49 protein-coding genes and 1 riboswitch (2 of these 50 only partly in view) are annotated in these 57,671 nt (G+C 35.8%); of the genes, 16 read left to right on the top strand and 33 right to left on the bottom strand.

Annotated features, from left to right (window positions below; genetic code table 11):
* Positions 1 to 1,101, top strand: partial view of an MATE family efflux transporter gene (locus tag O0955_RS07095; protein ID WP_269426845.1) — the 3' portion only. Its footprint begins 270 nt before the window's first position; the window shows 1,101 of its 1,371 coding nt (coding positions 271–1,371); its start codon lies beyond the left edge, outside the window; it ends in the stop codon at positions 1,099 to 1,101.
* Here the strand turns inward: O0955_RS07095 and O0955_RS07100 are convergent.
* The 9 genes from O0955_RS07100 to O0955_RS07140 form a co-directional block, all read right to left on the bottom strand.
* A complete protein-coding gene (locus tag O0955_RS07100) occupies positions 1,094 to 2,035 on the bottom strand; it encodes a hypothetical protein (RefSeq protein WP_269426846.1) in 942 nt (313 codons plus the stop codon). The two genes, O0955_RS07095 and O0955_RS07100, sit on opposite strands and share 8 nt — an antisense overlap.
* Positions 2,036 to 2,069: 34 nt before the next feature.
* A complete protein-coding gene (locus O0955_RS07105) occupies positions 2,070 to 2,804 on the bottom strand; it encodes a hypothetical protein (protein ID WP_269426847.1) in 735 nt (244 codons plus the stop codon).
* Between the two features lie 54 nt (positions 2,805 to 2,858).
* Positions 2,859 to 3,440 (bottom strand): hypothetical protein, encoded by a 582-nt coding sequence (locus O0955_RS07110; RefSeq protein ID WP_269426848.1) that lies wholly within the window; start codon positions 3,438 to 3,440, stop codon positions 2,859 to 2,861.
* A gap of 27 nt (positions 3,441 to 3,467) precedes the next feature.
* On the bottom strand, positions 3,468 to 4,163 hold the full coding sequence (locus tag O0955_RS07115) for a pseudouridine synthase (protein WP_269426849.1): 696 nt from the start codon (positions 4,161 to 4,163) through the stop codon (positions 3,468 to 3,470).
* Between the two features lie 103 nt (positions 4,164 to 4,266).
* Positions 4,267 to 5,172: a histone deacetylase family protein gene (locus tag O0955_RS07120; RefSeq protein ID WP_269426850.1), complete on the bottom strand. Its 906-nt coding sequence runs from the start codon at positions 5,170 to 5,172 to the stop codon at positions 4,267 to 4,269.
* The gene (locus tag O0955_RS07125) at positions 5,173 to 6,033 is read right to left on the bottom strand and encodes a bestrophin family protein (RefSeq protein ID WP_269426851.1); all 861 of its coding nucleotides are present in this window, start codon (positions 6,031 to 6,033) and stop codon (positions 5,173 to 5,175) included. It lies immediately after the preceding gene.
* Positions 6,034 to 6,041: 8 nt separating this feature from the next.
* Positions 6,042 to 7,337, bottom strand: a complete 1,296-nt coding sequence (kynU, locus tag O0955_RS07130) for a kynureninase (RefSeq protein WP_269426852.1) — start codon at positions 7,335 to 7,337, stop codon at positions 6,042 to 6,044.
* 114 nt (positions 7,338 to 7,451) lie between these two features.
* A complete protein-coding gene (locus tag O0955_RS07135) occupies positions 7,452 to 8,057 on the bottom strand; it encodes a DNA-3-methyladenine glycosylase (protein WP_269426853.1) in 606 nt (201 codons plus the stop codon).
* 14 nt (positions 8,058 to 8,071) lie between these two features.
* A complete protein-coding gene (locus O0955_RS07140; RefSeq protein WP_269426854.1) occupies positions 8,072 to 8,551 on the bottom strand; it encodes a GAF domain-containing protein in 480 nt (159 codons plus the stop codon).
* 143 nt (positions 8,552 to 8,694) lie between these two features.
* On the opposite strand from O0955_RS07140, the gene O0955_RS07145 reads away from it, so the two are divergent.
* The 3 genes from O0955_RS07145 to O0955_RS07155 are packed head-to-tail and all read left to right on the top strand — an operon-like array spanning position 8,695 to position 11,835.
* Entirely contained in the window at positions 8,695 to 10,863 is a 2,169-nt protein-coding gene (locus tag O0955_RS07145) for a S46 family peptidase (RefSeq protein ID WP_269426855.1), read from the top strand.
* Between the two features lie 2 nt (positions 10,864 to 10,865).
* Positions 10,866 to 11,570 carry a DUF3291 domain-containing protein gene (locus O0955_RS07150; protein ID WP_269426856.1) on the top strand — a complete coding sequence of 235 codons (705 nt, stop codon included), beginning with the start codon at positions 10,866 to 10,868 and terminating at the stop codon, positions 11,568 to 11,570.
* 13 nt (positions 11,571 to 11,583) lie between these two features.
* A complete protein-coding gene (locus O0955_RS07155; RefSeq protein WP_269426857.1) occupies positions 11,584 to 11,835 on the top strand; it encodes a hypothetical protein in 252 nt (83 codons plus the stop codon).
* Positions 11,836 to 12,159: 324 nt separating this feature from the next.
* Here the strand turns inward: O0955_RS07155 and O0955_RS07160 are convergent, their stop codons facing one another.
* The 7 genes from O0955_RS07160 to O0955_RS07190 form a co-directional block, all read right to left on the bottom strand.
* Positions 12,160 to 12,462 carry a Dabb family protein gene (locus O0955_RS07160; RefSeq protein ID WP_269426858.1) on the bottom strand — a complete coding sequence of 101 codons (303 nt, stop codon included), beginning with the start codon at positions 12,460 to 12,462 and terminating at the stop codon, positions 12,160 to 12,162.
* A 121-nt stretch (positions 12,463 to 12,583) separates the two neighbouring features.
* Complete coding sequence (locus O0955_RS07165; RefSeq protein WP_269426859.1) at positions 12,584 to 13,084, bottom strand: glycine zipper 2TM domain-containing protein; 501 nt, start codon at positions 13,082 to 13,084, stop codon at positions 12,584 to 12,586.
* 109 nt (positions 13,085 to 13,193) lie between these two features.
* Positions 13,194 to 13,925: a Dph6-related ATP pyrophosphatase gene (locus O0955_RS07170; RefSeq protein ID WP_269426860.1), complete on the bottom strand. Its 732-nt coding sequence runs from the start codon at positions 13,923 to 13,925 to the stop codon at positions 13,194 to 13,196.
* Positions 13,918 to 14,607 (bottom strand): SIR2 family NAD-dependent protein deacylase, encoded by a 690-nt coding sequence (locus O0955_RS07175; RefSeq protein ID WP_269426861.1) that lies wholly within the window; start codon positions 14,605 to 14,607, stop codon positions 13,918 to 13,920. The genes O0955_RS07170 and O0955_RS07175 overlap by 8 nt, the downstream gene beginning before the upstream one ends.
* 34 nt (positions 14,608 to 14,641) lie before the next feature.
* Positions 14,642 to 15,580 (bottom strand): ABC transporter substrate-binding protein, encoded by a 939-nt coding sequence (locus O0955_RS07180; protein ID WP_269426862.1) that lies wholly within the window; start codon positions 15,578 to 15,580, stop codon positions 14,642 to 14,644.
* A gap of 97 nt (positions 15,581 to 15,677) precedes the next feature.
* The gene (locus O0955_RS07185) at positions 15,678 to 16,265 is read right to left on the bottom strand and encodes a DUF6580 family putative transport protein (RefSeq protein ID WP_269426863.1); all 588 of its coding nucleotides are present in this window, start codon (positions 16,263 to 16,265) and stop codon (positions 15,678 to 15,680) included.
* A gap of 35 nt (positions 16,266 to 16,300) precedes the next feature.
* Positions 16,301 to 18,163: a TonB-dependent receptor plug domain-containing protein gene (locus O0955_RS07190; protein WP_269426864.1), complete on the bottom strand. Its 1,863-nt coding sequence runs from the start codon at positions 18,161 to 18,163 to the stop codon at positions 16,301 to 16,303.
* Positions 18,164 to 18,259: 96 nt separating this feature from the next.
* A riboswitch (cobalamin riboswitch) is annotated at positions 18,260 to 18,450 on the bottom strand.
* Positions 18,451 to 18,534: 84 nt separating this feature from the next.
* On the opposite strand from O0955_RS07190, the gene O0955_RS07195 reads away from it, so the two are divergent.
* A complete protein-coding gene (locus O0955_RS07195) occupies positions 18,535 to 19,782 on the top strand; it encodes a serine hydrolase (RefSeq protein ID WP_269426865.1) in 1,248 nt (415 codons plus the stop codon).
* Between the two features lie 42 nt (positions 19,783 to 19,824).
* On the opposite strand, the gene pncB is transcribed toward O0955_RS07195, so the two are convergent.
* Both pncB and O0955_RS07205 read right to left on the bottom strand, forming a co-directional pair.
* On the bottom strand, positions 19,825 to 21,012 hold the full coding sequence (pncB, locus tag O0955_RS07200; RefSeq protein ID WP_269426866.1) for a nicotinate phosphoribosyltransferase: 1,188 nt from the start codon (positions 21,010 to 21,012) through the stop codon (positions 19,825 to 19,827).
* Positions 21,013 to 21,056: 44 nt separating this feature from the next.
* A complete protein-coding gene (locus O0955_RS07205; RefSeq protein ID WP_269426867.1) occupies positions 21,057 to 21,935 on the bottom strand; it encodes a polyphosphate kinase 2 family protein in 879 nt (292 codons plus the stop codon).
* Positions 21,936 to 22,076: 141 nt separating this feature from the next.
* Between O0955_RS07205 and O0955_RS07210 the strand changes: the two genes are divergently transcribed.
* Together O0955_RS07210 and O0955_RS07215 are read left to right on the top strand one after the other, a co-directional pair.
* Positions 22,077 to 24,521 (top strand): transglycosylase domain-containing protein, encoded by a 2,445-nt coding sequence (locus tag O0955_RS07210; protein WP_269426868.1) that lies wholly within the window; start codon positions 22,077 to 22,079, stop codon positions 24,519 to 24,521.
* Positions 24,522 to 24,653: 132 nt separating this feature from the next.
* The gene (locus O0955_RS07215; protein ID WP_269426869.1) at positions 24,654 to 27,827 is read left to right on the top strand and encodes a peptidase MA family metallohydrolase; all 3,174 of its coding nucleotides are present in this window, start codon (positions 24,654 to 24,656) and stop codon (positions 27,825 to 27,827) included.
* 114 nt (positions 27,828 to 27,941) lie between these two features.
* On the opposite strand, the gene O0955_RS07220 is transcribed toward O0955_RS07215, so the two are convergent.
* A complete protein-coding gene (locus O0955_RS07220; RefSeq protein ID WP_269426870.1) occupies positions 27,942 to 28,289 on the bottom strand; it encodes a GIY-YIG nuclease family protein in 348 nt (115 codons plus the stop codon).
* A 192-nt stretch (positions 28,290 to 28,481) separates the two neighbouring features.
* Between O0955_RS07220 and O0955_RS07225 the strand changes: the two genes are divergently transcribed.
* The 4 genes from O0955_RS07225 (at position 28,482) to bioD (ending at position 31,644) form a co-directional block, all read left to right on the top strand.
* Positions 28,482 to 29,258 carry an XRE family transcriptional regulator gene (locus O0955_RS07225; RefSeq protein WP_269426871.1) on the top strand — a complete coding sequence of 259 codons (777 nt, stop codon included), beginning with the start codon at positions 28,482 to 28,484 and terminating at the stop codon, positions 29,256 to 29,258.
* An 80-nt stretch (positions 29,259 to 29,338) separates the two neighbouring features.
* The gene (locus tag O0955_RS07230; protein WP_269426872.1) at positions 29,339 to 29,803 is read left to right on the top strand and encodes a DUF4890 domain-containing protein; all 465 of its coding nucleotides are present in this window, start codon (positions 29,339 to 29,341) and stop codon (positions 29,801 to 29,803) included.
* A 115-nt stretch (positions 29,804 to 29,918) separates the two neighbouring features.
* Entirely contained in the window at positions 29,919 to 31,043 is a 1,125-nt protein-coding gene (locus tag O0955_RS07235; RefSeq protein WP_269426873.1) for an aminotransferase class I/II-fold pyridoxal phosphate-dependent enzyme, read from the top strand.
* On the top strand, positions 31,036 to 31,644 hold the full coding sequence (bioD, locus tag O0955_RS07240) for a dethiobiotin synthase (RefSeq protein WP_269426874.1): 609 nt from the start codon (positions 31,036 to 31,038) through the stop codon (positions 31,642 to 31,644). The genes O0955_RS07235 and bioD overlap by 8 nt, the downstream gene beginning before the upstream one ends.
* 15 nt (positions 31,645 to 31,659) lie before the next feature.
* On the opposite strand, the gene O0955_RS07245 is transcribed toward bioD, so the two are convergent.
* The 10 genes from O0955_RS07245 to O0955_RS07290 form a co-directional block, all read right to left on the bottom strand.
* A complete protein-coding gene (locus O0955_RS07245; protein WP_269426875.1) occupies positions 31,660 to 32,352 on the bottom strand; it encodes a GDSL-type esterase/lipase family protein in 693 nt (230 codons plus the stop codon).
* Positions 32,353 to 32,386: 34 nt separating this feature from the next.
* Entirely contained in the window at positions 32,387 to 33,286 is a 900-nt protein-coding gene (locus O0955_RS07250; protein WP_269426876.1) for a glycerophosphodiester phosphodiesterase family protein, read from the bottom strand.
* Positions 33,287 to 33,350: 64 nt separating this feature from the next.
* On the bottom strand, positions 33,351 to 34,763 hold the full coding sequence (locus O0955_RS07255; protein ID WP_269426877.1) for a calcineurin-like phosphoesterase family protein: 1,413 nt from the start codon (positions 34,761 to 34,763) through the stop codon (positions 33,351 to 33,353).
* Positions 34,764 to 34,923: 160 nt separating this feature from the next.
* Positions 34,924 to 36,891, bottom strand: coding sequence for a transglutaminase domain-containing protein (locus tag O0955_RS07260; protein ID WP_269426878.1), 1,968 nt, complete (start codon positions 36,889 to 36,891; stop codon positions 34,924 to 34,926).
* 91 nt (positions 36,892 to 36,982) lie between these two features.
* Positions 36,983 to 38,269: a hypothetical protein gene (locus O0955_RS07265; protein WP_269426879.1), complete on the bottom strand. Its 1,287-nt coding sequence runs from the start codon at positions 38,267 to 38,269 to the stop codon at positions 36,983 to 36,985.
* Between the two features lie 27 nt (positions 38,270 to 38,296).
* On the bottom strand, positions 38,297 to 39,538 hold the full coding sequence (locus tag O0955_RS07270) for an O-antigen ligase family protein (RefSeq protein WP_269426880.1): 1,242 nt from the start codon (positions 39,536 to 39,538) through the stop codon (positions 38,297 to 38,299).
* Between the two features lie 227 nt (positions 39,539 to 39,765).
* The gene (locus tag O0955_RS07275) at positions 39,766 to 41,283 is read right to left on the bottom strand and encodes a DUF5689 domain-containing protein (RefSeq protein WP_269426881.1); all 1,518 of its coding nucleotides are present in this window, start codon (positions 41,281 to 41,283) and stop codon (positions 39,766 to 39,768) included.
* A gap of 16 nt (positions 41,284 to 41,299) precedes the next feature.
* Positions 41,300 to 42,865 (bottom strand): SusD/RagB family nutrient-binding outer membrane lipoprotein, encoded by a 1,566-nt coding sequence (locus O0955_RS07280; RefSeq protein WP_269426882.1) that lies wholly within the window; start codon positions 42,863 to 42,865, stop codon positions 41,300 to 41,302.
* An 11-nt stretch (positions 42,866 to 42,876) separates the two neighbouring features.
* Positions 42,877 to 46,191 (bottom strand): SusC/RagA family TonB-linked outer membrane protein, encoded by a 3,315-nt coding sequence (locus O0955_RS07285; RefSeq protein WP_269426883.1) that lies wholly within the window; start codon positions 46,189 to 46,191, stop codon positions 42,877 to 42,879.
* 500 nt (positions 46,192 to 46,691) lie between these two features.
* Positions 46,692 to 47,915, bottom strand: coding sequence for a sterol desaturase family protein (locus O0955_RS07290; protein WP_269426884.1), 1,224 nt, complete (start codon positions 47,913 to 47,915; stop codon positions 46,692 to 46,694).
* Between the two features lie 163 nt (positions 47,916 to 48,078).
* On the opposite strand from O0955_RS07290, the gene O0955_RS07295 reads away from it, so the two are divergent.
* The 5 genes from O0955_RS07295 (at position 48,079) to O0955_RS07315 (ending at position 53,167) form a co-directional block, all read left to right on the top strand.
* A complete protein-coding gene (locus O0955_RS07295; protein WP_269426885.1) occupies positions 48,079 to 48,840 on the top strand; it encodes an ROK family protein in 762 nt (253 codons plus the stop codon).
* Between the two features lie 85 nt (positions 48,841 to 48,925).
* Positions 48,926 to 50,341 (top strand): NADP-dependent phosphogluconate dehydrogenase, encoded by a 1,416-nt coding sequence (gndA, locus tag O0955_RS07300; RefSeq protein WP_269426886.1) that lies wholly within the window; start codon positions 48,926 to 48,928, stop codon positions 50,339 to 50,341.
* A 28-nt stretch (positions 50,342 to 50,369) separates the two neighbouring features.
* Positions 50,370 to 51,884 (top strand): glucose-6-phosphate dehydrogenase, encoded by a 1,515-nt coding sequence (gene zwf, locus O0955_RS07305; protein WP_269426887.1) that lies wholly within the window; start codon positions 50,370 to 50,372, stop codon positions 51,882 to 51,884.
* 184 nt (positions 51,885 to 52,068) lie between these two features.
* A complete protein-coding gene (gene pgl, locus O0955_RS07310) occupies positions 52,069 to 52,794 on the top strand; it encodes a 6-phosphogluconolactonase (protein ID WP_269426888.1) in 726 nt (241 codons plus the stop codon).
* 10 nt (positions 52,795 to 52,804) lie between these two features.
* The gene (locus tag O0955_RS07315) at positions 52,805 to 53,167 is read left to right on the top strand and encodes a DUF5655 domain-containing protein (protein ID WP_269426889.1); all 363 of its coding nucleotides are present in this window, start codon (positions 52,805 to 52,807) and stop codon (positions 53,165 to 53,167) included.
* Between the two features lie 101 nt (positions 53,168 to 53,268).
* Here O0955_RS07315 and O0955_RS07320 read toward each other — a convergent pair whose 3' ends face one another.
* The 4 genes from O0955_RS07320 to O0955_RS07335 form a co-directional block, all read right to left on the bottom strand.
* Positions 53,269 to 54,126, bottom strand: coding sequence for a hypothetical protein (locus tag O0955_RS07320; RefSeq protein WP_269426890.1), 858 nt, complete (start codon positions 54,124 to 54,126; stop codon positions 53,269 to 53,271).
* Between the two features lie 48 nt (positions 54,127 to 54,174).
* The gene (locus O0955_RS07325) at positions 54,175 to 55,065 is read right to left on the bottom strand and encodes a Ppx/GppA phosphatase family protein (RefSeq protein ID WP_269426891.1); all 891 of its coding nucleotides are present in this window, start codon (positions 55,063 to 55,065) and stop codon (positions 54,175 to 54,177) included.
* Between the two features lies 1 nt (position 55,066).
* Positions 55,067 to 57,124 carry a polyphosphate kinase 1 gene (gene ppk1, locus O0955_RS07330; RefSeq protein WP_269426892.1) on the bottom strand — a complete coding sequence of 686 codons (2,058 nt, stop codon included), beginning with the start codon at positions 57,122 to 57,124 and terminating at the stop codon, positions 55,067 to 55,069.
* 97 nt (positions 57,125 to 57,221) lie between these two features.
* A protein-coding gene (locus tag O0955_RS07335; RefSeq protein WP_269426893.1) for a hypothetical protein crosses the window boundary here: on the bottom strand, positions 57,222 to 57,671 show its 3' portion. 198 nt of this gene lie beyond the right edge of the window; only the last 450 of its 648 coding nucleotides appear in the window; its start codon lies off the right edge, out of view; its stop codon occupies positions 57,222 to 57,224.

Consider the following 57,671-nt stretch of genomic DNA (forward strand, 5'->3'; position numbering starts at 1 on the left):
GGAAAATTACTGTCCAACAGTTTAATCATTAACTTAATCGTTGGAATAGTACTGTATATCCTGGTGCATTTCGGCGTTTTGTTAATTATAGATCACCTTGACCAAACACCCGCAGTAGTAAAATATGCCAAACCCTATTTAAGTTTACTGGCCATTTCCATTATTCCACTGCTTATTTTTCAAACTTTTAAACAGTTTGCCGAAGGATTAGGTTTTACCAAGCAAGCCATGTTTGTTTCTATATGGGGTAACATGCTGAATGTAATTTTAGGGGTTATTTTTGTAAAGGGCATGTTCGGAATTGCACCAATGGGGGTTAAAGGAGTTGGTTTAAGTACACTAATCGATCGTATTTTAATGGCTATCGTGATGACGGTTTATGTTTTAAGATCGCAAAACTTTAAAAAATACCTGGTTAGTTTTAAAGCCACATTTTTTGATAAAATAAGGGCGCTTAAAATTATAAAAATAGGTATGCCGGTAGCTATGCAATATTCATTTGAAATTAGTGCATTTAGTGGCGCAGCGGTTTTAATTGGAACTATTGGTGCGGTAGAACAGGCTGCACACCAAATTGCCATTAGTTTGGCCGCCATGACTTATATGATTGCGAGTGGTGTAGCTTCTGCAGCAACCATTAAAACCGGTAATAATTTTGGCAAGAGCAACTTTGTTGATTTACGCAAATCGGCCATTGCCAGTTACCATGTAATTTTAGCTTTTATGACGGTGACCGCTATTATTTTCATTTTTGCCAATCAGTTACTGCCTTTTATCATTACAGATGATTTAGCCGTTATTAAAATTGCTGCTCAATTATTAATTATTGCCGGCTTTTTTCAGTTGTTTGATGGAACACAAGTCGTTGGTTTAGGTGTGCTGAGAGGTTTAGGTGACGTAAATATACCTACCTTTATCACTTTCCTGGCTTATTGGGTTATTGGCATTCCGGTTGGCTATTTATTGGGTATTGTTTTTGGTTTAGGCGTAAACGGCATTTGGTATGGGTTAACTTTAGGCCTTTTAACAGCCTCTATCCTACTATTTCTTCGCTTTCAGAATAAAACAAGAATGCTAAACAAGCAGATTGAAGCTAATTAAGAATATATTTTGTGTAGGCCCGCTCCTGCCAGAATTTATAATTATTTTCTTCTAATTTTGTTCCGCTAAAAATTAGATGGATAAAACCATTCCTTTCAACTAAAACAGTATGAAAAATTTTTCCATCCGGATTTTTAATTAAAATAAAACCGGTCTGATCAGATTTCCAGCTTAGTTTTTTATCATTTTGATTGAAAATAAATTTCTCATTTAAATCTTTAACCATCAGTTTGCTCCGGTACCAGGTGCCACCTGTAGGTGATACAATTGGTTTGCCATTTAAAACCACAGTACTATCATTGTAAGCAATAACCTGTAAGTAATGCTGCTTGCTTTTAAGCCAGTTGTTAAGTTTGTCACGGTGCAAATCGGTTTCGTAAGCATATGTAGCATCTAAAAAGCCAATTCGCTCAATCAGATCTGATATTTTAGGATTCGCATTGAGGTAACCAAAAATAAAACTTCCTCCTCCGCTATGACCGGTTAAAGTTAATTTAGGATGATATTTTTGATATTGATCAGCAATACAACGAACTACATTATTGATTAACTCGTTGCTGTTGCTGTATTTTCTTCGCCATGCCGGCCAGCTTTTTAAATTATTTTCAAGATAAATCACTACGTAATTTGTTGCCGGATCTACCTTTCTGATCAGTTCGGTTTGTGCACCGATATGCTGGATGTTAAAATGCCAGTCATCCGATGCCGAAGTATTTTTTCCGAAGGATTGAGCCGTATTGTTGCCATTGGGTAAAGCAAAAATAATCACCTTTAACGGTTTTGCCTTACTAAGCCGGGGTGGCTCATCAAAAGTGAGCGTTACTCCTGAATCTAATTTAAGCTGTTTTAAAGAATTGAATTTCTGTTCAAAAGAAACCTGAGCCTTTAACTGAATTGAAAAACCAACAAAAAGAATAAACAGGAATAATTTCATACGCTAAATTTAACCAAACTTAGTTTATGATTAATTATTTTCCACCAACATTTACCACCACACCAATGGTAAATATAGAATTGCCAGCTGACATATATTTCCGGCTTTTTAAGCCAATATTACTGCTGGTGGTATATTGTAGCTGTATAACTTTACTTAATGCCATACGCGTAAAGAAAATGGGTTCAAAGAAAATATTATCTTCTTTGGGTTGCACCACCCCATTTATAAAAAATCTATCCATAGTTACATGGCTGATGCGAAGGGCTGTTCCGTAATTAATTGGAAAATTAGTGCCAAAAAGCTTTAAGTTGTCCTTTTTCTTGGAGCTGTAGTTAACCTGAATAAATGCTTTACGGTAATCAACATCCTGCAATTGGGTACTAACCACTACATCTTTTTCAAAATCGCGGTAAGTAATGTCGCTCCAGCCCTTGCCCACTCCCCCATATATTTCTATAATCCGGTTATCATCCGGGCCAAAAGTATTAAAATATCCACCACCAATTTCAATCAGCTTGTGTTTAAAATCTTTACCTCTTCTTTCGTTACTCATTGCCGAGCCACTAAAAAGAACACCAACATGATCAGAAACGGCATAGGCTCCATTAATACTGGTATTGCCTTTTAAAGAAATATGTCCGCCACCGCTAAATTCGCCTTGCTTGCTTAACATAGGCGTATTAGGAACATTTGGCATATAAACTGAAGAACAACCGCTTGCAAAAAGCGCTAAAACAGGGATAATCAGACGCAGGAATTTAATCATAGATGTTATATTAACAGATAAAAAGGACTAAATATTGTGTTAAGGAATTAGAAATTACTTTAAAGCCTGTTCATTATAAGTTTTAATAATCTTTCTGATTTCGTTAAAAGCATAAGTATCAGCATCTTTAAACTGAGCAGAAAGCGCTGTGTTATCTGCAATAAATTCGTTTAATGTGGCTTTACGGTCCTTTTTGCTGTTAGAGATATTAATAATGTGATTTGTTTTAATAAGCTTGAAACCTGATTCGCCTTTTTCCGCATACCATTGAATATCCGTTGTACTGGATACCATTGCCGTTTTCCCACTCATCATAGTTGAAGTTCTGAGTTGCTGATAGAGATTAATTTTTCCGGTTTCTAAACGCTCTAAAAAGGTCGAATAACCATTCGGAAAGATTATCGAAACATAAGGATGTTCATATTTGCTGTAAAAATATTCTTTAATTTCTTTCGGCTTAACCTTAATGTAACGATCAGAACCTTCTGCTTTATACTTTATAGCACCAAATATTTCTTCTTTAATTTCACAGCGGATGGTATCCCCCTTGCTGGTGATCACATAATCGTTTTTAATCTGCGAGAAGGAAAATTTAGCACTGCACACTAAAACAAATAAGCATAAAAATCTATTCATCAGACTACTGTTTAAGGTTATATTTCTTTAAATTAATTTAGTATAATTCAGGTTCATAAAATCCATTACCCGTTTAAATTCATCCTGAATATTGGCTTTAATATGAATTTTATTCTGAGTTACTGGGTGGATAAACTGCAATTCAGAAGCGTGCAGCAACATAGTGGTCATTTGCCACTGCTCCTTAAAAAATTTATTCTGTTTATTGCATCCATGTGTCCTATCACCAATAATGGGATGTAAAATATGGCTAAAATGCTTTCTTAACTGATGCATTCTTCCGGTTAGTGGTGTAGCCTCAACCAACGAATATCGCGAAGTTGGATGTTTGCCAAAAGCAACCGCAATTTCAGCCCTTTGAAGCGTTATAAAAGAGGTAAAAGCGTCCTGAATTGTGCCATTTTCTTTTGCCAGCGGATAATCAATATCCATTGCATCGGGTGTAAAACCCCGTAAAATAGCCAGGTATTTTTTGCTGACTTCCGCAGTCATAAATTGCTGGTGCATTGCTTTTTCTGCATCTTTATCGAAAGCAAATAATAAGATACCGCCTGTTTTACGATCCAGTCGGTGAACCGGACTTACATGCTTGCCAACCTGGTTGCGAAGCATTTGCAAAGCAAACTCCGTTGCATCTCTGGCAATAGCCGATTGATGAACCAGCAAACCATGAGGTTTATTGATTGCAATTAAATATTCGTCCTGGTATAAAATTTCAAGCATAATTTTAAAAAGAAGGCGAAGATAAGGATATTGCTTTAATTAGAATTATAGTTTCAGAATGTGTTACCCTCATTCAGATCTGTTAGTCAGTTCTTCTTACTGCTTATACATTAAACATATCAAAAGCCAGCCTAAAAGTATTACAATGTGCATCAACAATATCTTTAATGTCTTTAGAATATCCTCCGCCCATACTCACCTGAACCGGGACTTTTTTATCCATACACATTTTAAAAACCATCCGGTCACGCTCTTTACAACCTGCTTTGCTCATCGCCAGTTTTCCAAGTTTATCGGTAGAAAGAACGTCTACACCAGATAAATAGAAAACAAAATCAGGATGGTGTTGCTCAAATACGTCCTTAAGATGGCCTTCTAAAAGTTTCAGGTATTCCTCATCACCCAGGCCATCATTTAAAGGAACATCTAAATCTGATTGTTCTTTTCTGAAAGGGAAATTCTTATCCGCATGCATGGAGAAAGTAAATACCCTGGGCTCATTTATAAAAATTTCTGCAGTTCCATTGCCCTGATGTACATCTAAATCAATAATTAAGATTCGGTTAGCTATTTTATTATTTAACAAGTAATTAGCTGTAATTGCCTGATCATTTAATAAGCAAAATCCTTCGCCCCAACTGTGGCCTGCATGATGGGTACCTCCGGCAACATTAAAAGCAATACCATTCGATAAGGCATAATTTGCCCCATCAATGGTTCCTTGTGCAATTCTCAATTCTCTCTCTACCAACTGTGCATTTAAAGGAAAACCAATTCTACGTTGTTCTCTTGGCGGAAGTGTTAAATCTCTAAGCTGTTCCCAATATTCTTTTTGGTGTGTGAGCAATACATTTTTTTCCGTTACTAAATCAGGGCTAAATAGATTGGCCTGCTCAATTGTTCCTTCATGCAGCAATTGTTCAGGAATGAGCTCGTATTTGAGCATAGGAAACCGATGTCCCTCAGGTAAGGGATGTGCATATAAGGGATGCCAGGCAATTTTAATCATTTACGCCAAAATCTCCTCTACATGTTTTTCAATATTGTTGCAAATTTCGTCCACCGGCAAATCATTGGCATCCTGTCCAAACGGATTTTCTATTTCTTCCGCAATCAACTCTAAACTTGCCAGTACATAAAGGATAAAAGGAACAATTAGCACCAAAAAATAGCCTAAACTAAATACCCATCCAATGGGTAAGGTAATGACGTAAATAAAGATGAATTTTTTAATAAATGCACTGTAAGAATACGGAATTGGTGTGTTTTTGATCCTTTCGCAGCCACCGCAAATATCGGTAAACTGGTTAACATCCTGTGTTAAAATAATCAGCTGTTCCTGCGAAATCAGGTTTCTTTCTAATAACTCATATAACCTCATAATCATACTCGAGGCAATTTGATTGGGAATGTGTTTACCCTCTTCCACCTCAATCAGAAAGCTGTTTTTGCCAAAATACTTCTTCTCTCTTAAATGTTCTTTTAGTGCAAAAGCATACTTGGGAATTCCATATTCGAAAAATTTAACATCTTCTTCAGTTAATTTAAGGGCCTTAATTTTCATAGCAAAATTGCGGCTAACATTAGTCAGGGCGCCTAAAAGCTTACGTCCATCCCACCAACGGTCATACGAAGTATTGGTTCTGAATACCAGCAGCATGGAAATTACAAAACCCAGCAAACTGTGCATCATGCCTACATTGGTTACATAACTGCTTTTAGAAAGTTGCAGAAAATGCAATTCAATATACGCAATAGCACCTGAAAAAAAGGCTACACCAAGCATAAGCGGCCATAATTTTCTAAAAGTATCGGCCTTATGGACATGAAAAATAAAGGTTGACCAGTCTTTTGGGTTGTAATTAATCATTTTAGAATTTATTTGGTGCCTAAAATAGTTGTGCTCACGTTAAGTAAAGCCTTTCCGGTAAGGAATATATCTTCGTAAGAATTGTACAGCGGAATGGGACTTAAACGAATAACATCGGGTTCTCTCCAATCGCCAAGAATATGATTGTCCACTAAACCATCAAAAATTTCCTTTCCTTTTTCCCTTGCAATAATAGAAAGTTGCGCACCACGATCTTTCGAATCCTTTGGAGTTATAATTTTATATTGCTCCTCGCCTAATTCTATATTTACTTCATTTATAATAAATTGAAGATAATTGGTTAAAGTAATACTCTTGTTTCTTAAAGGCTGAATAAAGCCTGCCTTTTCAAATATTTGAAGCGAGGCATGGTATAAAGCCATAGGCATTACCTGCGTGCAACTCACCTGCCAGCCATCTGCTCCAACTTCAGGAACAAATCCTTTTTCCATTTTAAACCTTTGGTTTTCCTGATAACCCCACCAGCCGGCAAAGCGGTTCAGTGCTGTATTTGTAAAATGTTTTTCGTGAACAAAAATCCCACTTATGCCGCCTGGACCAGAATTTTGATATTTATATGAACACCAGCAGGCAAAATCAATATTCCAATCGTGCAATTTAACCGGAACATTTCCGGCAGCATGAGCTAAATCAAAACCTACAATGGCGCCCACTTCGTGGCCAACTTTGGTGATGGCTTCCATATCAAACCATTGTCCGGTGTAATAATTTATCCCACCAAACAGCACCAAAGCCAGTTCGTCGCCATGCAACCTGATTTGAGCCTGAATATCCTCTGTTCTTAAAGTTTCTTCACCTGCTCTTGGAAAAACCTCAATAATGGCCTCTTCAGGTTTATATCCATGAAACTTAACCTGGCTTTCAATGGCATACTGATCGGAAGGAAATGCGCCGCCTTCCATAATAATTTTGAACCTGTTGCCTTTGGGTTGGTAAAAACTAACCATCAGCAAATGAAGATTAACCGTTAGCGTGTTCATTGGACAAACCTCAGCCGGAGAAGCGCCAACTATCGGTGCCATTAACTTTTTTAACTCCTTATGATAAAACATCCAGGGGGTTTCTCCTTCAAACCAACCCTCAACGGCATGGTTTTCCCAGTTATCCAGTTGTCTTTTTAAAACCTCATGTGCTACTTTAGGTTGTAATCCTAAAGAATTACCACACAGATATATAAATTGTTTTCCGTTTTGATTTGGAAATAGAAATTGTGTTCTAAATCCGCGGAGCTCGTCGGCTTCATCCATTGCTTTTGCAAAAGCCAGATTGTTTTCAAAATTCATTGCTTCAATATTACAAAAAAAGCAGGTATTGTTTCCAATCCTGCTCTATAAGAAGTTTAAATAAAGTTAAATTCTCTGTTTAGTTATAAAAACCTGAAGGCTTTGTTGCATTAATTATACCTTATTCGGCTTGCTTACATATTTATTTCCTTTCACAAAAAAGCGCCAGGGTAATAAGGCATGTTCCTTTGCGTAGGCAATGCCCACTCTCGGACCTGCAACAATTTCTTCATCCTGGTAAGTGATCTGATGATCTTCGATCCAAATCTCGGTACCATTTAAATCTTTAGTGTTAAAAGAACGGTCAATACCTAAAGCCTTTGCAACAGAACCTGGCCCTGATGAAATCGCTGCTTTCGTAAAGGGCATATTACGGCGTTCTTCTATAATTTTCTTACCATCTAATGGCTCAACAGCACGAATAAGCACAGCGTGAGGATCATCTTTTACTGAACTAACCACATTAAACAAATTGTGCATGCCGTAACAAAGATAAACGTAAGCAATCCCCCCTTGGTTAAACATTACTTCCGTCCGGTTGGTACGGCGACCGCCATAAGCGTGAGAGGCCTTGTCTTTAATACCAAAATAAGCTTCAGTTTCTACAATAATGCCCGAAGTGATTTCGCCATTAATTTGAGTGTAAAGCACCTTACCCAAAAGATCTTTGGCCAGGGCAACAACATCTTCATTTAAATAATATTCGGGCTTTAGCTTCAATGTACTTATATAATCTAATGATTTAACAAAATAGAGATAACCTTTTCTAAATAAACCTGATCTGTTGTATTAAAATGATTCAAATGCTCGCTATCTACATCCAGTACACCGATTACTTCACCATTTTTAATCAACGGCAAAACAATTTCCGATTGCGATAAAGAACTGCAGGCAATATGCCCTGGAAACGCTTCAACATCAGGTACAATTAAGGTTTTTGCTTCTGCCCACGAACTTCCGCATACACCCTTTCCTTTTTGAATCCGGGTGCAGGCTACCGGTCCCTGAAAAGGCCCTAAAACCAGTTCATCCTGTTTAACTAAATAAAAACCTACCCAAAACCAATTAAATTGTTCTTTTAATGCCGCACAGGCGTTGGCCATATTGGCTACAAAATCCGTTTCTCCGGCTAATAAAGCTTCAATTTGCGGTAATAGTGATTGATACTGTTCTTCTTTAGTCGTACCTCTGTTTATCGTTAAGTCTTCAGCCATAAAAATTGTATATCCCACAAAGTTAAAAATTACAATTATGTTCCCTGCCCAATCTCCAAAACATTACAACCTTACAACAATAAAATTTATAACGTTGCTTAAAATCCTTAGTTTTGGCATTTAAACATCAAAATCACACCCAAATGAATAAGAAAACCTTAATCTTTACTTCATTGCTTTGCTTAGGCTTAACACAATTGGCTTATAGTCCGCCAGACGAAGGTATGTTTCCATTAAGTGAAATACATAAACTTGATTTAAAAAAAGCAGGTTTAAAGATTGATCAAAATGAAATTTATAATCCCGGAACACCCAGTTTAGTAGATGCGCTTGTAAACGTTGGTGGCTGTACCGGATCATTTATCTCCAACGAAGGTTTAATTGTGACCAACCATCATTGCGCTTTTAGTGCTGTACAATTGGCAAGTACCCCTGAGCATGATTATTTAACGGATGGTTTTGTAGCCAATACCCGGGAACGTGAAATTGAAGCCAAGGGACTAACCTGCCGCATTACCGATAGTTACGAAGACGTTTCTGATCAGGTTTTAGGTGCTATTGCGCAAATTGACGATCCGGCATCGAGAATAAAACTAATTAATGAGGTAATGAAAAACATTGCCTTAGACGCTGAAAAGAAAGATCCTACTATTAAAGCAGAGGTTTCTGAAATGTTTATTGGCAAATCTTATGTTTTATTCCGTTACAAAACCATTCAGGATGTGCGCTTGGTTTATGTACCCAGCAGAAACATTGGAGAATATGGTGGCGAGACAGATAACTGGGTTTGGCCACGTCATACGGGCGATTTCTCTTTTATGAGAGCTTATGTATCACCTGATGGAAAACCGGCTAAATACGCAAAGGAAAACGTGCCTTATAAACCTAAAAAGTTTTTAAAGGTTAATCCGAATGGAACCAATGAAGAAGATTTTGTCTTTATTTTGGGTTATCCGGGCCGTACGTTCCGTCATCGCCCGGCGGCCTACATTGAATATCAACAGGATTATTTATTGCCATACACGTCAGAATTATACGATTATCAAAACGCAACAATGGAAAGTGTTGGTAAAAAAGATAAAACTACTGAACTTAAGCTGGCTACCAGGATCAAGAGAAATGCCAATGTACTGAAAAACTACCGCGGTAAGTTAAAAGGTTTAAAAGGTATTGGTTTAATTGCTCAAAAAGAACAGGAAGATGCTGCATTGGCTGCTTTTATTAACAACGATGTAAATTTAAAGGCAAAGTACGGCACGCTGATGAATGATATTGATCAAACTTATAAATTGATTAATGGTGATGCCAACCGCGATTTATGGCTTGGCCAGATCTATACTTCTACCAGTTTGTTAAATGTAGCTAAAAACATTAATGCTTTTAAAACAGCTATGGATGAAGTGCCTACAGATAAAAAACAAGCTTTCTTTGAGCAGAACCTGCCTAAACTCAAAACAGCTTTAGCAGGCATTTATGAAGCTTATGATATTGATGCCGACAGAAGAATATTTAAACGCATGGTATTGGATGCTTCTAAATTTAAACCTAACCAAAGGGTTGTAGCTACGGATAAGATTACCAACAAAGGCGCCAACAGCGAAACATTGACCGATGATTTTATTAATGACGCCTTTGGATTAACCAAATTAAAAGATCAGAATTACGTAGTAAATAGCCTTTTAAAAAGCCCAAAAAGCATTAGCGATTACAATGATGCCATTCTGGTTTTTGAAAAAGATATTGCAAAACAGATACAGGAATTAAAACCCGAAAAAGACCGACGCGAAGGAGTTGTAAATAAGTTAATGGGAGATTATGTAAATGTAAAGGAGAAATTTTTGAAGAAAGATTTCATTCCTGATGCCAACAGTACACTGCGCCTCACTTATGGCTATGTACGTGGCTACTCTCCTGCAGATGCGAGTTATATGCGCCCGTACACCACAATTAAAGGGATTTTAGAGAAAGGTGCTACCGGAAATCCTGAATTTGCTTATCCGGCGCTAATTAAAACGCTTTGGGAGGCCAAAGATTTTGGAAATTTCGCCAAAAAAGACTTAAAAGATGTTCCGGTATCATTTTTATATAACATGGATACCACAGGAGGCAATTCAGGCTCTCCTATTATGAATGCTTATGGTGAGTTAATCGGGGTAAACTTCGACAGGGCCTATGAAGCAACGATTAACGATTATGCGTGGAACGAAAGTTATAGCCGCTCTATTGGTGTAGATATCCGTTATGTTTTATGGGTAGCTCAGAAAATAGATAAAGCTGATTTTCTTTTAAAGGAAATTGGGGTAAAACTTTAATCATGATTACAGCGCTAACCATTACGAAATATCGTACTGCAGCCATCCCTTTTTCATTTTTAGGGATGGCTGTTTTGCGCTTACCATTATGGATTAATCGGAAATGTGGCTTTTGGAAACTAATGGGAAGCGGTAAAGATGCCCAGGTAGACCAAGCACCCGACTTTAAACATTGGGCCGTTTTAACCACCTGGAACGATAAAACACACTGCGACGCTTTTTATAAAAATTCATTTGTAATGAAGTGGTTTCGTCTTTTCGGAAAAGAAGAATTCACTATTTTTTTAAAACCAATATCCGGTCATGGCTTATGGTCGGGCAAACAACCTTTCAATACAGAAGCCAGTCAGACTAAGTCTGCTGGAAAGATAGCGGTAATTACCCGGGCGGCCATCCGGTTTAATAAAGTAAAAGAATTTAAACAAAACATTAAAAAGGCAGCTGAAGCCATGAGAGTTGCCCCCGGATTTATAATTTCTGCAGGAATTGGCGAAGCACCCTTTTTCAGGCAAGCCACCTTCTCGATTTGGGAAGATACAGAAAGTATGAAAAACTACGCTTATAAATCTCTAGACCATGCCCAAGTCATTAAGCTCACCAGAGAGAGAAAATGGTATAGTGAGGAGCTTTTTGCACGCTTCGAAATACTGGGATACCAGGGAACTTTAAACGGTGTTAAAATTGAAAATTTAGAGAACAACAATTAAAAATTAAAATCATATGAGGGTTATAGCAGAGCTTCCACATCCGGAATGTAAGATTTCCATTTTCTCCATGAATCAAAAATACATTGTAAAATTTGAGCAGGGAACTTTTGAACAGAGTTATAAATTAGCTGAACTGGATTTAAGTGGAGGAGGTGTAAATGATGTATTCGAAATACTCGATGAGGAATTTATTGCAACAGTAATTGAAAGGTTTAAATTAATGCGTGCAGATTTTACCAATGCATACAAAAGGCACCAATATTAGTCAATAAATAACATATAACTAATTGATTTACAGATGGTAATTACGTAAAACAAAATAATATTCTGAATTTTTAACCTAAAATTGATCACTAAAACTTCAATATATTAATTAAAAGTTTATATATAATAAGTTAAATAACTGAAAATAAATACATTAAACTCATTAACAAAACAATATTCTGTCGGATAAAACCGCCAAATATTATAAAACAAAGCCCGGTATAGCTCATATACCGGGCTTTTTTATTGATTTGTAAATTATCGTTTCAACAACATTTGCAAAGATACTTTTGAGTACCAAACTTTAAATTTAATTAAATCAAACTTAAGAAATGAGTGAATCATGAACTACTACTCTATACCAATATTTAGAAAACTTTTCTACGGCTTCTAAATGAACCGGATCTTCCTGATAAGTATTGTGATCCTCAATTGATGCAAATGTAATGGTGAGCGCATAGGTAAAAGAATTATCTGTAACCGTACGGACCGGTGTATTGGCCGCTAATCCATAATGCAAACTTTTCAGGTACGGAATGCGTTTAAGGCTTTCAAAAAAATTGGCAAATGTTGCAATCTCCTCTTGATTAAGCTGGGGTTTTAGCCAAAACAATACATAGTGTTGCATCTGGCCCTTGCTGTTTTTATCAGTTATCACATTAAAAATTTTCTTAAATATAGGAATGATATTTAAGCATAAAAAAAGGCGGCTATAATTTTATAGCCGCCTTAATGTATTTTAAAGTGTATTAGTTTTTAGGTTGTACTCTTCCTGATTTTCTATCTTCACCTCTACCGATTAAATAACCGGTACCTGCACCTACAACGCCACCAATAACAGCACCTCTTCCTTTTTTCTTATCAATTAATGCACCACCTACTGCACCGGCTGCACCACCAATTAAGGTTCCTTTTGCGGCATCGCTCCAGCCTTTTTTCTTAGCTGTTGGTTGTGTACCACCATAAGAAGAAGAACTACCTCCTGATCCGGAACCTGAATGTGAGCCTGAAGAAGCTATTGCTGATCTTCTTGCCGCTGCCAATTCAGCTTCTTGTTTTTCTTTAGCGGCCAGTTCTTTTTTAGCAGCTTCTGCTTTATTAAAGCTATCTAAACGCAAACTATCTTTAACCGCTTTAATGGCTGCTTGCTTTTCAATTTCTTGTTGTTTTACTGCAGCCTCTTCCTTTGCCTTATTATTACATGCAAACATTACAGAACTTAAGGCTAATACGACTAATATCTTTTTCATGACTTTAATTTTTTAGAAATCAGATCATACTGATTTCGCTGTTTCATTTAGGGTGTATTTATTAACAATTAGGTAATAAGAAAAAATGATGCCAAAAAATGAAATTCAGCTATTGTTTGAGCAAATCAAGATACCAAAACCCCTGATTTTTAGGAAGATCCGAGCTAACAGCAGCGCAATTATTTGCATCTGCTTTGGGTGCAGGTAATGCCTTGTAAATGAGCTCACCTGTAGTAAAACGAATCTTTTTCCTGAAAATTGGCCCTTCAAATGCAAAAGTATGAAATTCACCATTTTCACCGCAGGGGTCTATTCCTGTTGGTAAATCTGCTATAAACCTGGTATCGATTACTTTTCCACACAGTATTTTAAGCGAATCCCAGCAGCACACAATTATAGTTTTGTATCCGGTATTTATAAATTCCAGGATTAACTGGCTGGTATTTTTATTCCACAAAGGAAACAAAGCCTTTAACCCTACTTCTCTAAGTTTATTTTCCCTGTAGGCTCTGAGGTCCTTTAAAAAGATATCACCAAAAATAGAATGCGTAATGCCTTCTGCCTTTAATTTGGATAAATGGCCATGCATGACCCGATCATAGGTTTCCATATCGGGCATTTCGGGTAAACGGATTTGATAAAGAGGAATACCAATACTTTCGGCTTGCTCAATAAGTAAACATTCCCGGACACCGTGCATAGATACCCGGTTATATTGTTCGGTAACGGTTGTAAGCAGGTATCTGATTTCAATATCAGGATCTTGTAAAGCATAATGTAAGGCTAATGTGCTGTCTTTACCGCCACTCCAGTTAAAAATACAGATTTTCTTTTCAGCCATTATTTAGTAATTCTTTAACTACAGACATTCCATTTACTGCTGTATGTTCTATTTTAAACACATTTTGATAACGGTTTACTTCAGGAATTCTGGGATCTATAATATATTTTGGGGTTGAAGGCGGAACAAAATCTATTAATCCTGCCGCCGGATAAACAGCCAAAGAAGTACCAATAAGTATAAAAATATCGGCATTGCTGCAAATTTTTGCCGCAGTTTCAATCATGGGCACATTTTCTCCAAACCAAACTACATGCGGGCGTAGCTGACTGCCCATCTTACAAAGATCGCCCATTTTCAGTTCCCATCCTTTAATTGGGTAAGCTAAACTGGCTTTTAAGCTTGATTGTGACTTGGTAATGATGCCGTGTAAATGTGTTATTTTGGTTGAACCTGCCCTTTCGTGTAAATCATCTATATTTTGAGTAATGATTTCAACATCAAAATCTGTTTCCAGCTCGGCAAGTATTTTATGCGCTGCATTGGGTTGGGCAGTCAAAACCTGTTTACGCCTTTCATTATAAAATTGCTGTACCAGTTCCGGGTCTTTTTGCCAGGCCTCGGGTGTAGCTACATCGTAAACATTGTAACCTTCCCAAAGTCCATCTGCATCTCTGAATGTCTTTAAACCACTTTCGGCACTAATGCCTGCCCCCGTTAATACAACTAATTTTGGTTTCATTAATTTAAGTATTTCATGCCTGCATATTCCAGCATTATGAATGCTGTAATTGGTTAATGGAGTTAAAATTTATAAATTTTGCGGCAATTTGTTCATCTGCCTTAAATATTTCGGGATGAAACATACAGGCAAGTGCTTCAATGCCTTCCACCAATGTTCCGGCACTCGGTTGGGTAAACATATCGAAATCGGCAATATAAACCTGATTGCTTTTTACGGCTGCCAGCTCTTTCCAACCTACTTTTGAAGTAAGCAAAGTCATTTCTTCAGCACTTCGTTTTACATCAAAACCACATGGTGCAATAACTAAAACCTCGGGATTGTACTTTACAATTTTATCCCATGGAGTAACAATAGAATCGCCTGCCGGATTAGAAAGCATATCTACCCCTCCTGCAGCGGCAATTTGAAATGGAATCCAGTGGCCACAATTGTAAACCGGCTCTATCCATTCCATTAACATCACTCTTTTTAAAGGTGCTCTGTGTTGTCTTAACCGATCCAAAATATCATCAACTTTATATTGAAGTCCGGCTAAATAACGCAAAGCCACCTCTTCCTTGCCCATCGCTTTTGCAATCGTTATTGCACAATTAAATACATCCTGAAGATTATTTGGTGATAATGGAACCAATATAGGTGGTTTGCTTAATTTAGAAACCGCAGTTTCAGTACAAATGGTATCAATATTACAGACCTCACAAATATCCTGTGTAAACACAATATCAGGCAAAATGCTTTCCAGTAATTCCTGATCTACCCAATATAAACTTTTGCCCTGGGCCTTTGATGCAGAAAAAATCCGGTCGATTTCTATACTCGAATAATTTTTGCCTTCCAGAATACAACGTACAATTTTGGGCTGATTTGCGGCTTCCTTCGGACATTCGAAAGTTACGCCATACAAATACTCTTGTAAGCCCATATCGTAAATCATTTTGGTAGCAGCAGGAAGAAAGGAAACTATTTTCATTTTTTATAAGGATTGCAAAACGATTTTTTAGAATTTAAAGATAAAAAAAATCCCCTTTTGCACTTAACAAAAGGGGATTAAAATAAAGTATGTAAGCTTAAACAGCTTGTTTCTGTAATTTAAGAACAGGATATTTCGCCTTTAATATTTCAAAAGCACCAAATAAAATCGCTCCGTAAATTAATGTACCTTCTAAAAATCTAACCTCGAAAGGAATTGCTTTTACTAAACATTGCCAAAAACCGGCTAAATCTTGTGTAAATAATGGATTGCGATACCATGAACCAATATCACTTACAATCCAATGGATTAAAACGACTACAAGCGTTGATGCCAGTAAATTTGCAATATTTACTTTCTTTAAAAGTAATCTTCCGGCTAAAACCATTAAGGCAATTGCTAAATATGTCCAGCTTTCCTGAACCAGTAATAAATCAGCATATTTTCTGTAAATGGTGGTATAAAGCACAAAATCACTTAAAAACAAACTTAAAAGTGGAAATGCATAAGCTTTAAGGTTATCCTTAAAATAAGCGCCACCAAAAAGTGCTACTGCTCCAATTGAAGAGAAGTTTGCAAACTGAAGTTCGTCACTGTTAAAAGTAACCAATAAACGGAATGCCGTAACTATCAATATAATTAATAATAGTATTGTAGTACGCGGATTAAATTTCAGATTAGACATTGTTGTATTTAATTGTTAATACAAAGTTAATGTTTCTAATGGATATTAAAACTAACACCTGCATTAAAATTGAAACCCGGGCTGTTGTAACCCAAAATTTCATTGTATTTTTCATTCAGAATGTTTTTAGCATCAAAAAATATTTTAACCCGTTTTTTAGCTAAAGCATATTCTGCATAGGCATTAAGCAGTTTATAGGCCGCTAAATCAACTACTTTATAAGCGGTGAAATCGCCATCGGTACGTTTTCCAAAATAACGGAAATTGGTACTTACAAATAGATTGCTTGTTGCCTGTACGCCTGCATTAAGACCAAAAGTGTGTTTAGGCCTGCGGAATAAATAATCTGCTACGGCATTGTCTACAAAGTTAAATTCATTTCCTTCTACATAAGCGTAGTAACCATTAAAACTAAAAATACCCAGTTTAACAGCTGGTTCAACTTCAAAACCTTTAGTTTTTTGACTAACCTGATTCACATATCCTGCCGGGAAAGCATAAATAATCGCATCTTTTAAATCACGTTTGAAACCAGCTACCCTTAATGTAAATTTTTCATCTGCAAAATTGAAGTTTAAACCTGCTTCGTAGTTTTGAGATTTCTCTGGTTTTAAGCCCAGATTTGCACCAAACTGTCCAAATAACATATTTAACGTAGGAATTTTGAAAGCTGTAGAAACTGTTCCGAATAGTTTTATTTCTTTAATAATGTTAATACCAGGCGTTATGGCATAAGTATAGTTTTCTCCATATTGATCGTGTTTGTTGTAACGGCCGCCTACTTCTAAATTAAACACACTTAAATCATGTAAAAACAATGAACCGTAAGCTGCAAAAATGTTGGTTTCAGGTTTGTTTCCTGCAGATGATAGTTTCATCGATCTGTTGTCAACACCCAATAACAAATCTAATTTGCTGCCTAATTTTTGATTATAAAATAAATCAATTAAATGAACCTGACCTTGTGTAAAACTTGGATAAGTGCTGTGCGCATCGTTAGAACTGCTCTCGTAACTGTAGTTTAAGGTAACTTTCCCGGTGTTAAATTCGTATTTAGCATTTGTACCTGCTGCAACATTTTTTAAAATTGAATAATTTGGTGCATCAGTAAACGGACCTCCGTCAAATTTATAATTTCCATAAAAATACCTTACAAAAGGATTTACAGAGAAATGTTTATCCAGCTTTATTCCAAGATTAGCATTTACTCCGTCTGTTTTAAAGCCGTCTTTATCAAATACAGCAGTGTTTCCTACGGGGTTAGCTGCTTCAGAAATACCATCTGTTTTGTTGTGTGTGTAGTTAATGTTATAAGAAAAACCTTCAACGTTACCATTTAAACCTATGGTTCCTTTGTAGGTTTCATAACTGCCTGCACTGGCCACCCCGTAAATGGTGTTTCCTTTTGGTCCGCCTTTTTTAGTAATGATGTTAATTACACCACCAACAGCATCAGAACCGTAAATAGTAGACTGACCGCCTCTTAAAATTTCAATATGATCGATCTGATCAATGGAGAATAATCGTAAATCAAAAGCACCACCATTTCCCGAAGGATCGTTTTGTACAATACCATCAATTAAAACGACAGCGTATGCACTTCCTGCACCTCTGAAAAACACACTTTTGTCTTTGCCCGCATTACTGTAAGCACCACCAACAATAATCCCAGCCTGCTCGCTAATTAGATCAGGTAATGATTTACCATTACTTCTTTCTAAAGTTTCTTTACTGATAATGGTAACTACTTTACCGGTTTGCGATTGCTTCTGATCATTTTTGGTTGCAGAAATAACTACATCCTTCAGTCTTAAACTGTCTTGTGCATTAGCCAGCTGGCTAACTGTTAATTGAGCAAACCCCAGGCCTGCCGCAATTAAAATACTTTTTTTGTTCATTTGATTGTGAGTTTTGCCCACAGCCAACAGATTAGAAAAGGATATGAAAATACGAAAACGTTAGTACTTCATTCCTAGCTTCAATCCCCGAAAGCTATGAAAATAAACGCAATGGCAGGTCTTCTGACTTACTCCGGATTTTTTCGGCCTTCCCGTTTATTGAAACAGTGGCATTTGGAATGAAAAAATCCTTACAGAGCTTACAGCTGCGGGACAGTTACAGATTTACACTGTATTCCCTTTTAATTCCGGGTGTAACGCCGGAAACCAAAAGCGATGCAAAGGTAGATAAATAAAGCATAATGTAAAATGGAAGATGAAAAAGTGATTTTAGACAACAAAAGATTAACTTTAAAAATCAAACCTAAATTATGAGATCTATACTATTTTCCTGGTTATGCTTATTTAGTTTATCAGCAATGGCACAAAAAACGGATACTGTTTTTCTTCAGAAACTTATGGAATCAAAACCCGAATGGTTTGGAAATATTCTGAACAAAGCAGATAAAAATCAGGTACAAATTTTATACACACAGGTTAACCGTGATGCCGGGAATAAACCTCGTTTTAAAACTTTTAGTTATAATTTAAACCCACATCATTATTTCTATCCGGCAAGTACCGTAAAACTGGCGGCTGTAATTTTTGCACTGGAAAAGGTAAACCGTTTAAAAAGTACCGGGCTTGATGCTCAAAGCACCATGATTACCGATAGTGCTTATGCCGGGCAAACCAAAGTTTTGAAAGATGAAACTGCAGAAAATGCCTTACCCTCCATTGAACATTATATTAAAAAGATTCTATTAACGAGTGACAATGATGCTTTTAACCGCTTATTTGAGTTTATTGGCCGGGCAGAAATTAATCAGAAACTTAAAAAGAATGGATTAAACAACAGCAGAATCTTAAATCGTTTAGCCATTGGCGATTCAGGGGAACCTGCAAAACATACCAACCCCATCAGATTCTATAATGGAGATCAGTTGGTTTATAGCCAGCCTGCGCAATATGATCCAAAAGAATATGAACTTAATTTAACCAATACTTCAATGGGAAAAGGTTATCTGGACAGTGCCGATAAACTGGTTAATAAACCTTTTACTTTGATTAATAAAAATGCTTTTCCGGTTAATGATCAGCAGAAACTGATGCAAAAGTTAATCTTCCCGGAAGCTTTCCCTAAAAATGAACGGTATAATTTAACTCCGCAGGATTATAAGTTAATTTATACCTATATGAGTAAATACCCTACTGAAAGTAATTACCCGAAATACGATCCAAAGGAGTTTTGGGCAACCTATGCTAAAATGCTTTATTACGGACGGGAAAAAGATGCAATGCCAGATCCCAACATCAGAATTTTTAATAAGTATGGGGATAGTTATGGCTTTATTATTGACAATTCTTATTTCGTAGATTTTAAGAATGAAATTGAATACTTTTTAACAGCAGTTGTTCAGAGTAATGAAGATGGTATTTACAACGATAATAAATATGAGTACGAAACAGTTTGTTATCCTTTTATGAAAAATCTGGGACAAGCTATTTACGAATACGAAAAGAACCGGTCAAAGAAAATCAAACCGGATTTGACTAAGTTTAAAATGAACTACAAATAAGGGCCGTTCAGAAATTAATCTATAATTATTACGAAACTTACTTTAATGATTAATACCTAAAATTGTTTTTGCTAAATCTATCGTTGATGGATTTCCGGTATGTTTACCATCTTCATCTGATAATTTAACCACTTCAATCCATTCATTATCTTTAGGGAGTGCCTGCGTCATTTTAATTACAATATTCATCGGTTCAACGCCTGCATCATTAGTTAAATTGGTACCTATTCCGAATGACATCCCTATTTTTCCTTTGCAATAATTTACAATATTTTCGACTTTATTGTAGTTAAGGGCATCAGAAAAGATAATGGTTTTACTCAGCGGGTCAATGCCCATGCTTTTGTAATGATCGATAACTTGATCTGCAAAAACTAAAGGATCTCCGCTATCGTGCCTCACCCCATCAAATAGTTTAGAAAACATTTTATCAAATTGCCTGAAAAATACATTTGTAGTATAGGTATCAGAAAGAGCAATGCCTAAATCTCCGCGATAAACTTCTACCCAATGCTGGAGTCCGGTAGCATTGGCCATTTTAAATCCATAACGTGCGGCATGAAACATAAACCACTCGTGCGCATGTGTACCTATGGGTTTGGTTTTGTGCAACATGGCCAAATGCACATTACTACTGCCAATAAATGACCCTTGCCCAAATTTCATTAAAGATTCCATAACCAGGCGGTGCACCTCGTAAGAATATCTTCTGCGGGTTCCAAATTCGGCCACCGTAACTCCCAGTTTGCGATAATTCTCTATTTTATCACGGGTTTTCTCTATAATTTCCTCATCACTAATCCGGTTCAGTCCTTTTAAAACATAATATAATTCACTGATTAACGACATTAGTGGAACTTCCCATAAAATGGTTCTGTACCAAAGGCCTTCCACCCGAACTTCAATCTGATCACCACTTTGGGTAATGGATACTTCTTCGGGATTGTAAGCGTAACCTTCTAAAAAATCCAGATAAACAGGATCAAGATATGGACAGGTAACCTGCAAAAATTTCTTCTCAGCTTTAGTGAGTTTCAGCTGGGCCATTTTATCAACTGCAATGCGTAAAGCCTGATCGAAACCTTCGGGAAAAGAGTGGTTACCCCTATTGATAAATTTATACCGTGCCCGGGCCCATGGAAACAACCGAACCACGCCCTGTTGCATGGTAAACTTATAAAAATCATTGTCCAGTATCGAAATAAGCGAAGTTTCGGCTCTTAATGTCATTCGTAATGTGTTTTGTCTGTCAAAGATTAAATAGCTTCCGCAGACTATTCACTCATTAAACTTTCTTTGCTCAATTGCAGTTTTGCAGCTTCTTCTTCAACCAAAACCGGAAATTTTAAATTCAATCCTTTTAATTTATCGGCAATAATTTCACTGATGGCCAATCGGGCAAACCATTTTTTATCCGCAGGAATAATGTGCCATGGATTTTTTTCTGTACTGGTTTCATTGATAGCATCTTCATAAGCTTTCATATAATCGTCCCACAAGGCCCGTTCCTTAATGTCACCAGAAGAGAATTTCCAGTTTTTGGTCGGATCGTCTATCCTTTCTAAAAAACGTAGTTTTTGTTCTTCCTTACTTACATTTAAAAAGAATTTTAAAATCACGGTTCCGTTTGAGCTTAAATGTTCTTCAAAATTACGGATGCTGTCATAACGTTGCTTCCAAAATTGCTTATCAATCTTTTTCACATGGCTATAACCAGGAATATTTTCGCTTAAAATATATTCTGGATGTACCTTACAAACCAGCACATTTTCATAGTGAGACCGGTTATGAATACCTATTCTTCCCCTTTCAGGCAAGGCTTTATAATGTCTCCATAAAAAATCATGCTCGTATTCTTCAGATGTTGGCACTTTAAAACTAAAAACCTGACAGCCCTGTGGATTTAAGCCACTCATTACATGCTCTATTGCACTATCTTTTCCGGCGGCATCCATAGCCTGAAAAATAATTAATACAGAATGAGAATTAGCGGCATATAACTTCTCTTGCAGGTGATTAATTTCTATTTTAGCATTTACCAATGCATCTTTTGCCTTTTCTTTATTATATCCGCCGGTATAATCTGTCTTTGCATTTTTTATAGAAAATTTCTTATCACCTTGTACAATAAGTCCTTTAAATTCGTTTTTCATAATTAAATTCATGTAATTAATTCAATAGATCAATAATTTAAATATAGAATTAAAAAATAAGTAAACTAAATAAGTTAATTTACCTAGAGAGTTTTTTATATTTAACGCCAAAGCATTAATCAACTGATCACCGCAACCAATATGTTTAAAGAGATAAAAAACAAGTACTTACGTTATCCTGTAATTGGTATTTTTTTTATAATAATTTTCTTTTGTGCCCTTCAACTCAACTTTTTATGGTTATTTGGCTATTCTCCGAGTTACCATGATATAAAAGCACCAAGTCAACGCGTAGGTTCAGAGCTGTATACGGCTGATGGAAAACTAATCGGACGATATTTTAAAGAAAACAGAACACCAGTAACTTACGAAGAGATTGCGCCGAGTGTTATCAATGCATTAGTTGCAACAGAAGATGTTCGTTTTTACAAACACTGGGGCATTGATATTCAAGCGGTTATACGTGCAGTTGTAGGTATGGGAAAAGATGGCGGAGCAAGTACAATTACACAACAGCTGGCTAAAAATTTATACCGCACCCGTTACAATAAATCGTCAGGTGTATTATCTAAACTACCCCTGCTCCGAACTTTAATACCTAAATTAAAAGAATGGATGACGGCTGTAAAGCTGGAATCTAATTATTCGAAGAAAGACATTATTACCATGTACCTGAATACGGTATCTTTTGGCAACAATACTTATGGCATTAAAACTGCCAGCCGCATTTACTTTGATAAAGATGCTAAAGAACTGGCCACAAATGATGCTGCATTATTGGTTGGAATGCTCAAAGGAACTACACTTTACAACCCAACAAAAAATCCTGAAAAGGCTTTAGAGCGTAGAAACACTGTTTTAAGCCAAATGAATAAATATAAGTTTTTAAGCAAGGATAGTTTGACTGATTTGGTTAAACAACCCATTAAACTTAAAGAAGGTAAAATGGAAGATGGCAGTGATGGTGATTCTTACCTGAGGGCGGCTGTTTCTAAATATCTGGAAAAATGGGCCAATGATAATGGTTATGATTTGTATGAAGACGGATTAAAAATTTATACCACAATCGATTCTAAATTACAGAAATACGCTGAGGAGGCTGTTCAGGAACAAATGAAAACACTTCAAAGAAGATTTTACAGTGTTTGGGGTAACGAAGATCCCTGGTATGACTCGGAAAAACAAAAGGTAGATTATCCTGCACGTGCCATGAAAAACTTACCTATTTATAGTTTATTACAAAAGAAATTTCCAAATCAGCCGGATTCTGTTACTGCCTATTTCAACAAAAAGAAAAAGATGCAAATCTTTACTTACAAAGGCGATCGAGATACTTTATTTTCTACAATAGACTCTATTCGCTATTACGGAAAGATACTGAATACCGGAATGATGACGATGGAGCCTTCGACCGGAAAGATTAAAGTTTGGGTGGGTGGTATCGATCATAAATTCTTTAAATACGACCACGTAAACCAATCTAAACGTCAGGCAGGATCAACTTTTAAACCATTTGCTTATTTAACTGCTTTGGAACAAGGCATGAGCCCTTGTGATAAGTTTACCGATAAACCAGTGAAAATTGCCTATCAAAACAAAGGCGAAACCAAATACTGGGAGCCCAAAAATGCTGATTATAGTGTAAGTTACCGCGAAATGAGTTTACGTTGGGCAATGGCAAAATCAGTAAACACCATTACCGCTCAGGTAACCGAAAAAGTAGGCTGGGATAACGTAGTTAAATGGGCCCACGAATGTGGAATCGATAGCCATTTAGAATCTGTACCTTCTGTAAGTTTAGGCTCTAACGACGTAACCGTTTATGAAATGGTTAAGGCATACAGCACTTTTTTAAACAAAGGTATAAAAACTGATCCTATCCTGGTTGAAAAAATTACGGATCTGGATGACAACTTAATAGATGATTTTAAGCCTAAAACAAAAAGAGTTTTATCGGAAGAAATTGCCTGGTTAATGACTTATATGTTTAGAGGAGGAATGGAAGAACCGGGTGGTACCTCTCAGGCTTTATGGGAATGGCCGGATTTATTCAGAAAAAACAATCAAATTGGTGGTAAAACAGGTACATCATCTGATTATGTTGATGCCTGGTACATGGGAATGACGAAAGATTTAGTGACTGGTGTTTGGGTTGGTTGCGATGAAAGAACAGCACACTTTAAAAACGGTGAACAAGGCGAAGGTTCAAGAACTGCCCTTCCTATTTTTGCTAAATTTATGGAAAAGGTTTATTTAGATCCATCCAGCGGTTATACTTATGGCCCTTTTCCTAAAGCAACCGTACCGATTACCAGAACCATTAACTGTCCCAGCCCTAGAATTGTAGTGGATACTACTTCTACAGACAGCGTTTTAGTTGATTCGACAGATGTTAGTGTGCCGGCTGTTGAAGAAGAAACTATGGTCCCTGTTCCTGTTAAAGAGCCTGAGGTTAAAAAGGAAGAGAAGAAACCTGAGCCGGTACAAAATCAACCCGAAGCAACGGTTCCTTTAACCAAAAAAGAGGAACGCGAACTAAAAAGAAAAAAACGTCAGGAAGAAAGAGAGAAAAATGGGAACAATTAGGTGCTCATTTTTCCCCCTATAAATTTCAAGTTCTCTTTAATTGTTAAAATTTCTGTAGTCATTTAAACATTTGCTACTTTTATTTTAAATTTCTTAATGCGATTTGCAAAAATCATTACTTAAACCACATATATGAAAATAGGCTCTACTTTAATTAGGCAATATGTTCCGGTTTTGCTTCTGCTTATTCTTTCTCTCTCTGTTCAGGCGCAATACTTTGGGCAAAATAAGGTTCGATATAAAAAACTTGATTTTAAAGTTTTGCAAACGCCCCATTTCGAAATCTATTATTACATTAAGAATGAAAACTTATTAAAAAAATTCTCCCAGGATGCCGAAACCTGGTACAAAATGCATCAGGAAGTATTTCGTGATACCTTTTTAACAAAAAATCCAATTATTCTATACAACAATCACCCTGATTTTCAACAAACTACTGCATTGCAGGGCGAAATAGGTATAGGAACTGGCGGTGTTACCGAAGCTTTAAAAAACAGAGTAATTATGCCTGTTATGGAGCTGAATAGCCAAACCCGTCATGTTTTAGGTCACGAGCTGGTTCACGCTTTTCAATACCATGTTTTATTAGAAAAAGATTCCATCAGTTTAGATAATATCGGACAAACTCCGCTATGGATGGTGGAAGGAATGGCAGAGTATTTATCCATTGGAAAACGGGATGCCTTTACCTCCATGTGGATGCGTGATGCAATGCTGAACCGGGATATTCCTTCATTAAAAGACCTGACCAATTCCAATAAATATTTCCCTTACCGCTACGGACAGGCCTTCTGGACTTATATCGGTTCGCAATATGGGGATACAACGATTGTTCCTTTATTTAAAAACACAGCTAAATATGGGTATGAAAACGCAATCAAGTATACTTTTGGCTATGACGATAAAACTTTGTCGGGTTTATGGAAAAACTCCATCGATGAACATTACAAGCCAATGTTAAAGGCTGATAGCTCTCAGATTAAAATTACAGGAACTAAAATTATCGACAATAAAAATGCAGGAAATATGAACGTAGCACCTGCCCTTAGTCCTGATGGAAAATATTTGGCGTTCATGTCCGAAAAAGACCTTTTTGGTATTGATCTGTTTCTTGCTGATGCTAAAACCGGAAGAATTATCCGGAAATTAAGCAGTCAGCTTTCCAACGGACATATTGATGATTTTAACTTTATAGAATCTGCCGGAGCATGGTCACCGGATAGTAAGCAGTTTGCCTTCAGTATTTTTAGCAAGGGTAAAAATCAAATGATGATTATTGATGTGGCCAATGGAAATACCATCTCTCAAACCGCAATGGACCAGGTACAGCAATTTGGTAATTTAACCTGGTCGCCAAATGGAAAGGACATCGCCTTCTCGGGGATGGTAGAAGGACAAAGCGATCTGTTTTCTTATAATCTGGATACGAAACAGGTTACACAGATTACCTATGATGCATATTCTGATTATGCACCAAATTATTCTCCGGATGGGAAGAAACTCGTTTTTTCTTCGGATCGAGCAGCCATTCAAAATAAAAATATTCAGGCAGTTAACCCAATAAATTTAGCAGTTTATGATATCGCAAGTAAAAGTGTAAACAATCTGGATGTTTTTCCGGGTGCTAATAATTTAAATGCTCAGTTCTCTGCAAACAGCCAAAATATCTATTTTCTATCTAACCGGGATGGTTTCAGAAATTTGTACAAGTACAATTTTGCAGATCATACGGTAGATCAGCTAACCGATTATTTTACAGGAATTAGCGGAATAACCGAGTTCTCCCCTGCCATTTCCGTATCACAAACTGATGATATTGTTTACAGTTATTATCGCTATCAGCGCTATACTTTGTATAATGCAAAATTAAACAGCTTTAAAGCAAAAAGAATTGGCAATCAGGAAGAAAATTTTGATGCTGCAGTGTTACCTCCTATGGAAAACATTGGCGTAAACATCATTAATTCAAACCTTTCAAACTTTGACAGGTTTAAAAAAGTTACTGCAGATTCAATGAAAACTGTTCCTTACAAACCTAAATTCAGATTAGATTATCTGGCAAACAGTGGCGTAGGTGTTTCAACAAGTCGTTTCGGAACAGGTGTACAAGGCGGTATTGTAGGGATGTTTAGTGATATATTAGGCACAAATCAAATTATTGCCAACTTATCCATTAACGGAGAGATTTACGATTTTGGTGGTTTGGTTGGTTATGTAAATCAAAAAAGCAGAGTGAACTGGGGAGCTGCAGTTTCACACATCCCTTATATTTCAGGGTTAAGCTCTTATAATATAGAAAATGTTACTTTAAATGACGGCACCACAACGGCAGCTGAAAATTACCGTACTGACATTATCAGAACTTTTGAAGATCAGTTTCAGCTATTTGGGGCCTACCCATTCAGCAAAATACATAGATTTGAATTGGGTGGAGCATTTTCTCATTACAGTTATCGTGTAGATCGTTACAGCAAATATTATGATGTGACAACCGGGGTTTATCTGGGTTCTGATAAAACTAAGGTTTCAAATGAGGAAGCCAGCGCAGATTTAGGAATTCCTTTTAATTCTTTTACCTTATATCAGCTTAATGCAACATTTGTTGGGGATAACTCAATTTTTGGCCTTGCAGCGCCTTTGGACGGCTTCAGGTACCGAGTTGGTGCTGAAAAATATTTTGGAACGTATGATTTTGCAGCCATTAATATTGATTTAAGAAAATACTGGAGAATTAAACCCATAACTATTGCCGCCAGAAGTTACAATAATTTGCGTATTGGTAAAGATGCAGATAAACTGTACCCAATGTATGTGGGTTACCCCTATTTAATCAGAGGTTATGAAGCGAATTCGATTTATAAAAACACCACTCAAAGTTCATCAAGTACATTCGACATTAACCAACTAACGGGTAGCAAAATAGCGGTATTTAACTTCGAAGTCAGGTTACCATTTACCGGCCCTAAAAAACTTGCCGCAATCCCGTCTAAACTGTTATTTACAGATTTAAACTTATTCTTTGATGCAGGTTTAGCCTGGACCAACGATACAGAGGTTGTATTTAAAAATGCACCAACCTACGTAGATAATATTTCACTGGATAAAAATGGTAATCCGATTATTAAAAACGGAAAACCTGTAACTTATCAAACCACTACTGAACGTGTACCTGCAATGAGTGTTGGTATTTCATTACGTGTTAACGTTTTTGGATACTTTGTACTGGAGCCTTATTACGCCTTCCCTTTCCAACGCAAAGATGTTAAAGGAGGTGTATTTGGTTTAACCTTTGCACCAGGCTGGTAATTTTTGCATAAAGAAATTAAATAGCATAACTATTAATTGAACGATCGGATGGCATCCGGTCGTTTTTTCTTTTAGGTAAATATTCTTTGAGTCTTATTTATTTATCTTCCTGCTTTAAGATAAGCTGCTGAAAGAAAGTTTAACCTGATTTACAGGCCTGTGCAAAAGGATATTTTCGAAATCTAATCCAATTGTTAAATCAATCCAGTCAGGGTTACAAGATCTTACCAAACGTTCTTTTTGCATACGCGTAAAACGGCTGATTAACTTAAAACGTGCCAAAGCTTGTGCTTCTGTTTTAAACTCTTCAAAATAAACCAGGCGGGTTAGCTGTTTAGTATTGTCGAAAAATAAATTGGGCATCTTTTTGTAAAAATCCAATGTTTTAATCAAATCAGAGCTCATGCCTACATGCATGCTGGTACGGTTTCGGTCGGTAACGATATAAACAAACTTTTTCATAACCTTTAATATGGTTTTCTAATTGTTATTGAGTTTTACACTTAAAGATGCAGGCTCGTAATAACGGTGTTAAAAATTTCAACTAAACTAATTAGTATATACTCTTGCAATTCAAAATAATATTACTAACTTTATTGGCATAAAATTACTAACTATTTTAGTAATTCCAAATTTATTTTAAAATTTATTTTTATGTCGAATATTTCAAATAATTTAAAGTACCTCAGAAAGAAAAAAGCCCATACACAACAGCAATTCGCTGATATTATGGAAATTAAAAGATCACTGATCGGAGCGTACGAGGAAGACCGTGCAGAACCAAAATATGAATTGCTAAAAAAAATAGCAGAATATTTTGACCTCACTATCGACGAATTTATTAATGAAAAGATATCTGACGCATGGAAACCCAAGCCAAAAAGCTCAGGTTCTAACTTAAGGGTATTAAGTATTTCTGTAGATCAGAACGACAATGAAAATATAGAATTGGTTCCGGTTAAAGCCAGTGCTGGTTATTTAAATGGTTTTTCCGATCCTCAGTATATTAGTGATTTACCTAAGTTTCAGTTGCCAATTCCAGCTTTACGCCAGGGTACATTTCGTGCATTTGAAATTATGGGCGATAGTATGCTTCCGGTACAACCCGGCAGTTTAATTATTGGCGAATATCTGGATAACTGGAATGAAGTTAAAACTGGCGAAACTTACATTGTAATCAGTAAAAATGAAGGTGTGGTTTATAAAAGAGCGGGCAACCGGTTTAAAGAAAATAAAGATTTAAAATTAATTTCGGACAATAAGGTTTACGATCCTTATACCATTGCTGCCGACGATATTTTGGAAATATGGAAAGCAAAGGCATATATTTCGACCTCTTTGCCTGAGCCAACGCCAGATCCTACTATCGAAACCTTAACACAGATGATGTCGCAAATGCAAAAATCAATTTCTCAGCTAAATAGAAATTAACAAATTTTAACAATTGCCGATTAAACCGTTTTGTTTTTTTTCGCTCTATCAGTTTAAACAACAACATAAACACATAGAAAATGAAAAAAACAATTTTAACTATAGCAATAGCGGTGATGGGATTTACAGCTGCCTTTGCTCAAGACACAACCAAAAGACATCACATGCAGATGTCTAAAATGTCTAAATTAACTGCTGAACAAAGAGCTGAAAAAGCAACAGCAGCAATGGATAAAAAGTTAAGTCTTACAGCTGATCAAAAAGCCAAGGTTTATGCAGTGGAATTAGACAGGGCTAAAAAAATGGAGACCTGGCGCAGTGCAGACAGAGATGCGATGAAAGGAAAGATGAAAGATCGTAAAGCAGATATGGATGCATCAAAAAAACAGCTGGACCAAATTTTAACAGCTGACCAGAAAACTAAACTGGATGCTTTCAGAGCAGAAGCTAAGGAGAAAATGAAAAACATGAAACCAAGACAAAGAGATGGTCAGGGTAGAAAATCAAAACCTCCTGTTGTTTCAAATCCACCTGCACAAGGTTAAATAAATTCAAATATAAAGAAAGCGGTTCCTCAAAAAGGACCGCTTTCTTTTTTTACAGCAAGATTCATTTAAACAAAAAGCTGTATTATTCTGCTGCTTTCTTTATTTTTGAGCAATGAGCAAAATCGAACAGTTTTTAAATTTGAAACTTCAGCAAAGAATTGATGATCACTCCATCAGGCGCTTAAAAACTTCCTTCCCTCCTGTTGATTTTTGTTCTAATGATTATATCGGTTTTGCAAGATCGGAAGTCTTAAAAGAGGCTGTAAATGTTGAATTACAAAATTTACCAGTCTATGCAAATGGCTCGGGAGGATCACGTTTACTTAGTGGAAACACACTTTATATAGAAGAAACTGAACGATATATTGCAGATTTTCATCAGGCCGAAAGTGGTCTGATTTTTAATTCAGGTTACGATGCAAATGTTGGTTTATTATCCAGCATTCCACAACGCGGTGATACTATTATTACGGATGAGCTTATTCATGCCAGTATTATAGACGGTTGCCGGCTAAGTTATGCTACCCGTTATAAATTTGCTCATAACGATTTAAACGATCTTGAAGCGAAGATTAAAATTGGCAAAGGAAATATTTTTGTGGTGATAGAAAGTGTTTATTCCATGGATGGCGACATTCCTCCTTTAACAGCAATTGCCACACTTTGCGAAAAGTACGGAGCCAATTTAATTGTTGATGAAGCCCATGCAACAGGTATTTTTGGAACACAAGGCCAGGGATTGGTGAATCAGTTTAATCTAACAAATCAGGTTTTTGCCCGGATTGTTACTTTTGGAAAAGCCATGGGTACTCACGGTGCTATTATATTAGGAAGTCAAAATTTACGCAATTACCTGATAAATTATGCCCGCTCTTTTATATACACTACTGCAGCGCCCATTCATTCAATTGTTGCCATTAAATGTGCTTATCAATTGTTGCTGCAAAGCGACTTCCAATTAATACATCATAAAATTAATCTCTTCAGGGAGTTGGCCGGACAAAAAAATATAGCTTCAATGGATAGTGTCAGTCCGATACAGGGCATTCTTTTTTCTTCAAATGAGGAAACCAAAGCAGCAGCTTCAAAATTACAGGAGTATCAGTTTGATGTAAGAGCAATTCTAAGTCCTACCGTACCGAAAGGCAAAGAGCGATTGAGAATTTGTTTGCATAGCTTTAATACTGACCAGGAAATTATTGATTTAACCAACCACTTAAGAAACATCAATGACTAAATATTTTATAACCGGAATTGGAACCGGAATTGGGAAAACTTTAATCAGTGCTATTTTAACAGAAAAATTAAAGGCAGATTATTGGAAACCCATTCAATCTGGTGATTTAGAAAACAGTGATAGTTTAACAATTGAAAGTTTAATTAGTAATACCAAAACGGTTATTCATCCTGAAAGTTATCAGTTAACACAGCCTCTATCTCCACATTTGTCGGCTGCACTTGATGGTATTGAAATCGATTTGGAAAATATAGTTCTTCCACACACCGAAAATAACCTGATTGTCGAAGGAGCAGGTGGTTTAATGGTTCCTTTAAATGAAACTAAACTGATTGTAGATTTAATCAAAAAACTAAACGTAGAAGTTATCCTGGTTTCTCAAAACTATCTTGGAAGCATTAACCATACTTTACTCTCTGTAAACCTGCTAAATCAGTATGGAATTAAAATCAAAGGCATCATTTTTAATGGTGATGAAAATGAAGAGAATCAAAGATATATTCTGCAATACTCAAAACTAAAAAGCCTCGGTTATGTACCAAGGCTCGATATTATTAATCAGGAAAGTATTTTATCAGCCGGAACATACATTCAGCTTTAAACAATAGCTGAAAAATTATTTCAGATAACCCCCATTTTGTAAAAGTGTGGACCACACCTGATAACCTGCAGGAATAAGGTGTAAACCATCTTTTGTAAGTTCGGCTTTCAAATGGTTATCCTGATCCAAAAAATGAGGATAAAGATCGATAATGGTTACGTTTTTGGCTTGCAGTTTTCTGATTTCACTGTTTAACCATAAAATATGTTCGTCTTTTCCGTAATGATTTTTGAATTTATTAAAAGAAGCATTAACGGGTAAAAGGGTGTTAAAATAAATTTTTGTTCTTTTCGACCCTGCTCTGATTCGCTGAATTATTGTTTGATAATTGTGCAGAATAACACTATCTGGTATGTTTCTGGAAACATCATTAATACCAATCAGGATAAAAATTTTAGAAGGTTTTCCATCAATTACATCTTGCAAGCGCTCTAAAACGCCAAAAGTAATGTCTCCGGAAATGCCTCTGTTTTTTGCCTGGGGTAAATTTAAAAGTTTTGCCCAATCTGTACCGGCCGTGATGCTGTTTCCTAAGAAAACAATATCCTTTTTAGATTTTGGGTCTTCTTTAAATTTAGCAACGATTTCCGCATATTTATTTGGGCGATAGGTACTGTCCCATTTTACAACCTGAGCATTGGCATAACCGGATGCCAGAACTAGAATTAAACTTAAAAAAACAACAATTCTATTTATAAATGTTTTCATTACAGGGAATTTGATTTAGGACAAACTTCTTAAATTATTTGGATTGAACCAGAAGATCAGGATAATCTGAAATAATCCCATCTACATTTAAACCTCTTAAATGCTTCATGTCCTCAATGGTATTTGGTGTCCACGGAACAACTTTTACACCATCAGCATGCGCTTTTTCTACAAGCTCCTTGTTTACCATCTTCCATTCAGGACTTAAAATAAAAGGTTTATAACCTAAATCAGCTATATTTTCTTCATAAGTCTTTTTATTGGCAACCAAAAAAGAGGTTCTAACATTTGGATATTTTTCGTGAATTAACTGAATGGTACGTTTATCGAAGGACTGAATAATTACATAAGGTAAAATCTTCTTTTTTTCTAAAACCTTCATCAGTAATTTAACAAAAACAGCAGGTTCAGGATTGGTAATTCCGTCGCCCTGTGGTGCACATTTAGTTTCAATATTATAAAAGAATTGTTTTCTCTTGTTTACTTTAATATCCTTTTGAACCGCATCAATTAAATCAGCAAGCAGTGGAATGTAGCTTTTTATCTTTTGCTGATTAGGGAAGCCAGCTAATGGTTTGGTTCCTAAATCAAATTTCTTTAAATCTGAGTAATCCATTTGAAAAACAGGATATTTTTTAGAATCACTTGCTGGGATTTCTTTTCCTTCTGGTGTAAGCATAAAACCCGGACTTAAATAATCATCATGGGTAACTACTACTTTTCCGTCTTTAGTAATGTGCGTGTCCATTTCTAAAGTGGTAATTCCATCAATCTTCATGGCATTTTTCATTGCCAATATGGTATTTTCTGGCATTAAACCTCTGCCCCCACGATGAGCTTCGGCACTAAAAGCAGGGAATTTTGCCTGACTAAATGCTTCCATGGAACATAAAGATGTCGTAATTAAAAAGAAAACCGATACACCTAATTTCATAATTATATTTTTAACTGTTTATTTTTATTTATCAGTCTGAACCTGTCAAAGACCTTCTTAATGTTTAATTGCTACTTACTTCTGCTTCAAATTTTTCGCCAAAACGATCTGTTGCTACCACTTTAACCTTTTTAGCCGAAGGTTCAAAATGCGCTATAAATAAATGATCTGTTGATCTTGGTTCTACAAATGGTCTTGGTTGAGGTAGTTTATCACCTTTATAAAGTTTTAGGGCTAAAGGGTCTAAACCATCTTGCTGCAACATTGCCCCCATGGGTTTACCATCTAAAAAGTATTCCACTTTCCATTCAGGATCATAGTTCCATACATTGGCAATTAATCTTTTTTGATTGGTTAAAGTATCCACATAAATATCAAGCTGCTCTTTTCTATCCCTGCCTGTTGATTTGTAATACCATTTTAATTCCGTTCCATCTACTTCGTAAACACCATAACCCCTAGGTGTCCCATCTTCACAAATCGGACCTGTCCACCAGCCACCACAAACTGTACCATGGTTATGTTCATAAATATTCTCCTTTATCATATTTTTATTATAGTGGGTATGCCCAGACATGATGTGAATATTTTTGAAATCTTTGAGAACGGCGTAAAAATCCTGATTATTTTTAACCTGATTGTGTACCGGAATGTGCAGACAGATAATTAATAAAGCATCTTTCGGAACCAGGGCCAAATCTTTTGCCAGCCAGTCTAATTGCGTTTGAGTGATAAATCCATCATACTCACGCTCATTACCCAAATAACGCACATCATCTAAAACTACGTAATGGGCCTTACCCCTGTTAAAAGAATAATAAGTTGGGCCGTAGTGTGCCTGAAATGTTCGGTCTGAGGTGTCATCTCCACCCTGACGATAATCCTGATCGTGATTTCCCAGGGCCTGAAAAAATGGAATTCCTATTTTGGCAATAGCTTCATCATAATCGGGGAAAAGATCGAAATTATCCCAAACCAAATCGCCAACACCAATGCCATGTACAGGTGTGTTTCCCATACTTTGCACCAGTTTTAAGGTATCAGGCACTGATGTCTCCATCATTTGTTCTACATCTTTTTTATTTTTAACCTGTGGATCTGCCCAGATGATAAAATTGTGTTTTGTATCATTTTGTCTTAAAGGTTTAAGGTCAAAATTAAGTTTACCAGCAGTATCTGGTTTATAATAATGACGGGCGATACTGCTTTCGGTTTTAAATTCATAACCTGAAGGTGTACTGATCCACACAAAACGGGCAAGATCGTTTAATTGCAGCTGATAGTTACCTTGTTTATCGGTTTGAACCACACTATAACCATCTGATATCACAACTCCCGGAATGGCTCTGCCTTTGCTGGTCACTTTTCCAGATACAATACCATTATCTGCTAAAAGTGCTGCCGGGAAAGATTTTAAGCTAATGAATAAACCTGTAATTAAAAGGCTTGTTTTTTGAATGAAAGATCTTCTATTCATATTAATTTTACATCTAATTAGAGTTGAAGTAAGCTAAGATCTTAATATAAAAAGCTCGACATACTAAACTACTTTCAAAGTTATTTGAAAATTCTATAACTCTTTTTTTTGAATTAATTATGATATTTATTTTTTGTTAAAAAATATTATTTTAAGCACTTTACCACCACACTTGTTTTTCTTTTTGATAGGTGAAAATTCTTTCTTCATTACCTCGCGATAAATTGTGCAATAACATCAAGCTATTTTTTGGTACATTCCGATAAACTAATTCTTGTTTTAATGCAATTTTCTTTCCTAAGGAAACCCATCTCATACCATTCCAAATCACAAGTTCGTAAGTATCCCCAACAAGTATGAAGTTGGTATCACTCCTTGGGCAATATCGGATTTTGGTTATCCTGCTAGGTTGTTTTAAAACTAAACCTGTCCAGCCTGCAGTTTTTTTTCCTCCCATAAAATAAGTTTCAGGATTTCCGTCAAATGCATTTTTATATGGTGTTCCTGCATCATCTGTAACTTTAGGATATCCAATAATTTTACCATCCTTAACAAGAGTTTCCTTTTGATTATTTCTTTTTACATAAAATTCCAATTCTGCAATCACAGCATTTTTTTTCTGCTGACTAATCATTCTGACATATTTGAATTTTTTTGAACTACTAACTTTTATTTCTTCAAATCCAGTAGGTATTTCATTTATTGTATAGATATCAATTGAATCACTAAAATCACTTTTATTGGCACCTTGAAATCTAATGCCAAGAGACATTTCGTTATTTTTTATATTTACCGGCCAATTTGGATTTTTCCTAGTTAGTTTAACACTTTGCGTTTCTCTAAAATTTGGATTTATAAAATTAAGTTTTCCATCTTTGGTTAATATAAATGGCATACTTGCTGGAATGTATTCTCCGTTTTTATAATACATTACTATGTACAAGATATTTGAACCAATTTTTTTAAAATATGATTTTCCACTAATAACTTTTCCCCAATCTTGAGCTTTCCATTCCTGCTTTCCAAAGGTGCAAATTACTGCATTTTTTGTTGTCAAGGCTTGTTGAACTCTGAGTAAAGGCACAACTATGTCGTAACTTTTTGTATATTCTTCAGTAATATCAATTCTCCTGTTATCTAATAAATTTTCAGGTACCTCATTCATGTTATCTGGAACCTCTGATTTTTGAATACCAAATGTTCTTCGATATACTTTTGCCAATCGGTAGGGAAATTTTTTTACTGCGCCAAATGGAATTGATGCAGCCTCAAAAGAAAAGTTTTTCCCATTCTCAAGTATTACATTATTCCAATAATGTCCATTCGGGCGATCTCCCCACAGTGGAGTATAGTCAATGCCAACTGGAATACCATTAGCCCTAAAAATTAACGCCGTATGGGATACTACTTGTTTACACGAACCTCGGCGACCCAAAAGCATATTTGTGGTTGAAATATCAAAGGGATAGTCCCACAATGTGTGATTTGTATCTAAAATTCTTTCTAAAGCAGTGTTTACACTTTCAACAGCTTGATATATTCCTTTATTCCTTACTGAATCGAAAAGAGGTTTATAAGTAGAATAAAGAATCCCCCTCCAAGGTTCAAGTTTTTCATTGTAATTTCTGTATGGTAAAAGATACTCACAAAATTGATCAAACGATAAATGCTTACCCCATTTTCCTTTATAATCTAAGAACGCTGAATCAATGTTATTAATAAGAAAGTTAGATTTAATCTTATGATAGTCTTGAACTCTTTCCATTTCATCAAGTACTGGATGTCCGTAAATAGATAGAATAGAATCCCATTTAGACTGTATTACTGGGGAATTTTTATAAATAAATTGCTTTCTTTTATGGTAAATAGCAAAAACTGAAAAAATACTATTATAACTATTGATTTCATCACCATCTAAAAAATATTTATCGCTCATATTAGAAATTAGAAATTCAGCAGCTCTTATCTTTCGATTGTCTCCCAAATTTCTTTCATGCTCAATGACGCGAGTTATTTCTTCCTTGTTGTCAGCTGAAAGCAAAATAACTTTGGTTATTTTCTCTGATTCATGATGACAAGATATAAAAAGCAACAGGTATAACCACAACGTAAATTTTCTAAGAAACATTAACTTAATATTTAAAGTAGTGTATAAAAACTTACTGTAAGAATTTAGATTACTAAATTCTTACAGTAACATATAAACAATTAACTGTTTGCTAAGGTGTCACAGTAAATTTGCTTTTCACAAAAGTTGTCATTTGATCATTAGTATATCGCCCATATTCGAATACTTCTCCATCACACTCCCATTTCATATAATATTTACCTGGCGGTATATCTGAAGGAAGTTGGATAGTAACATACCACCAATATAAACATGGATACATTAAGTAGCCATCCGGTGCCGCAATTGGGGCTTTATATTGAACATTTGTATTTATATTTTCAAAAACTATCCAGGTATTACCGGGAAGAACGTATACCCCAAAGATCTCAAATCTAACATCCGACCCAGCTGGTCCATATCCCGGAAAATGAGCAGAGATGCAATTTTCAGTTGGTCGTTGGCTAAGTTCAGGGCAAATCACTCCACCTTCATTATAGGGATCTGGGGTTATATATGGCTCCTCCTGAACATTAGGTACTGTTGTACATCCAGCAGGTGGATCTTGTTGTGGGGTACATAAAGTTACAATTTCAGTGCTTAAATTTCCATACGTACATTGTTCAAAAGTTCCTTCTGGGTTCGCATAATAACAAATCTGCTCATAGATATCTATCTCTACAGGAGTGCATACCCAATCACAAATTGAACTATATGATTCAACTTGAGCATTATTTTTTGTCAGTTTTACAGTGTTAACATTGGATGCTTCACTTTTCTTTCTATAAATTATTTTACCATCACGCACCTCTCTCATACTGATTATTTTTCCTTTCCAATTTTTATAAATAAGAAACCCTCCAAAATCCCTATCGAGTCTATTAATATGGTTTCTACTTATATCACCATTTCGTTTTATTAGATATTCCTCATTAGGCAAAAAGGTAACTATAAAATTATTTACCTTCCCTGTTTTTTTATCTTTAAAAATTACAAATCTATCCATTGATGATGCGCAAACCTTAGCATCGATCTGTGGATCTTTAGTTCCGTCTTTAGTTCTAATAAGTGGAACCGATCGTCTATTATAAAGTATTGGAGTTTCTATAAAAGTTGCGGTCGAAGTTTCGCTACTATATGCTTTTGAAAAAATTACAAATTTTTTGTTTTTAGAAAAGCCAGCAACAGATTTACTTTTTTTTAGAGGAACATCACTGTTGCCTTGCAGTTTCCTCAAATTCTTTAAATATACTTTTGCGGACTCAATTGTAACTGGAAGTTCCGGATTATTAAGTTCTTCAAGTGCCGAGGATTCATCAAGAATATCCTTTTGGCAGCCAGTAAATGTTCCTGCTAGTAAAATGGTAATAACGCCTAGATAGACAAGCCTTAATTTCATGATTTGATGGTTTAGGTTAATATTTAGTTAATAACGTAATATTTTTTTAGATTCTATATGTCTTCTAACTTGTTGTATTATATATGCAACAGATGCTGATGGAATTTTAATGGGGAGTTTTAGAATTTGACTTCCGACGTGATATGCTTTTTCATATTGTTTAGTTTCTTTATACAAATTAAAAAGATTATATCTCGGTATAAATCGATTAGGGACCATATTGATTGCTCTTATATAAGCAGTTTCAGCCTCATATACTTTTCCATTATCCCTATAACAATCAGCCAATTTATTATAATATAAACTTGAATTATCTATTGTCACAACAGATTCCATTATCTGCTCTGCTCTAATTTGAGCACCTGATATTGTTAAAGCAGTGGCATAATCACTTAAGAAAACTTGATCACTTTTAAGAAAAGGATATACAGTTTGGTACCCTTTGACTGCGTCTGTTACAAATCCCATGTTATAATCTGCTTTCGCACTCTCGTAGCTCTGATATTGCTTATAATTTCTGAGATAAAAACCAAAATTAATATAGATAATATTTGCAATAATAACTACTACAACATATTTGAATACAATTAAAGGATACTTTGCGAAGTAGGCATATCGGATGACTATCAATATGGAAAGTGTTAATTGCAATTGGAACCATGGTTCTTCTAAAACATGCGTAAATAGTGCCGCTACTCCAAGCGAAATTATTTGTGAACTGGCAAAAAGTAATAGCGCATTGTTGTGTTTTTTATTGAATGCAAGTTGAAAGGATTTAAATATAAATAAAAAAAATAAAACTAATACCAATATACTCATGGCGCCACCTTCGATTACAAACTGCAAATAATCGTTAAAGGCATGTTTAGTGTTATCTGCTAACAATAATTCTTTTTCAGTAAATTGGCCTTTTGCAAAATATGCACTTTGATAATCTCCAAATATTTCAGGAAACCTTCCAAAACCTATTCCTTTGAATGGATGGTCAAACCAAATATTTAATGATATTTTATAAATTAATTTTCGTCCAAGTGATGAATCGACTTTAACGAAAGTAACCAAACAATAAAGCACTGATATTATAATAACGACAAAACCAATTAGTTGTTTTTTAAATGCATCGGATCTGTAACTCATCCAAAACACAAAAAAAAGACTGATCAAATATCCCATAATGAATGATCTACTTTCAAATATCAACGCAATAGCAATTCCTAGCATATTTAGGGCTGTAGGCAGTGCGTCGATTGATATAATGTATTTTTTCAATTGTAAAATTTTAAGACAAATATTTTTAAGTATCTGAACTTTATTACCAGTTTTAACATGACATTGATTAGATAATACATTATTTGGTAATAGCTAAATATCTTGGATAAAGAAAATCAAATAATATTACCTACTTAAATTTCAGAATTATTTTTGTAAATAATAATGAGACATTCACAAATAATTAAAAGAGTCAGCTATTGCTAACTGACTCAATTTTTTATTTTTTAATTGACAAGGGCTGTACCACCTTCAATTACCGAGATTTGCGAGGTCGCGGTTAACGGAATACTGGTTAATGCTCTTTTAGTAAGCCATCTGCCTGAAGTAGCATCGTAAACACCTCCAAAACTGGCAAAACTAATTGCTGTTGGAAAGCCTAAACGGAAGGTGTTTGTGCCTGCGCCCATGAATCCTTGTTTTGCTCCTGTAGATGGATTATTGGTGCTGTAATAGTCTGTATTCGTAATGCGGTAACCCGCTTCCGGCGGACCTGCTGTATAAAAATTACCTCCAGTACCACCATAGAAAATTACATCTAACGGAACGGTGTTAACATCAACCGTTGTACCCTCAAATATTGCAATACCTGCAATATTACCACTATTTGCCAACAAGTTAGTGGTAACAGCGCCTATTCCATCAGCACCTGTTGCAGTGGTGTAATTTACACTTGCAATCCATTTTGATGAACTGATATTTGTAGAACTGGGGCCATTGATGAGTTTGGTGCTACCGCCAATGTAAAAATATTGACCTTTTGAAACTGTACCGGATGTAAGCTTAAACTTGTAAGTTCTTACTCCACCCAGGTTCCATCCGGTAGTTGGGAAAGGATTTGTTGCGCCTGCGTTATTAGTTGTATAAACCGAGAAAGGCGTTTTAGAAAAATCAATGTCTTTAGTTGCTAAAAATTGAATGTATTCATAATTACCATCAGGATTTATGTTTGGATCTGCCAAATAACCACTAATAATCGCCGGAGAAAGTTTCGGCAATACAGCAAAACGAAAATCATCAATTGATCGCATCCATAATTGCATTTTTTTATCATTAACAAAAGGTATCCCGGTAAAATTACCACTAATCAGCAACGAAGCAGAAGCAAAAGAAGCCGTGGTTTCGGTATGTACCGTAGCCTTTCCTGAACCATCATTTATTGTTTTATCGCCCGAGAAGGTTTCCCCCGTCACAGGTTCCGGCTCTACTAATGCACTACCAATTGTTACCAGTGTAGATTCATAAGTACCTGGTGATGCCAGAATTCCACCTACACTAACAATTTGTGTTTTAACTAATTTGTTAGCCGCCATTTTACTAACCGATGCACCTGAAATGCCTTCTACCTGCAAAATTCCATTCACCCTTTTTAATACTCCGCCGTCAATTCTAACATGAACAGAATCTCCGGGGATATATTTTGAAGCATCGCTGCCTACATTAATGGCTATACCGCGTAAAGAGTCTATACCACTGCCGACTGTTCTGCTGTTTTGTAAAATCAGAAGTCCTGCGGGAGAATTTCCCGACCTGAAATCTGAAATAACAATACCTTTAATTGCATTTGCTCCACCTAATAATTCGGTGTTAAGCTGTAAATCGGCGTCTTTAAAAAGCTTACGTAAATCAAAATTTGAAATGTAAGGACTAGGTTTAACCGGAATATAATCGCTATCGCGTTTACATCCTGCCCAGGTGCTGCAAACAACCGCAAGTACACCTATATAAAATATTATCTTTTTCATATTAATTCTGATCCGATTAAGGTTTTTGCCACCATACTAATGTGTTGATGTCATCAGCACCCTGTGATGCAACTGCATTTTTATAATTTGTTGGGTTGGTAGATTGTGTTACCAGCGGATAATTCAATCTAACCGGCATTCTTCCTCCATTTGCTAAGCCAGTACTTTTTGACAGGAAAGGGTATCCTGTTCTCCTGTACTCAAGCCATTGCTGAAAATCTACCAAAAACAAAGCATAATATTTTTGCAAATGGATAAATTCCATTTTACTTGCCGAGCCTGCTGTACCGTTTAGTGGCAAAGCATTATCCCAGGCAATATCTGCCGCTGTTAAATAAGCAAGAAATGCAGGATTTGAAGTGTCAACGCTTGCAGCAGGTATCCAGTAGTTTATTGCGTCTGCTATCCCTTTGTAATAATAAGTTTGACCGGTACCACTAATCCATCCTTTTGCGGCTGCCTCTGCTAAAATAAAATCAACTTCGGCAACATTCATAATGATACCAGTATATGGATCAGTTTGTAAGGTAACCCCTGCATTTTGAGCATCAGAATAAAAATAAGCTTGCTTTGTTATAGAAGTTCCAGCATCATAGCCACTTGGAACACCGGAATAACCAATTGGTCCCGGCGCTATGCCAAATCTATTCACACCACCTTTTCCAAAAGTTGGATTAATGCGTGGATCAGCCCAATTTCTTAAATTATCAATAAAGAAGGCTGAAATTGCAGGTGTTCTAAAATCTACTGCACGAACATTAATCATAAAAGGAGATGAATATACCGCTGTACTGCTATTGGTTCCATTCCAAAGAATTTTTGCAGTATGGGTATTGTTTTCCATTATCGGATAGTTTGCTTTGTTCGTATCAGCTATCTCCTTAATTTTGGCAATTACCTGGGCACTGACTTCGGCTTTGCCCGCTACACGGAGTAATAAACGTAAGTAAAGAGAATTGCCCAATCTGCGCCATTTGTTAACATCTCCCTGATAAACAGGATCTCCGGTTGATACAATCTGCTTTCCTTCCGAAAGTAGTTTATTTGCTTCTTCCAGCTTGGTAAACAAATCCAGGTAAATGTCTTTTTGCTTATCAAATACGGGCTCATAATTTCCTTCTTTACCCTGATTTGCTTCTGAGTAAGGTACATCTCCGTAAACATCAGTTAACAACTGAAATGTCCATGCCTGAGTAATTAATGAAATCCCTTTATAGGAAGCATTTAAAGATTCAGGCTGATTGGAAATGGTGTAAATATCACGCAGATTGGTTAATTCCGGATACCAGGTATTCCAGGTATAATCCGCCCAGTTGCGTCGTACGTCATACCTGAATACTTTTCCTTCTGCATCACTTATATCAACAGTAACCTGCATCAATTCGTTATTAAAGTTACGGTTCCGCACCATATTTGCGGATAGAATATTTACAAGTGCCGGTGCCAGTAATTGATTGGCAGTCACTTTTGATTTACCTATCGGATCGGTGTTTACCTCATTAAACCCTTTTTTACAGGAAAAAGTTGATATGCATAATGCCGATAGTAATATATAGTTGATTATTTTATTTGTAGTTTTCATAATCTCTTTTTTTATAGGCCAACAACTAAACGAAAACCATAACTTCTGGTCGACGGTAACTGACCGGTTTCAAAACCTTGTACAATATCAGTACCTGATAAAGTACCAAATTCAGGATCGAAAGCTGGCCATGGCGACCAGATAAACAGGTTACGACCATATACACTTAAATTAAGTTTTGTAAAACCTATTCTTTTCAAAAACTTCTGGCCAAATGCATAGGTTAAATTGGCTTCTCTGAATTTCAAATAATCCGTTCTGAAAATACTTCCTTCAGCCTGATCGGATCCATAAAGTGAAGTATAGAAACTTTCTAAATTTGTAGCAACTACATCATTAGGACGGTAACTACCATCTGGATTTTGTACTACCCCTTCGCCAATTACACCATTATATCTGCCTGGTAAAGTAAGTTTAAGCTTACCTAAAGCAGCCATTCTGGAGAAAGTTAAAGAGTGTGCTACTGCACCAAGCTGAGCATCAAACAAGCCACTAATGCTAAAGCGATCGTAAGTAAAGGTTGAACCGAAACTAAACCTGAATTTTGGCATGGTATTACCCAAATAAATAAGATCCAAATTGCTCAGTTTTGCGTTACCTGTTGTAGCATCGTAAATAATTTGTCCGTCAGGAGAACGCATTAAACCTCTTCCATACAAATCGCCCATACTGCCACCTACATTAGCAACAATTTGTCCACCTCCTAAAGCGCCGGTCCTTAATACCACCGAGCTATCGGCAAGTTCAACAATTTTGTTTCTATTAGCCGTAAGGGTTCCCGTAAGCTGCCATTTAAATTTCTCCGTTTGTATAGGTGTACCATTTACAGCCAGCTCAATACCTTTATTATCCACCCTGCCAATGTTAACTACGGCAACATTATATCCTGTAGAACGATCTACTATACGGTTAAGAATTTGATTTTTTGTATTGCCACTATAAACGGCAAAATCAAAATTTAACCTGCTCTTAAAAAATTTCACTTCAGCCCCAACTTCTATAGTTGTGGTTTTTAATGGTTTTAAGTTTGAATTTGGCAATACAGTTGGGTTAGCCATTGCACTATCCGGATAAATACCATTCGAAGCCAGATTATAATTGTAAGCAGTACGATAAGGTGTAGTGCCTCCACTACCCACCTGAGAAACAGATGCTCTTAATTTAAAGAAGTTGATTGCTTTAGGCAATTTCCAAAAATCTGAAACCACAAATGAAGTACTCGCTGAAGGGTAGAAAAAACCTACATTATCAGTTCTGAATGGCGTAGCCAATGTACTGCTCCAATCCTGACGACCAGTTAAATCAAGGAATAAGTAATTTTTAAGACTAAAAGATACTGCCCCATAAAAACTGTTTATCCTGTAACGTGCTGTATCTGGTACCGAAATTAGTGGATTTGCATTGTTGGTCAGGCTAAAATCACCTGGCACAACCAATCCATCTGCACGTAATTCGGCTTTATGATATTCGTTACGCATCTGGCTACCTCCAACGTTGGCATTCATATGTATGGAATTACTGATTTTTTTATCATATCTCAACATGAAATCTGCGTTGGCCTCATAAGAAACAATGTCCTGAACACGATAAGAACCCTGGGCAAATTTATTACCTGCAGCATCCCAGGGACGTTGAGTTTCGCGGATTTCTTTATTGTAATCTATTGAACCACGCACCAATAAACTCAACTCATCCGTAAATTTATAAGTGGCCTGAATATTACTTAAAACACCATTTCTGCGTTGTTTGTTAATGTATTGCTCAGAAATTGCATAAGGGCTTTCAGGATTTGTGGTAGTAATGTTTACAAATTGTACATTTTCCTTTCCGGGTGCCCAGTAATCTCTGTACCAATCCGTATTTACATTTGGCTGAGCAAACATAAACCAATACATTAACGATTGATTACCATAACCGGTAGCAGGTAAATTATCACTGTGTCTGTTATTATAAGTTGCCTTAAATGATAGGTTTAATTTTTTAGTTACGTCTGAATTTGCAGAAAATGAAGCCGTAGTACGTTCCAAACCTGTATTTGGCACTATCCATGAGTTGTTACCATGACTTGCTGAAAACCTCATACCTACTTTTTTATAAGAACCGTCTAAACTTACAGAGTTAGAAGATTCGAAACCGGTTTTAAAAAAAGCATCAACAGGATTTTGATAAGCTACCCATGGTGTTCTGTCCAGACCTCTGGTTTTCGTAACCGGATCATACTGATAAAACATACCGCCCAAAGCAAAAGGTGCACCCCAACTTGCGCTGGTTGCGTTAGTGCTTGGACCATCGGCTGTTGCGCCATAAGAAAAATAAGAAACTCCAAATTGCCCCTGACCATAATCACTCTGGATATCAGGACCACTATTTACCTGCTCCCAGGTACTGTTAGAAGTAAAAGTTATATTAAGCTTACGGTTTGCTTTGGCAGATTTAGTGGTAATGATAATTGCACCATTGGCACCACGCTGTCCGTAAAGTGCTGATGCACCCGGCCCTTTTAATACAGTAACACTTTCAATATCATCCGGGTTAAGGTCATTTAATGCAGAACCAAAATCTGGTGGCATAATATCACCTGAAGTACCGTATACCCCACCGGATGAGGCACCTGTACGTCTTGTAGAACTGCTTGCAACTACCCCATCTATAACAATTAATGCTTCGTTATCGCCGGTTAAATTGTTTTCGCCACGCAAAATAATTTTATTGGAAGCTGCCGGTCCACTGTTTCGCACCAGGTTTAAACCTGCTACCTTACCCGATAATGCATCTGTCCAGTTACTTGCAACCGCATTTGTAAGTTGTGCGCTGTCAACCTTTGTTACGGCATAACCCAATGCTTTCTCTTCCCTTTTAATGCCTAAAGCAGTAACCACTACTTCGTTTAACTGACTGGTTGAAGATTTTAAACGAATAACAATATTATTTTCATTGTTATTAAATACTCTTCTAACAGCAACATAACCAACCATGTTATAAACAACTGTACCGCCTTTTGGAATACTGACAGAATAATTTCCTTGTGCGTTGGTTACGCCTAAAACCTTTCTGTTATCATCAGTTATGGTTGTTCCAACTAATATTTGTCCATCCTCATCATCCAAAACAGTACCTTTAATAACGATGTTTTGTGATGGAGTTTGTGCAAAACTGCCGTTTATACAAATTAATTGCATAATTACCGAGCAAACCAGGATGCTAAAGCGTTTTAGCGTTGGCTTAAAAAAAGTATTGCCTTTTTTGCAATGATGATCAGGGCTGCTTTTTTTCACGTGCAAAACGCACTGGTGCCACGAAATTTGTTGAGTAAAATTTTTAATCATAATTAGTATATCCGGTTAGTAATAGTGTTCATAATTTCGATTTATTTCGTCCGGATTGCCGGCAAAGTAAGTCCCTTTATGTTAAAAATATGTTAAGCGACTATTAAAGTATTAAAAAGCAACCTTTACATGTTGCGATTCATTTAATTTAACTTACCATATATTTCGTTAATTAAAATTATAAAAACAAATCGAAACTAAAAACAATAAAATATATCATTTAAAGATATTTTAGACAGGAGCATTTAAAGAGCTGAAAATATAGATAATCAGGGTAAAATCAGAATATAGATTTTATGCGTTTGCAAGGTAAAAACAGACTATAAAACCTGAATAAAGAATAAAAAGACAAGATTTAGCTAAGGAATAATACAACGAAATCTTATTGTAATAATTTCATTACAAACGTATTTTTGCGCTCAAAAAAGAATAGCAATAAAACGAAAGCCTTAATTGTAACAATTATGAGCCTTTTTAAATCGAAAGCTAAAGAAACATATTTACCCTGCCTTTATATATTCAAATACGTGCTTCATATAAAGTTTACGTAAAGAGCAGGTTCGCTCAAGGGCAATCAGAATAATTACCGGAAATATTAAAAATTCGAGCCAGTTAAAAGTGTAGAAAAAGAAAGTAAAAATTAAAATTAACCTGAAACATTCTAAATAATAAATCCATTTTCTTTGCTCTAAAAGCGCACCGATATTAATCAGCGTAACTAAAATAAAGATGAGTACCGCAACTTTGTTTAACATTGTAAAGGAGCTGTAAAATAAGGTCATCAGGGTAAGCAACCCAACCACTGTAATAAGCTGTATATTTAAATAAGGCTTGAATTTGGGCTTAGCACTGTGCTGACTTTTATTTTGAAAATAACGTTCCTCTAAAATTGGTCTGATGTTTTGATCCATCAAGGCCGGGCTTCCAAAAATAGCATTGCACTTTGCTTTAAATCCCTCTGCCCTTCTATAAGCTTCTCCTATTTCTAAATAATAATGAAAATGCTGCCATAAAAAACTGTAACTCTTTATCGGATGTGTTAATCCGTATTTGGGCGGCTCCTCTTCAGTTTGAAATGTTCCAAAAATTTTATCCCAGAAAACAAATACATCTCCATAGTTTTTATCCAGATATTTTTCGTCTGATGCATGATGTACGCCATGTAAAGACGGGGTTATAAAAATGTTTTCCAGCCAACCCAGCTTACCAACTAATTGAGTATGCGTAAAAAACGAGTAAGCTCCATGCGCCAGCAAAATGGTAATAATCATATTGGGATGAAATCCAATTAGGGGTAAAACACACCAGAACACATTTCTAAAAATGGCTTGTATAGTAGTAATTCTGGCCGCTGCCGATAAATTAAACTCTTCACTTTGATGATGGACAATATGTGCGGCCCACAAAAAGTTAATTTCATGCCCAAGTCTGTGGTACCAGTACCAAACTAAATCGGTTGCCAGTAATATAAATATCCATACATACCATTTATCAGAGATATCAAAAATGGCATAATTGATATAAATCCACTGATAAACCTGATAAAAACTTGCCGCTATAAAAAGATTAAGCAAACGCTCTGCAATACCCACACTAAAATTGGCCACTGAACTTTCATATTTAAAAACATCAGCTCTTTTTTTATATCTGGCAATCTTAAATTCGATGTAAACAAATAAAAAGAATGCAGGGATGGCAAAAGCTAAATAGTTTACAGTATGCATATTTTAATGGTTGAGTGAATAAATACAATCCTACAAACATAATAATTATCTACTAATTATATAGATTTAATAGATTATTATTTAAACTTTTATTCGCATTCTATTCGTTTAATCTTTTTTGTTTTAGTTTTTTTGTAAACTACTATACATAAAACACAATAAAATGGCTACTAACAAAAAGGCTGAGAATACAAACATTTTATCTATTGATATTGGTGGAACCAGTATAAAAACGGTACTGTTGGATGAAAATGGCAATATGCTTTCTGAATATATGAAAAGCAAAACACCCGATGGTGCCACGCCAAAAGATATTGTAACGGGTATTGAAGATCTGATTAAACCTATTCCATTAACCTACGATCGCGTTTCCATTGGTTTTCCGGGTTATGTAAAAAATGGTATTGTTAAAACTGCGCCTAACCTGGCCAAAGGCAAATGGGAAGATGTAGATCTTGCTCAGCGGGTTGCTAATACATTAAATAAGCCTGTTAGATTGGTAAATGATGCCGATCAGCAAGGTTTAGGCATTGTAGAAGGTAAAGGTTTTGAAATTGTATTTACTGTAGGTACGGGCTTTGGCACAGCGCTGCTTTTTGATGGCGAGCTACTTCCACATTTAGAACTGGCCCACTTTCCTATTAATAAAGAAGAAGACTACGATGATTATATCGGTAATAAAACTTTTGAAAAAATTGGTACTGAAAGATGGAACAAACGCCTGAAAAAAGTAATTGAGATTTATAAAACAGTTTTCAACTACGATGCTTTATATATTGGTGGCGGTAATTCAAAACAAATAGATTTTAAACTTGAAAATAACATTAAGATTGTAACCAACAGAGATGGTATTAAAGGAGGCGCTAAACTTTGGAAACTGGCCGACAAGTATAATATTGTTACGGTAAAACCGCAATCAAAATAATACGACTTTTATTACAATCATTTAACATCAATAGCTTCAATATTAAATTGTAAACCCTAATTTTGGGTACATATATAAATTAAAAATGGCAAGTAACGAATCAAAACAATATAAATTAGGAATGATTGGTTTAGGCACAATGGGCCGTAACCTATTATTAAATATGGCTGATAAAGGGTTTTCTGTAACGGGTTATGATAAAGATCATAAAATGATTACCAAACTTGAGGAAGAAGGAAAAGCACATCAGCTGGAAGGATTTGATAAAATAGAAGATTTCATTAGTCACCTGCAAACGCCACGCACTCTAGTTTTGTTGGTTCCGGCAGGGCCTATTGTAGACAGTGTTATTGTAGAATTAAAACCGCTTTTAAGTAAAGGCGACATTATAATTGATAGTGGAAATTCGCATTTTACGGATACTAACCGTCGTGTTGACGAACTTGAAAAAGACGGCTTACACTTTTTCGGGATGGGTATTTCAGGTGGTGAAGAAGGCGCACGTTTTGGCCCAAGTATGATGCCGGGAGGTGACAAAGAAGCTTATAATGTAGTAAAAGATGTTTTTGATGCAATTGCTGCAAAAGTTAACGGCGACCCTTGTGTTACTTATATCGGCCCGGGTGCATCTGGCCACTTTGTTAAAATGGTTCATAATGGTATCGAATATGCCATTATGGAGTTAATTGCCGAAGTTTATGGTATTCTTAAAAATGGTTTAGGTTATTCTAACCAACAGATTTATGAAGTATTTAAAAAATGGAATGAAGGCCGTCTTCAATCTTTTTTATTAGAAATTACAGCCGAAATTTTTGTCTTTAAAGATACTGAAACTCAAAATGATCTTTTAGATCAGATTAAAGATGAAGCCCGTTCTAAAGGAACCGGTAAATGGACCTCAGAAGTTTCAATGGAGTTACAATTGCCAATTCCAACCATTAACGAAGCGGTATCTAACCGTGATCTTTCTAAATTTAAAGATTTAAGGGTTTCTTTAGAAAATGCTTTTGGTAAAAAAGATACCAAAATTGATGTAACGGTTGATGAACTTGAAAATGCCTTTTATTTCTCTATGATTAGTGCTTATGCACAAGGAATGCATTTATTGGTACAAGCATCGAAAGAATATCAGTATGATTTAAAATTGCAGGAAATTGCAAAAATCTGGCGTGGTGGTTGTATCATCAGGGCTAAATTTTTAGAAGATATTTATCAGGCCTACCATAAAAATAATAGTTTAGAGCATTTATTTGCTGATGCTGGTATACAGGAAATTATAAAAAGTACTTTACCAGGTACTCGCAAAACAGTTTCAGCTTGTGTAAATGCAGGTGTTGGTATTCCGGCTTTTGCTTCTACCCTAACTTACTTTGATACCATTACAACAGGCAGAATGCCATCTAATTTAATTCAGGCACAACGTGATTTCTTTGGAGCCCACACTTTTGAACGTGTTGATCAATCTGGTGTTTTCCATGCGGACTGGAATAAATTATCTTAAAATTAGATTCACAACCCTATAAAATAAAATGAAAACCAAAACCGAGTTAAATCCAACAATATTTGTAATATTTGGTGGTACAGGTGATTTAAATAAAAGAAAATTAGCTCCTGCCCTATACAACTTATTTATAGAAGGCTATATGCCTGAAAAATTTGCTGTAATAGGCACAGGAAGAACCGAATTTACAGATGAGAGTTACAAAGGTGCGCTTGAGGATGCTGTTAATGAATTTTCCCGCACCGGAAAGGTTAAAAAAGATAAATGGGAAGAATTTGGCAATACCATCCATTACTGCCCTACCGATTTTGCACAGCCAAAAACATTTGAAAACTTAAAAACTGCTGTAGAAAAATATCAAAAAGAATACGGAGCTGAAACGCAGGTGATTTTTTATCTTGCTGTAGCACCAAATTTCTTCCCGGTGATTGCAGAATGCCTGCAAAAATATAAATTAACGCAAAACGAAGACAATAGCCGTATTGTAATTGAAAAACCTTTTGGCCATGATTTAGAATCAGCAAAAGAACTTAATGCCTTATTACGTAATATCTTTACCGAGAAACAAATTTATCGTATCGATCATTACTTGGGTAAGGAAACGGTTCAAAATATGATGGCTTTCCGTTTTGCAAATGCATTGTTCGAGCCACTTTGGAATAGGTCTTATATCGATCATGTTCAAATTTCAGTGACCGAACAATTGGGTGTAGGAGATCGCGGTGGTTATTATGAAGGTGCAGGTGCTTTAAGAGATATGATTCAAAATCACCTTTTACAATTGCTATGCTTAATTGGAATGGAAGCACCGATTAATTTCGATGCCGATGAAATCCGCAACCGTAAAGTGGAGGTTTTAAAAGCCATGCGTCCTTTCTCTCCTGAAGATATCCGTTTCAATACCGTTCGCGGTCAATATAGCAAAGGTTGGGTTGAAGGTAAAGAAGTACCTGGCTACCGTCAGGAAACCAGTGTTGATCCTCATTCTAATACAGAAACTTTTGCCGCAGTTAAATTCCACATCGACAACTGGAGATGGCAGGGCATTCCATTTTATTTGAGAACAGGAAAACGCCTGAATCAGACTTCGTCATTAATTACCATTCAGTTCAGAGATGTGCCTCACCAGATTTTTTCTTCAGGCGTAACTGAAAACTGGCAACAAAACCGCCTGGTTATTAGTATTCAGCCTGAAATGAGCATTCGTATGCAGGTACAAGCCAAAAGACCGGGTTTAGATATGGTTTTAAATCCTGTTGATATGGTGTTCGATTACAAAGGCACTTACGATAGCGATACCCCAGAGGCATACGAAACCTTATTATTGGATGCAATGATGGGTGATCAAACCTTATTTATGCGTGGCGATCAGGTAGAAGCTGCCTGGGAATTGGTTATGCCAATTTTAAATACCTGGGAAAGCAAAAAATCAATCAACTTCCCTAACTACCCTGCTGATAGCTGGGGACCAGAAGAAGCTGAGGCCTTAATTGCAAGAGATGGTTTCCATTGGTTTAATTTACCGCTAAAGAATAAAGATTAAATGGTACAATAATTCTATATGGATAATCTATATAGAATAATCGTCATTGCGAGGCACGAAGCAATCTGATTTGTACGATGAATTAGATTAAAAGTTATGTGATATAAGCGTCCACCAAAGTAGTAGGATTGCTTCGTGCCTGGCAATGACGAATACAACTTAGTAAAGCATTAAAAATTTTAAAATGAATTTACTTATTTATAAAACATTAGAAGAGTTAAATCAGGATTTAGCAGATTACGTAATCAAAATTGCAGAAATGGCAATTGAGGAAAATGATCGCTTTAATTTTGTATTAACCGGTGGAAATTCTCCAAAAGCGCTTTACAACTTTTTGGCCACGGAGTGCAAAGACAGAATTGATTGGGAAAAAGTATATTTCTTTTTTGGTGATGAGCGCAATGTACCAGCTGACGATGCCAATTACAATGGTTTAATGGCGAAAAAAGCTTTATTTGAAGGTTTAGGAACTGCTGAAGATCATATTTTTTATATCGATACAAATTTAGCACCGGAAAAAGCAGCAATTGAGTATAAAAAAGCTTTGGATAAACACTTTGAAGGCAGTGATATTGTTTTTGATTTAATTCTTTTAGGCATGGGTGATGATGCGCATACAGCTTCTATTTTCCCGCACACCTCTTTGGTTAAGGATGAAGAAGCAACCGTTGCAGCTGTATTTGTCGAAAAATTAAATACATACCGCATCAGTCTTACGGCCCCATTAATTAACAAAGCAGAAAACATTGCTTTTCTGGTATTTGGCGAAGGTAAAGCCGAAGCACTAAAACATGTTATTGGCGATGAGCAGAAAGATGTAGATACTTATCCATCACAATTAATTGATCCTATTGATGGTAAATTAACCTGGTTTGTTGATGAAGCCGCAACCAAATTGTTAGAAAATTAATAAAAAGACAATGTCTGAAGGATTAGATTTATCAGGCTTGTTAAATGGAAAAACGGAATATGCGTTATCGCTATTCCGTTTTTTTATTACTGAATTTGAAAAGGTCGGTAAAATTAATCTGCAATCTACCAAAAGCATGATTGCTATTGAAGGCCTGCATAAAATGGCTTATTTAACACAGGTTGGCAAAAATTTTATTCATGTTGTCTTTCAGTTCGACAGACCTTATGAAGATAATTTATGTTTCATAAAAATTGCTCAGGTTCCAAATACCAATCAATTTAATCATCATTTAAGAATTTATTTTAAAGAAGATATCAATGATGAAGTTAAAAGCTTTATGAAAATGGCTTACAGTTATAAGAACAATTAATATAGCTTTCAAAAGTTCGAAGCATATTTTGATAAATTCCCAAACGTCTAGAAAAGCTTCTTTTTCTAAATATCATGTAATATATAATAGTTTTCTTTATTTTAGGATAGCAAATAACCACCTGCGATCTTAAGCTTACCATTAATTGATCTCCACATATTTGGCACAAACGATTGATTATTAATAATCTCATCTTCTTTTTCAAATGAAGTTACCCCATCCGTAATAACAGAAACATATCCTTCTGGCAATTTAGTAAACATATGCTCATCACTATGTCCATGTAATAATGTCAATCCAAAATCTTCTTTTGCAAGATTATTCAAAATGTCCTTTTTGTCATCTAATTCTTTAATTACTGAATCATAGTCTAACTTTGGAGCTTTAAAAGCTTCACCGATTTTTCCCTTTTGATGTGTACAATGCCTGCATTTTGCTTCATGCCCAGTACAATGCCTACATGTTGCAGTCTTGCCGTGATCACATTTTGAATCTTTTCCGTTTTTGTTTCCAAACCATGCAACCGGTTTGGCATCATTCAAAACATCGTCTTCCTTTTTACCGACTGAAACTACTAAATCTTTTTCAGTCTGTGAATAACCTTCAAGCATTGGCTTGACCGTATTTCCATCTACATAAACAGGAATATATAATCCATAGTCACTCCCATTTAAAGAATCTAAATGTTCTTTTAATTTTCCTGAATTAATTTTTTCAATTAACTCTTGTACTTTTTTTTCTAGTGGCATAGCAGTCTTTTTAGTTAGAAATATTAATCTAAATTCCCTAAATATTAAAGCTTTGTCAATACCACTCATGGGGTATTTGAATAAATATTTTCTTAAAAAGAACGGTAGAATAATAATCAGCGTATTCGGATGACCGCTTATTAAAACAAAAAGCGGAATATGATCAATGTACTGCTCCCAGAAAGCGTCTAACTTTTTGGGGCATTGCATAATTGCAATTCCGCTTTTTATAGGTGAATTTTAAATATTATAAAAGAATTACTCTACATTTCCTAAATTCTCTTCAATCAATAACTTAATAATTCCATCAGCCATGCCTACTTTAGGCACATAAATTTGTTTAATCCCGGTCCATTTCATTAAGGTTAAATAGATTTCACATGCCGGAATAATTACATCCGCACGGTCAGGATTCAAACCCAAATCGTTTATGCGTTCTTTTAATGAATAACTAGTTAAACGGTTATACATTGCATTTAACTTTTGAAGCGAAAGCGGCGCATTTTCCTTTTCATCAGACATCCGGAAAAGTTTATTGATGTTACCACCCGTTCCAATTCCGGCAAGCTGCTTATAGCCTTTGGTATTTTCTTTTACCCAAACTTTCATCTCCTCCCAGGTTTCTTCTTTATCCTGATTATCGAGCATACGGATGGTACCAATATTAAATGATCTTGAGGCCTCAGGCACCCCTTTTACAAAAACAGAAAGTTCTGTACTGCCGCCACCAACATCAATATATAAATAGGTTTTATTTTCATCAAGATCCTCTTCTATATGGTTGGCATAAATGATATTTGCCTCACGCTGCCCCTCAATAATTTCAAGATCAAGGTCAGTTTCTGCTTTAATTAATTTTACAATTTCGCTTCCGTTTTGTGCTTCACGCATAGCCGAAGTTGCACAGGCTAAATATTCTGAAACATTATAAACATCCATCAAATTTTTAAAAGCCGTCATTGTTTTAACTAATTCTGACGATTTTCTGGCGGAAATATTTTGATTTAAAAAAGCATCGTCACCCAAACGAAGTGGCACCCTGATTAATGTATTTTTTTTGTATTTGTATTTTCCGTCTTGTTTACTGATATCAGCGATGAGTAACCTCACGGCGTTCGAACCGATATCTATGGCAGCGTATCGTAACATATTATTGATGCTTGGTTTTTAGGTAGTTATAAATATCAATTTGCGCCCGTATTTTTTTACTTAATCTGTTTTTATGATATTTATTATTGTTTAAAGAATTAATTTGACGCGATTTGGTATTGTCCTGCAATTGCAAATCGATGATGTCCTGTATCTCCTGCTTAACATCAGGGTCAAGCACTGGAAAACCAACCTCTACACGGTGTTCAAAATTCCGGCTCATTAAATCAGCCGAAGAAAGGTACATATCGTTTTTTGCGTTATTACTGAAAATATAAACCCTTGCATGTTCCAAAAATTTATCAATAATGCTAATGGCAGTAATGTTTTCGCTAAAGCCTTTTACGCCAGGCACCAAACAACAAATTCCTCTGATAATTAACTGAATTTTAACGCCTGCATTACTGGCTTCATAAAGTTTTGCAATAATGCCTTCATCAGCGAGGCTATTTACTTTTAATAAAATATAGGCAAGTTTTCCTTGTTTAGCGTTGCGGATTTCGCGGTTTATAAAACTCACTAGTTTAGATCTGCTTTCCAGCGGAGAAACAATTAAGTGTTTAAACCCTTTCGTAACTGTACGTTTGCTCAATGCATCAAAAAGCTTAACCAAATCGTTGGTTATTTCTTTTTTGGCTGTAAAAATACTATGGTCGCAATATAAACCAGCAGTTTTCTCATTAAAATTACCCGTAGCTAAGTTTGCATAATAAACCGGTTTATCTTTTTCTATTCGCTTAACTAAACAGATTTTTGAGTGTACTTTATAATCCGTTAAGCCATAATTTACCTTAACCCCTTCTTCCATTAGGCGGCCAGTCCAAAATATATTGGCCTGCTCGTCAAAACGTGCTTTCAATTCCAGTAAAACTGAAACATTTTTACCGTTTTTAGCGGCATTAATCAATGCATTAATTACTTTCGAATTTTCAGCAAGTCGATATAATGTAATTTGTATTTCTGTAACTTTCGGATCAATCGCGGCTTCCCGAAGGAAAAGAATAATATAATCGTAAGATTGATACGGCAAATTAACCAGGTAATCGCGGTGTGCAATCTTATTGAAAATACTTTCTGTACGGTGTAAACCGTGTACTTTTAAAGGCACATTAGGTGTATATTCCAGGTTTTTACCGCCGACATTCGGAAAGGAAATAAAATCACCAAACTTGTGGTATCTGTTGCCGGGGATTAAACTTTCTGCTTCCAGTTTGAGTTTGTTAACCAACACTGTTAACATATTCAGCGGCATAGCCGAATCGTAAAGTAAACGCATGGGTTTACCCTTTTTTCGCTTTTCTAAACTGCTTTTTAAATCTTCTATAAATTTATCGTTGATGTTTTTATCAATATCCAGCTCCGCATCGCGGGTTAACTGAATTGAATAGGCTTCCAGATGATCATAAGTAAATACGTAGAAAATATCGTCCAAACTGTAACGAATAATATCTTCTGCCAAAATGATAAATTTTAAATCATTTGTTTCGGGTAAAACCAAAAACCTTGGCAAACTTGGCGGAATTTCAATCAGCGCATATTTTTCTTTAACCTTATTGTCCTTTCGGGATAATTTCACAAAGAAATATAAATAGCGGTCTTTTAACTCCGGAAAAGGTTTATCCATATCCAGCATAATCGGAACCAGATTGGATAAAATCTTATCCCTGAAATGATTTCTTACAAACTCACCCCTGCTTACATTCAGCTGGGTATCATTTAAAATAAAAATACGGTTTTGGGCAAGTTCGTTTATTAAAGTCGCCTGGAAAAGCTGATCGAATTTACGTTCTTGTTTGACAACTATATTTTTAATTTCATTAAGAATCTTTTTCGGATTAAAGCCAAGCAACGCTTTTGCTTTTTCATTAAGGTTTGTCAACCGCGTCATGGTGGCTACACGCACACGATAAAACTCTTCCAGATTGGAAGAAAATATAGAAAGAAATTTTATCCGCTCAATTAGTGGCACGCTTTCATCAGCAGCTTCCTGAAGTACACGTTCATTAAAATATAACCAACTGATTTCGCGATTAAAAAATGGAATCCTCTTTTTGCTCATTTAAAAAAATAAAAATCCCTGCATAAACAGGGATGCTCAAAGCTGCATATTAATTTGTTAAATTGATGTTAATTCATCGACATTAATATTAACAAATCTACTTTTTAACGGTTGGTTTAACTGTTTTTTTAACAGCAGTTGCTGCTTTAACAACAGGTTTTGCAGTTGTTGTAGTTTTAGGTACAACTTTTTTAGCTGGAGTTGCTTTTGCTGCCGGAGTTATGGTTTTAACTATGGCCTTTTTTACCGGAGCAGTCTTTGTTGCTGCGCTGCCGGCTACCTTTTTAACAACTGCTGCAGTCTTACTTACAGGCTTAGATAAAATCTTTTCGGCTTTTTGTTCTGTAGCAATGGCTTTAACTCTTACACTTTGCACCACTGGTTTAGCATTGGAAACAGCTTTTTTAACCACTTTTTCTACAGTTTTTTCCGCTTTTGTTAATGTTTTCTTTGCTCTATTTACGGTTTTATCCGCTACTTTTTTTACCGCTTTTTTCTCTTTTTTAACTGCTGGCTTTAAATCATCTATTTTATTTCCAACCGCATC

Origin of the sequence: Pedobacter punctiformis (assembly GCF_027213715.1) — a bacterium.
GTDB classification, from domain to species: Bacteria; Bacteroidota; Bacteroidia; order Sphingobacteriales; family Sphingobacteriaceae; genus Pedobacter; species Pedobacter punctiformis.

Coding starts and splice junctions, on each gene's coding strand:
- O0955_RS07225 (WP_269426871.1), top strand. CDS start 28,482: ATGTCGAATATTTCAAATAATTTAAAGTACCTCAGAAAGAAAAAAGCC.
- O0955_RS07125 (WP_269426851.1), bottom strand. CDS start 6,033: ATGATTAATTACAACCCAAAAGACTGGTCAACCTTTATTTTTCATGTC.
- O0955_RS07150 (WP_269426856.1), top strand. CDS start 10,866: ATGATTACAGCGCTAACCATTACGAAATATCGTACTGCAGCCATCCCT.
- O0955_RS07190 (WP_269426864.1), bottom strand. CDS start 18,163: ATGAACAAAAAAAGTATTTTAATTGCGGCAGGCCTGGGGTTTGCTCAA.
- O0955_RS07295 (WP_269426885.1), top strand. CDS start 48,079: ATGGCTACTAACAAAAAGGCTGAGAATACAAACATTTTATCTATTGAT.
- bioD (WP_269426874.1), top strand. CDS start 31,036: ATGACTAAATATTTTATAACCGGAATTGGAACCGGAATTGGGAAAACT.
- O0955_RS07265 (WP_269426879.1), bottom strand. CDS start 38,269: ATGAAATTAAGGCTTGTCTATCTAGGCGTTATTACCATTTTACTAGCA.
- pgl (WP_269426888.1), top strand. CDS start 52,069: ATGAATTTACTTATTTATAAAACATTAGAAGAGTTAAATCAGGATTTA.
- O0955_RS07165 (WP_269426859.1), bottom strand. CDS start 13,084: ATGAAAAAGATATTAGTCGTATTAGCCTTAAGTTCTGTAATGTTTGCA.
- O0955_RS07115 (WP_269426849.1), bottom strand. CDS start 4,163: ATGCTTGAAATTTTATACCAGGACGAATATTTAATTGCAATCAATAAA.
- O0955_RS07230 (WP_269426872.1), top strand. CDS start 29,339: ATGAAAAAAACAATTTTAACTATAGCAATAGCGGTGATGGGATTTACA.
- O0955_RS07255 (WP_269426877.1), bottom strand. CDS start 34,763: ATGAATAGAAGATCTTTCATTCAAAAAACAAGCCTTTTAATTACAGGT.
- O0955_RS07195 (WP_269426865.1), top strand. CDS start 18,535: ATGAGATCTATACTATTTTCCTGGTTATGCTTATTTAGTTTATCAGCA.
- O0955_RS07105 (WP_269426847.1), bottom strand. CDS start 2,804: ATGATTAAATTCCTGCGTCTGATTATCCCTGTTTTAGCGCTTTTTGCA.
- O0955_RS07315 (WP_269426889.1), top strand. CDS start 52,805: ATGTCTGAAGGATTAGATTTATCAGGCTTGTTAAATGGAAAAACGGAA.
- pncB (WP_269426866.1), bottom strand. CDS start 21,012: ATGACATTAAGAGCCGAAACTTCGCTTATTTCGATACTGGACAATGAT.
- O0955_RS07210 (WP_269426868.1), top strand. CDS start 22,077: ATGTTTAAAGAGATAAAAAACAAGTACTTACGTTATCCTGTAATTGGT.
- gndA (WP_269426886.1), top strand. CDS start 48,926: ATGGCAAGTAACGAATCAAAACAATATAAATTAGGAATGATTGGTTTA.
- O0955_RS07325 (WP_269426891.1), bottom strand. CDS start 55,065: ATGTTACGATACGCTGCCATAGATATCGGTTCGAACGCCGTGAGGTTA.
- O0955_RS07100 (WP_269426846.1), bottom strand. CDS start 2,035: ATGAAATTATTCCTGTTTATTCTTTTTGTTGGTTTTTCAATTCAGTTA.
- O0955_RS07320 (WP_269426890.1), bottom strand. CDS start 54,126: ATGCAATGCCCCAAAAAGTTAGACGCTTTCTGGGAGCAGTACATTGAT.
- zwf (WP_269426887.1), top strand. CDS start 50,370: ATGAAAACCAAAACCGAGTTAAATCCAACAATATTTGTAATATTTGGT.
- O0955_RS07280 (WP_269426882.1), bottom strand. CDS start 42,865: ATGAAAACTACAAATAAAATAATCAACTATATATTACTATCGGCATTA.
- O0955_RS07205 (WP_269426867.1), bottom strand. CDS start 21,935: ATGAAAAACGAATTTAAAGGACTTATTGTACAAGGTGATAAGAAATTT.
- O0955_RS07185 (WP_269426863.1), bottom strand. CDS start 16,265: ATGTCTAATCTGAAATTTAATCCGCGTACTACAATACTATTATTAATT.
- O0955_RS07110 (WP_269426848.1), bottom strand. CDS start 3,440: ATGAATAGATTTTTATGCTTATTTGTTTTAGTGTGCAGTGCTAAATTT.
- O0955_RS07160 (WP_269426858.1), bottom strand. CDS start 12,462: ATGCAACACTATGTATTGTTTTGGCTAAAACCCCAGCTTAATCAAGAG.
- O0955_RS07235 (WP_269426873.1), top strand. CDS start 29,919: ATGAGCAAAATCGAACAGTTTTTAAATTTGAAACTTCAGCAAAGAATT.
- O0955_RS07155 (WP_269426857.1), top strand. CDS start 11,584: ATGAGGGTTATAGCAGAGCTTCCACATCCGGAATGTAAGATTTCCATT.
- O0955_RS07250 (WP_269426876.1), bottom strand. CDS start 33,286: ATGAAATTAGGTGTATCGGTTTTCTTTTTAATTACGACATCTTTATGT.
- O0955_RS07275 (WP_269426881.1), bottom strand. CDS start 41,283: ATGAAAAAGATAATATTTTATATAGGTGTACTTGCGGTTGTTTGCAGC.
- O0955_RS07220 (WP_269426870.1), bottom strand. CDS start 28,289: ATGAAAAAGTTTGTTTATATCGTTACCGACCGAAACCGTACCAGCATG.
- kynU (WP_269426852.1), bottom strand. CDS start 7,337: ATGAATTTTGAAAACAATCTGGCTTTTGCAAAAGCAATGGATGAAGCC.
- O0955_RS07175 (WP_269426861.1), bottom strand. CDS start 14,607: ATGAAACCAAAATTAGTTGTATTAACGGGGGCAGGCATTAGTGCCGAA.
- O0955_RS07120 (WP_269426850.1), bottom strand. CDS start 5,172: ATGATTAAAATTGCCTGGCATCCCTTATATGCACATCCCTTACCTGAG.
- ppk1 (WP_269426892.1), bottom strand. CDS start 57,124: ATGAGCAAAAAGAGGATTCCATTTTTTAATCGCGAAATCAGTTGGTTA.
- O0955_RS07170 (WP_269426860.1), bottom strand. CDS start 13,925: ATGGCTGAAAAGAAAATCTGTATTTTTAACTGGAGTGGCGGTAAAGAC.
- O0955_RS07215 (WP_269426869.1), top strand. CDS start 24,654: ATGAAAATAGGCTCTACTTTAATTAGGCAATATGTTCCGGTTTTGCTT.
- O0955_RS07145 (WP_269426855.1), top strand. CDS start 8,695: ATGAATAAGAAAACCTTAATCTTTACTTCATTGCTTTGCTTAGGCTTA.
- O0955_RS07180 (WP_269426862.1), bottom strand. CDS start 15,580: ATGAAAATAGTTTCCTTTCTTCCTGCTGCTACCAAAATGATTTACGAT.
- O0955_RS07260 (WP_269426878.1), bottom strand. CDS start 36,891: ATGTTTCTTAGAAAATTTACGTTGTGGTTATACCTGTTGCTTTTTATA.
- O0955_RS07245 (WP_269426875.1), bottom strand. CDS start 32,352: ATGAAAACATTTATAAATAGAATTGTTGTTTTTTTAAGTTTAATTCTA.
- O0955_RS07140 (WP_269426854.1), bottom strand. CDS start 8,551: ATGGCTGAAGACTTAACGATAAACAGAGGTACGACTAAAGAAGAACAG.
- O0955_RS07290 (WP_269426884.1), bottom strand. CDS start 47,915: ATGCATACTGTAAACTATTTAGCTTTTGCCATCCCTGCATTCTTTTTA.
- O0955_RS07285 (WP_269426883.1), bottom strand. CDS start 46,191: ATGATTAAAAATTTTACTCAACAAATTTCGTGGCACCAGTGCGTTTTG.